Annotated in this window: 61 protein-coding genes and 1 tRNA gene (1 of these 62 only partly in view); 37 read left to right on the top strand and 25 right to left on the bottom strand. The window is 71.9% G+C overall.

What is annotated here, in order from left to right; translation table 11 throughout:
• Positions 1-139: the 5' end (the start) of a methylmalonyl-CoA epimerase gene (gene mce / locus BSB02_RS20390; RefSeq protein WP_084960712.1), read on the bottom strand. The gene continues 275 nt to the left of window position 1, outside the view; the window shows 139 of its 414 coding nt (coding positions 1-139); it begins with the start codon at positions 137-139; its stop codon lies beyond the left edge, outside the window.
• Between the two features lie 48 nt (positions 140-187).
• On the opposite strand from mce, the gene BSB02_RS20385 reads away from it, so the two are divergent.
• The gene (locus tag BSB02_RS20385) at positions 188-1,375 is read left to right on the top strand and encodes an acetyl-CoA C-acetyltransferase (protein WP_084960710.1); all 1,188 of its coding nucleotides are present in this window, start codon (positions 188-190) and stop codon (positions 1,373-1,375) included.
• Positions 1,376-1,401: 26 nt separating this feature from the next.
• Here the strand turns inward: BSB02_RS20385 and tenA are convergent, their stop codons facing one another.
• The 4 genes from tenA to BSB02_RS20365 all read right to left on the bottom strand — a co-directional run bounded on the left by tenA (position 1,402) and on the right by BSB02_RS20365 (position 3,820).
• Positions 1,402-2,076 carry a thiaminase II gene (tenA, locus tag BSB02_RS20380; RefSeq protein ID WP_084960708.1) on the bottom strand — a complete coding sequence of 225 codons (675 nt, stop codon included), beginning with the start codon at positions 2,074-2,076 and terminating at the stop codon, positions 1,402-1,404.
• A 139-nt stretch (positions 2,077-2,215) separates the two neighbouring features.
• Positions 2,216-2,593, bottom strand: coding sequence for a cupin domain-containing protein (locus BSB02_RS20375; RefSeq protein ID WP_084960706.1), 378 nt, complete (start codon positions 2,591-2,593; stop codon positions 2,216-2,218).
• Between the two features lie 26 nt (positions 2,594-2,619).
• On the bottom strand, positions 2,620-3,045 hold the full coding sequence (locus BSB02_RS20370) for a hypothetical protein (protein WP_084960704.1): 426 nt from the start codon (positions 3,043-3,045) through the stop codon (positions 2,620-2,622).
• 46 nt (positions 3,046-3,091) lie between these two features.
• The gene (locus BSB02_RS20365) at positions 3,092-3,820 is read right to left on the bottom strand and encodes a helix-turn-helix transcriptional regulator (RefSeq protein ID WP_084960702.1); all 729 of its coding nucleotides are present in this window, start codon (positions 3,818-3,820) and stop codon (positions 3,092-3,094) included.
• Positions 3,821-3,876: 56 nt separating this feature from the next.
• Here BSB02_RS20365 and BSB02_RS20360 point away from each other — a divergent pair, with 56 nt between their 5' ends.
• From BSB02_RS20360 to BSB02_RS20340, 5 genes are all read left to right on the top strand, one after another.
• Positions 3,877-4,482 carry a DUF2249 domain-containing protein gene (locus BSB02_RS20360; RefSeq protein ID WP_084960700.1) on the top strand — a complete coding sequence of 202 codons (606 nt, stop codon included), beginning with the start codon at positions 3,877-3,879 and terminating at the stop codon, positions 4,480-4,482.
• A gap of 11 nt (positions 4,483-4,493) precedes the next feature.
• Positions 4,494-5,282 carry a class I SAM-dependent methyltransferase gene (locus tag BSB02_RS20355; protein ID WP_084960697.1) on the top strand — a complete coding sequence of 263 codons (789 nt, stop codon included), beginning with the start codon at positions 4,494-4,496 and terminating at the stop codon, positions 5,280-5,282.
• 83 nt (positions 5,283-5,365) lie between these two features.
• Positions 5,366-5,593, top strand: coding sequence for a hexameric tyrosine-coordinated heme protein (locus BSB02_RS20350; RefSeq protein ID WP_084960695.1), 228 nt, complete (start codon positions 5,366-5,368; stop codon positions 5,591-5,593).
• 11 nt (positions 5,594-5,604) lie between these two features.
• Positions 5,605-6,093 carry a MarR family winged helix-turn-helix transcriptional regulator gene (locus BSB02_RS20345; protein WP_143590934.1) on the top strand — a complete coding sequence of 163 codons (489 nt, stop codon included), beginning with the start codon at positions 5,605-5,607 and terminating at the stop codon, positions 6,091-6,093.
• Positions 6,090-7,520, top strand: coding sequence for an aldehyde dehydrogenase family protein (locus BSB02_RS20340; protein WP_084960693.1), 1,431 nt, complete (start codon positions 6,090-6,092; stop codon positions 7,518-7,520). Before BSB02_RS20345 ends, BSB02_RS20340 begins: the two co-directional genes overlap by 4 nt.
• Here the strand turns inward: BSB02_RS20340 and BSB02_RS20335 are convergent.
• The 3 genes from BSB02_RS20335 to BSB02_RS20325 form a co-directional block, all read right to left on the bottom strand.
• Positions 7,517-7,702 (bottom strand): hypothetical protein, encoded by a 186-nt coding sequence (locus BSB02_RS20335; RefSeq protein ID WP_084960691.1) that lies wholly within the window; start codon positions 7,700-7,702, stop codon positions 7,517-7,519. The genes BSB02_RS20340 and BSB02_RS20335 overlap by 4 nt on opposite strands.
• Positions 7,703-7,793: 91 nt before the next feature.
• The gene (locus BSB02_RS20330) at positions 7,794-8,441 is read right to left on the bottom strand and encodes a DUF4230 domain-containing protein (RefSeq protein WP_084960688.1); all 648 of its coding nucleotides are present in this window, start codon (positions 8,439-8,441) and stop codon (positions 7,794-7,796) included.
• A gap of 10 nt (positions 8,442-8,451) precedes the next feature.
• The gene (locus tag BSB02_RS20325) at positions 8,452-9,774 is read right to left on the bottom strand and encodes a hypothetical protein (RefSeq protein WP_084960686.1); all 1,323 of its coding nucleotides are present in this window, start codon (positions 9,772-9,774) and stop codon (positions 8,452-8,454) included.
• 132 nt (positions 9,775-9,906) lie between these two features.
• On the opposite strand from BSB02_RS20325, the gene BSB02_RS20320 reads away from it, so the two are divergent.
• The 6 genes from BSB02_RS20320 (at position 9,907) to BSB02_RS20295 (ending at position 15,508) form a co-directional block, all read left to right on the top strand.
• Positions 9,907-10,476 (top strand): MarR family winged helix-turn-helix transcriptional regulator, encoded by a 570-nt coding sequence (locus BSB02_RS20320; protein WP_084960684.1) that lies wholly within the window; start codon positions 9,907-9,909, stop codon positions 10,474-10,476.
• On the top strand, positions 10,460-11,386 hold the full coding sequence (locus BSB02_RS20315; protein ID WP_084960682.1) for a tetratricopeptide repeat protein: 927 nt from the start codon (positions 10,460-10,462) through the stop codon (positions 11,384-11,386). The genes BSB02_RS20320 and BSB02_RS20315 overlap by 17 nt, the downstream gene beginning before the upstream one ends.
• Positions 11,387-11,395: 9 nt before the next feature.
• Entirely contained in the window at positions 11,396-12,025 is a 630-nt protein-coding gene (locus BSB02_RS20310; RefSeq protein WP_084960680.1) for a cytidylate kinase-like family protein, read from the top strand.
• A gap of 92 nt (positions 12,026-12,117) precedes the next feature.
• On the top strand, positions 12,118-13,527 hold the full coding sequence (locus BSB02_RS20305; RefSeq protein WP_084961142.1) for an NAD-dependent malic enzyme: 1,410 nt from the start codon (positions 12,118-12,120) through the stop codon (positions 13,525-13,527).
• A gap of 94 nt (positions 13,528-13,621) precedes the next feature.
• Positions 13,622-14,839 carry a Gfo/Idh/MocA family protein gene (locus BSB02_RS20300; protein WP_084960678.1) on the top strand — a complete coding sequence of 406 codons (1,218 nt, stop codon included), beginning with the start codon at positions 13,622-13,624 and terminating at the stop codon, positions 14,837-14,839.
• Positions 14,840-14,929: 90 nt separating this feature from the next.
• On the top strand, positions 14,930-15,508 hold the full coding sequence (locus tag BSB02_RS20295) for a YqgE/AlgH family protein (RefSeq protein ID WP_084960676.1): 579 nt from the start codon (positions 14,930-14,932) through the stop codon (positions 15,506-15,508).
• 6 nt (positions 15,509-15,514) lie between these two features.
• On the opposite strand, the gene BSB02_RS20290 is transcribed toward BSB02_RS20295, so the two are convergent.
• Positions 15,515-16,129 (bottom strand): TetR family transcriptional regulator, encoded by a 615-nt coding sequence (locus BSB02_RS20290; RefSeq protein WP_158088683.1) that lies wholly within the window; start codon positions 16,127-16,129, stop codon positions 15,515-15,517.
• Between the two features lie 149 nt (positions 16,130-16,278).
• On the opposite strand from BSB02_RS20290, the gene BSB02_RS20285 reads away from it, so the two are divergent.
• Positions 16,279-17,889: a DHA2 family efflux MFS transporter permease subunit gene (locus BSB02_RS20285; protein WP_084960672.1), complete on the top strand. Its 1,611-nt coding sequence runs from the start codon at positions 16,279-16,281 to the stop codon at positions 17,887-17,889.
• A gap of 81 nt (positions 17,890-17,970) precedes the next feature.
• Here the strand turns inward: BSB02_RS20285 and BSB02_RS20280 are convergent, their stop codons facing one another.
• On the bottom strand, positions 17,971-19,422 hold the full coding sequence (locus BSB02_RS20280; RefSeq protein WP_084960670.1) for a cellulase family glycosylhydrolase: 1,452 nt from the start codon (positions 19,420-19,422) through the stop codon (positions 17,971-17,973).
• 46 nt (positions 19,423-19,468) lie between these two features.
• On the opposite strand from BSB02_RS20280, the gene BSB02_RS20275 reads away from it, so the two are divergent.
• The 6 genes from BSB02_RS20275 (at position 19,469) to BSB02_RS20250 (ending at position 25,330) form a co-directional block, all read left to right on the top strand.
• The gene (locus tag BSB02_RS20275) at positions 19,469-19,924 is read left to right on the top strand and encodes a hypothetical protein (protein WP_143590930.1); all 456 of its coding nucleotides are present in this window, start codon (positions 19,469-19,471) and stop codon (positions 19,922-19,924) included.
• 10 nt (positions 19,925-19,934) lie between these two features.
• Positions 19,935-20,189, top strand: coding sequence for a DUF3039 domain-containing protein (locus tag BSB02_RS20270; protein ID WP_084960666.1), 255 nt, complete (start codon positions 19,935-19,937; stop codon positions 20,187-20,189).
• Positions 20,190-20,265: 76 nt separating this feature from the next.
• Positions 20,266-21,225 (top strand): zinc metalloprotease, encoded by a 960-nt coding sequence (locus tag BSB02_RS20265; protein ID WP_084960664.1) that lies wholly within the window; start codon positions 20,266-20,268, stop codon positions 21,223-21,225.
• A 9-nt stretch (positions 21,226-21,234) separates the two neighbouring features.
• Complete coding sequence (locus tag BSB02_RS20260; RefSeq protein WP_084960662.1) at positions 21,235-22,623, top strand: MFS transporter; 1,389 nt, start codon at positions 21,235-21,237, stop codon at positions 22,621-22,623.
• Between the two features lie 114 nt (positions 22,624-22,737).
• A complete protein-coding gene (locus BSB02_RS20255; RefSeq protein ID WP_084960660.1) occupies positions 22,738-23,460 on the top strand; it encodes a hypothetical protein in 723 nt (240 codons plus the stop codon).
• A gap of 115 nt (positions 23,461-23,575) precedes the next feature.
• On the top strand, positions 23,576-25,330 hold the full coding sequence (locus tag BSB02_RS20250; RefSeq protein ID WP_206184797.1) for a DEAD/DEAH box helicase: 1,755 nt from the start codon (positions 23,576-23,578) through the stop codon (positions 25,328-25,330).
• Positions 25,331-25,368: 38 nt separating this feature from the next.
• Here the strand turns inward: BSB02_RS20250 and BSB02_RS20245 are convergent, their stop codons facing one another.
• The 3 genes from BSB02_RS20245 to BSB02_RS20235 all read right to left on the bottom strand — a co-directional run bounded on the left by BSB02_RS20245 (position 25,369) and on the right by BSB02_RS20235 (position 28,088).
• Positions 25,369-25,872, bottom strand: coding sequence for a hypothetical protein (locus tag BSB02_RS20245; RefSeq protein ID WP_084960657.1), 504 nt, complete (start codon positions 25,870-25,872; stop codon positions 25,369-25,371).
• A gap of 190 nt (positions 25,873-26,062) precedes the next feature.
• On the bottom strand, positions 26,063-26,632 hold the full coding sequence (locus tag BSB02_RS20240) for a nicotinamidase (protein ID WP_084960655.1): 570 nt from the start codon (positions 26,630-26,632) through the stop codon (positions 26,063-26,065).
• A 172-nt stretch (positions 26,633-26,804) separates the two neighbouring features.
• On the bottom strand, positions 26,805-28,088 hold the full coding sequence (locus tag BSB02_RS20235; protein WP_084960653.1) for a nicotinate phosphoribosyltransferase: 1,284 nt from the start codon (positions 28,086-28,088) through the stop codon (positions 26,805-26,807).
• 45 nt (positions 28,089-28,133) lie between these two features.
• Here BSB02_RS20235 and clpS point away from each other — a divergent pair, with 45 nt between their 5' ends.
• The 5 genes from clpS (at position 28,134) to BSB02_RS20210 (ending at position 30,744) form a co-directional block, all read left to right on the top strand.
• Entirely contained in the window at positions 28,134-28,427 is a 294-nt protein-coding gene (gene clpS / locus BSB02_RS20230) for an ATP-dependent Clp protease adapter ClpS (protein ID WP_084960651.1), read from the top strand.
• Between the two features lies 1 nt (position 28,428).
• The gene (locus tag BSB02_RS20225) at positions 28,429-28,953 is read left to right on the top strand and encodes a DUF2017 domain-containing protein (protein WP_084960649.1); all 525 of its coding nucleotides are present in this window, start codon (positions 28,429-28,431) and stop codon (positions 28,951-28,953) included.
• Positions 28,954-28,975: 22 nt separating this feature from the next.
• A complete protein-coding gene (locus BSB02_RS20220) occupies positions 28,976-29,374 on the top strand; it encodes a M67 family metallopeptidase (protein ID WP_084960647.1) in 399 nt (132 codons plus the stop codon).
• A 141-nt stretch (positions 29,375-29,515) separates the two neighbouring features.
• A complete protein-coding gene (locus BSB02_RS20215) occupies positions 29,516-29,794 on the top strand; it encodes a MoaD/ThiS family protein (RefSeq protein WP_084960645.1) in 279 nt (92 codons plus the stop codon).
• Positions 29,795-29,796: 2 nt separating this feature from the next.
• Positions 29,797-30,744, top strand: coding sequence for a PLP-dependent cysteine synthase family protein (locus tag BSB02_RS20210; RefSeq protein WP_084960643.1), 948 nt, complete (start codon positions 29,797-29,799; stop codon positions 30,742-30,744).
• Positions 30,745-30,757: 13 nt separating this feature from the next.
• Here the strand turns inward: BSB02_RS20210 and BSB02_RS20205 are convergent, their stop codons facing one another.
• The 3 genes from BSB02_RS20205 to BSB02_RS40655 form a co-directional block, all read right to left on the bottom strand.
• Positions 30,758-31,420 carry an acyclic terpene utilization AtuA family protein gene (locus tag BSB02_RS20205; protein WP_084960641.1) on the bottom strand — a complete coding sequence of 221 codons (663 nt, stop codon included), beginning with the start codon at positions 31,418-31,420 and terminating at the stop codon, positions 30,758-30,760.
• A gap of 172 nt (positions 31,421-31,592) precedes the next feature.
• Positions 31,593-33,389: a DUF3352 domain-containing protein gene (locus BSB02_RS20200; protein WP_240506545.1), complete on the bottom strand. Its 1,797-nt coding sequence runs from the start codon at positions 33,387-33,389 to the stop codon at positions 31,593-31,595.
• A gap of 125 nt (positions 33,390-33,514) precedes the next feature.
• Positions 33,515-33,670 (bottom strand): hypothetical protein, encoded by a 156-nt coding sequence (locus BSB02_RS40655; protein ID WP_158088682.1) that lies wholly within the window; start codon positions 33,668-33,670, stop codon positions 33,515-33,517.
• 175 nt (positions 33,671-33,845) lie between these two features.
• On the opposite strand from BSB02_RS40655, the gene BSB02_RS20195 reads away from it, so the two are divergent.
• From BSB02_RS20195 to BSB02_RS20185, 3 genes are all read left to right on the top strand, one after another.
• Positions 33,846-34,640, top strand: a complete 795-nt coding sequence (locus BSB02_RS20195) for a thioesterase family protein (protein WP_084960637.1) — start codon at positions 33,846-33,848, stop codon at positions 34,638-34,640.
• A gap of 62 nt (positions 34,641-34,702) precedes the next feature.
• Positions 34,703-35,605, top strand: coding sequence for a glutamate racemase (gene murI / locus BSB02_RS20190; protein WP_084960635.1), 903 nt, complete (start codon positions 34,703-34,705; stop codon positions 35,603-35,605).
• Entirely contained in the window at positions 35,602-36,354 is a 753-nt protein-coding gene (locus BSB02_RS20185; protein ID WP_084960633.1) for an MBL fold metallo-hydrolase, read from the top strand. Before murI ends, BSB02_RS20185 begins: the two co-directional genes overlap by 4 nt.
• Here BSB02_RS20185 and BSB02_RS20180 read toward each other — a convergent pair.
• On the bottom strand, positions 36,339-37,574 hold the full coding sequence (locus BSB02_RS20180) for an MFS transporter (RefSeq protein WP_158088681.1): 1,236 nt from the start codon (positions 37,572-37,574) through the stop codon (positions 36,339-36,341). The two genes, BSB02_RS20185 and BSB02_RS20180, sit on opposite strands and share 16 nt — an antisense overlap.
• 58 nt (positions 37,575-37,632) lie before the next feature.
• Between BSB02_RS20180 and rph the strand changes: the two genes are divergently transcribed.
• From rph to BSB02_RS20150, 5 genes are all read left to right on the top strand, one after another.
• The gene (gene rph / locus BSB02_RS20175) at positions 37,633-38,352 is read left to right on the top strand and encodes a ribonuclease PH (RefSeq protein ID WP_084961139.1); all 720 of its coding nucleotides are present in this window, start codon (positions 37,633-37,635) and stop codon (positions 38,350-38,352) included.
• 4 nt (positions 38,353-38,356) lie between these two features.
• Positions 38,357-38,947 carry an RdgB/HAM1 family non-canonical purine NTP pyrophosphatase gene (rdgB, locus tag BSB02_RS20170; protein ID WP_084960629.1) on the top strand — a complete coding sequence of 197 codons (591 nt, stop codon included), beginning with the start codon at positions 38,357-38,359 and terminating at the stop codon, positions 38,945-38,947.
• A 101-nt stretch (positions 38,948-39,048) separates the two neighbouring features.
• A complete protein-coding gene (locus tag BSB02_RS20165; protein WP_240506544.1) occupies positions 39,049-40,821 on the top strand; it encodes a molybdopterin-dependent oxidoreductase in 1,773 nt (590 codons plus the stop codon).
• A gap of 141 nt (positions 40,822-40,962) precedes the next feature.
• A complete protein-coding gene (locus BSB02_RS42365; RefSeq protein WP_240506543.1) occupies positions 40,963-41,943 on the top strand; it encodes a toxin glutamine deamidase domain-containing protein in 981 nt (326 codons plus the stop codon).
• On the top strand, positions 41,940-42,206 hold the full coding sequence (locus BSB02_RS20150; protein ID WP_240506542.1) for a hypothetical protein: 267 nt from the start codon (positions 41,940-41,942) through the stop codon (positions 42,204-42,206). Before BSB02_RS42365 ends, BSB02_RS20150 begins: the two co-directional genes overlap by 4 nt.
• Before the next feature lie 91 nt (positions 42,207-42,297).
• Here the strand turns inward: BSB02_RS20150 and BSB02_RS20145 are convergent, their stop codons facing one another.
• The 7 genes from BSB02_RS20145 to bcp all read right to left on the bottom strand — a co-directional run bounded on the left by BSB02_RS20145 (position 42,298) and on the right by bcp (position 48,750).
• Positions 42,298-44,784: an ABC transporter permease gene (locus BSB02_RS20145; protein ID WP_084960619.1), complete on the bottom strand. Its 2,487-nt coding sequence runs from the start codon at positions 44,782-44,784 to the stop codon at positions 42,298-42,300.
• Positions 44,778-45,539: an ABC transporter ATP-binding protein gene (locus BSB02_RS20140; RefSeq protein WP_143590924.1), complete on the bottom strand. Its 762-nt coding sequence runs from the start codon at positions 45,537-45,539 to the stop codon at positions 44,778-44,780. Before BSB02_RS20140 ends, BSB02_RS20145 begins: the two co-directional genes overlap by 7 nt.
• A gap of 111 nt (positions 45,540-45,650) precedes the next feature.
• Positions 45,651-46,283: a response regulator gene (locus BSB02_RS20135; protein ID WP_084961135.1), complete on the bottom strand. Its 633-nt coding sequence runs from the start codon at positions 46,281-46,283 to the stop codon at positions 45,651-45,653.
• 110 nt (positions 46,284-46,393) lie between these two features.
• Complete coding sequence (locus tag BSB02_RS20130; protein ID WP_084960617.1) at positions 46,394-47,563, bottom strand: sensor histidine kinase; 1,170 nt, start codon at positions 47,561-47,563, stop codon at positions 46,394-46,396.
• 240 nt (positions 47,564-47,803) lie between these two features.
• Positions 47,804-47,876 (bottom strand) — tRNA-Leu (locus BSB02_RS20125).
• A complete protein-coding gene (locus BSB02_RS43620; protein WP_420855874.1) occupies positions 47,867-48,019 on the bottom strand; it encodes an HNH endonuclease in 153 nt (50 codons plus the stop codon). Before BSB02_RS43620 ends, BSB02_RS20125 begins: the two co-directional genes overlap by 10 nt.
• A 257-nt stretch (positions 48,020-48,276) precedes the next feature.
• Positions 48,277-48,750, bottom strand: coding sequence for a thioredoxin-dependent thiol peroxidase (gene bcp, locus BSB02_RS20115; protein WP_084960615.1), 474 nt, complete (start codon positions 48,748-48,750; stop codon positions 48,277-48,279).
• Between the two features lie 97 nt (positions 48,751-48,847).
• On the opposite strand from bcp, the gene BSB02_RS20110 reads away from it, so the two are divergent.
• On the top strand, positions 48,848-49,174 hold the full coding sequence (locus tag BSB02_RS20110) for a DUF3618 domain-containing protein (protein WP_084960613.1): 327 nt from the start codon (positions 48,848-48,850) through the stop codon (positions 49,172-49,174).
• Positions 49,175-49,178: 4 nt separating this feature from the next.
• On the opposite strand, the gene BSB02_RS20105 is transcribed toward BSB02_RS20110, so the two are convergent.
• On the bottom strand, positions 49,179-50,360 hold the full coding sequence (locus BSB02_RS20105; protein WP_084960611.1) for an amino acid deaminase/aldolase: 1,182 nt from the start codon (positions 50,358-50,360) through the stop codon (positions 49,179-49,181).
• A 247-nt stretch (positions 50,361-50,607) separates the two neighbouring features.
• On the opposite strand from BSB02_RS20105, the gene BSB02_RS20100 reads away from it, so the two are divergent.
• Genes BSB02_RS20100 through BSB02_RS20085 form a run of 4 tightly spaced genes read left to right on the top strand, consistent with a single transcriptional unit; the run spans position 50,608 to position 54,211 of the window.
• Positions 50,608-51,096: a DUF6286 domain-containing protein gene (locus BSB02_RS20100; protein ID WP_143590922.1), complete on the top strand. Its 489-nt coding sequence runs from the start codon at positions 50,608-50,610 to the stop codon at positions 51,094-51,096.
• A complete protein-coding gene (locus BSB02_RS20095) occupies positions 51,097-51,585 on the top strand; it encodes a hypothetical protein (RefSeq protein ID WP_084960607.1) in 489 nt (162 codons plus the stop codon).
• A 19-nt stretch (positions 51,586-51,604) separates the two neighbouring features.
• Complete coding sequence (locus BSB02_RS20090; RefSeq protein ID WP_143590920.1) at positions 51,605-53,410, top strand: hypothetical protein; 1,806 nt, start codon at positions 51,605-51,607, stop codon at positions 53,408-53,410.
• Positions 53,411-54,211, top strand: coding sequence for an alpha/beta fold hydrolase (locus tag BSB02_RS20085; RefSeq protein WP_084960603.1), 801 nt, complete (start codon positions 53,411-53,413; stop codon positions 54,209-54,211).
• The last annotated feature ends 29 nt before the right edge of the window (positions 54,212-54,240 follow it).

Below are 54,240 nucleotides of genomic sequence, written 5' to 3'. Positions count from 1 at the left end.
GCAGCATGGCCTCCTTGACTCCCTGCTCCTCGTTGACCTCCCTGGCCACGACCTCGAGCTCGAACAGCTCCTGGAACAACCTGATCTTCTCTTCCAGGTCGTGGCAGGCGATCCCCACGTGATCGATGCGCAGCAGCATGTCGGTATCGTTGCAAAAGACGCCGCATATCTGCCAGGGGAGGCCCCCATGTCTGGTTCCGTCATCGTCGCCGGCGCTAGGACGCCCATCGGCAAGCTCCTCGGGTCCCTGTCCAGCCTCAGCGCCGTCGAGCTTGGCGGCATCGCCATCAAGGCCGCGCTCGAGCGCGCCGGCGTGTCGCCCGAGGCCGTGCAGTACGTGATCATGGGACAGGTTCTCCAGGCCGGCGCGGGCCAGATCCCGTCCCGCCAGGCCGCGGTCAAGGCCGGCATCCCCATGACCGTGCCGTCCCTGACCGTCAACAAGGTGTGCCTGTCCGGCCTCGACGCCATCGCGCTGGCCGACCAGCTCATCCGCGCCGGCGAGTTCGACATCGTCGTGGCCGGCGGCATGGAGTCCATGACCAACGCCCCGCACCTGCTGCCCGACCTGCGCAAGGGCGTCAAGTACGGCTCGGCCACGGTGCTGGACTCGATGGCGCACGACGGCCTGTTCTGCGCGTTCGACCAGTGCGCGATGGGCGAGTCCACCGAGCGCTACAACGCGCGGCTGGGCATCGACCGGGCCGCCCAGGACGAGTTCGCGGCACGCTCCCACCAGCTGGCCGCCGCGGCGATCAAGAACGGCGTGTTTGAGGACGAGATCGTCCCGGTGACGATCCCGCAGCGGCGCGGGGAGCCGGTCGTCGTCAAGGACGACGAGGGAGTGCGCGGCGACACGACCGTGGAGACGCTGGCGCGGCTGAAGCCCGCCTTCGCCCCCGACGGGACCATCACCGCCGGGTCGGCCTCCCAGATCTCCGACGGGGCCTGCGCGGTCGTGGTGATGTCGCGGGCCAAGGCGGAGGAGCTGGGGCTGCCGTGGCTGGCCGAGATCGGGCGGCACGGGAACGTGGCCGGGCCCGACGCCTCGCTCCAGTCGCAGCCGGCCAACGCGATCAAGCACGCCCTCGGCAAGGAGGGGCTGTCGGCCGGCGACCTGGACCTCGTGGAGATCAACGAGGCGTTCGCGAGCGTCGTCCTCCAGTCGGTCAAGGAACTGGGCGTGCCGATGGAGAAGGTGAACGTCAACGGCGGCGGCATCGCGCTCGGCCACCCCATCGGGGCGTCGGGCGCCCGCATCGTGCTCACGCTGGCGCACGAGCTGCGGCGCCGGGGCGGCGGCGTCGGCGCCGCGGGCCTGTGCGGCGGCGGCGGCCAAGGCGACGCGCTCATCCTGCGGGTGCCTTCGGCGTAGCGGGGCGCCTCCCGCCGGGAGGAGCCCTACGACACCCACTCCGAAGTCGGCCAGCCCTCCCGGCGCCACGCGCTGTCCCAGAACATCCACTCGTACTCGGTCGCCTTGACGAACGCCGCCGCCATCGCCTCGCGAGTGGGCTCGTCCGCCGAGGCCGCCAGCCGGTCGGTGATCTCCTTCGCCCCCGTCACGGCCGCCTCGAAGCTCGGATCGGCGTACGTCGCGATCCAGGCCCGGTAGGGATGCGTCTCGGAGCTGCGCGACACCAGCGCCTGCCCGACGTCCTGGTACACCCAGAAGCACGGCAGCACGGCCGCCGCCAGGACCGGGTACGGCGCGGACAGGGCCATCGCCTGCAGCCAGGAGGAGTACGCCAGCGCGGTGGGCGAGGTGGGCACGCCGGCCAGGTCGTCGGCGGTCAGGCCGTACTCCTCGATGTATCCCTCGTGCAGCGTGCGCTCCGCCGCGATCGCCCCGTGGGCGCTCTGCGCCCAGAACGCCACCTCCTCCGGGTCGGTCGCCCGCACGGCCGCCGTGGCCAGCGCCTTGGCGAAGGCCTCCAGATAGCGCGCGTCCTGCACGATGTAGAACGCGAACCGCTCCCGGTCGAGCGTGCCCTCGCCGAGCGCGGTGTTGAACGGGTGCTCGTGGATGGCCCGCAGCAGCTTGGCCGTACGAGCCCAGACCTCGTCGCAGAACATGACGGTCCCTTCGCTAGCGCGAACCAGATCGGGTTCGACGGGTTTCGGCCTGCTCCACGTCCGCTTCAGTGAGCTTGGCGCCGACCCCGATGCGGAGGTTAGCCTACGCGGCCCGCGCCGGACGTTCCCGCGCCCTACGTCACCGTGGAGGCGCCTGCCCGGCGGCCTCGTTTAGGGTCTCCGGGCGGGAGCGCACCGCCACGGTGAGCAGGACGGCGGAGTCGTCGATCGCGGTCAGGCTGTGCCGCTCCGCCGGGATCACGACGTAGTCGCCCGCCGCTCCCTCCCAGGAGTCGAGAGCGGTCGCGAGGCGGACACGGCCGCGCAACACCAGCAGGGTGGCCTCGCCGGGGCTCTCGTGCTCGTCGAGGCCCTGTCCGGCGGCGAGCGCGAGAAGCGTCTGGCGTAGGGAGTGCCGGTGTCCGCCGTGGACGGTGCGCGCGCTGCGCCCGTTCGTGGATGATCGCGCCGCGGTGAGTTGCTCGCTCGCCAGGGCGTCCAGGGAGATCGGTTGCATGTTGCCGCCTTCCGGGTTCGGTGGCTTCACGTCGCCAGCAGCAGGACACCGGCGGTGAACAGGGCCGCCACCTTTGCGGTCTCGAGGGCGACGTAGGCGTGATGGCTCCGTGAGCGCGGTGCGTCCTCGCCGGCGAGGACGCGGTCGGAGCGTCGGGTCAGTCGCGGCCGGACCGCGCCGACCTGCACCGTCAGCGCCGCGACCGCGACGACGGCGGCGACCGCGACCGCGGACGGCGTGCCCTGGGCGGCGATCGCGACGAGGAGCGCCGTGGCGAGGACGGTTTCGGCGGTGTTGAGGGCGCGAAAGACCAGCCTGCCGATCCCGAGACCGATGCGCAGGTCCACGCCTGGCGCGCGGAACTTCAGCGGGGCCTCAAGGAACGAGATGGCCAGCACCATCCCGAGCCACACAAACGCCACGCCGGTGGCGACAGCCGATGCCGTGGTCATGGGCGAACCCTTCCTCTCCTGCGGGCCGGACGGTCCACGGGGGCGGTCACCGCGCGCCGTCCGCGGTCGCGAGGTGCGCGAGGCACAGATCGGGCCGGGCGAAGGGGTCGAGCCGGTCGACCGTCACCGGGGCGCCGATCGCCGCCATCGCCCCTTGCATGAGGCCGAGGTGCAAGGGGCAGATCACCTTGCCCTGGGTGCCGACGAGTTCGAGGAAGGGGCAGTGCCGCAGGCCGATCTGCGCCGGTCCTCCCGCCGGTCCTTCCGACGGCCCTTCATCCGGTGCGAACCCGAGGTCGTCGAGCAGGCGGACGAGCCGCTGTACGGCGGCCTGCCGGGTGACCTCCTCGGACGGAGACGGGCGATCGACGAGGAAGCCGCCCCACGCACGTCCGGCCTCGATCGCCCTGGTGACGGGTTCGGGGTCGGCGGCCAGGTTGCCGGCCAGGATCTCGGCAAGCAGCCGATAACTGCGCGGCCCGCCGCGATCCATCCCCGGCCGCGCCCGGTACGCCAGCGGTGGCCGGCCCGGACCGGACGGGACGGCGTGAACCCGCTCCACCTGGCCGGTCTCGGCCAGGGCGTCGAGATGGAACCGCGCCGTGTTGGGATGCACCCCGAGCCGCTCGGCGATGTCGGCCACACTCAGGGGTGAGCCGGATTCGCGAAGCATCGTCAGGATGAGCCGCCGGCGTCCGGTCGCCGGCGCCACGGGCCGCTCAGCAGCCCGTTCGGACCTCGCGCCGCCCGATCTCTCGTCGTCGACGTACCTCATGGGCTTGAGTTTACACAAAATGCACTTGTATAAATAGGGCCAACGAAAGGAGTGCCATGCCCGGCCAAGAGCTCGACGTACGACCGCTGCCCAAGCCCGACAAACATCCCCGCATCTTCCAGGAGTTCGACGGCCTCGCCGTCGGCGAGTCCTTCGTGCTGGTCAACAACCATGATCCGCGGCACCTGCGGCAGGAGTTCGAGCTCGACCACGCGGGCGGCTACGGCTGGGACTACCTCGACAGGGGGCCTGGCGTCTGGCGGATCCGGATCACCAAGCTGGCCGGCACCCCGCTGCCGCGGATCCTCGCCGACGTCCACGCCGTCCCCGGCCCCGGAGAGCCCGACGCGGGGGGCGCGGTGTGGAAACTGCAGATGAGCCGGCGCGACCTCGACTCCAATATCGTCAACCTGCGCCCGGACGCCACCATAGAGACACACGCCGGGCCCGACCTCGACGTCCTCCTCCTCGTGCTCGGCGGGACCGGTCACCTCGACACCGAGCTCGACGTGCTCGAGCTGCGCCCCGGGGCGCTCGTCTGGCTTCCCAGGCGTTCCAGGCGGCGGTTCGCCGCCGGGGCGGACGGCCTGACCTACCTCACCGTCCACCGGCGACGCCCGTCACTGGTCCTCGACGTCGCCGACCGGCGCCCATCGGAGTGACGGGACGAACGATGAGACGACACGCTTGGCACGAACGTCCCGACGCCGGCCTCAAGGGGCACCGGCTGCTGGCGCGCCTCGGCAAGCGCGTGCTCCGCCCTGGAGGCGCCGAACTGACGACGATCCTCCTGGCACGAGCCGGAGTGACCGGATCCGATGTCGTCGAGCTGGCGCCCGGCCTGGGACGCACGGCGCGCGAGATCATCGACCGCCGTGCACGCTCCTACGTCGGCGTCGACAGTGACCCGGTCGCCGTCGACGCCGTGCGCGGCATCGTGTCCGGCCGCGGCACCGTCGCGGTCGCCGATGCCTCGGCCACCGGCCTCCCGGCCGGATCCGCCGACGTCGTCCTGGGCGAGGCCATGCTCAGCATGCAGGGCGACAAGGCAAAGAACGCCATCGTCGCCGAGGCGGCACGCATCCTGCGTCCCGGCGGGCGGTACGGGATCCACGAACTCGGGCTGACTCCCGATACCTTGCCCGACCAGGTCAAGACCGGCATCCGGCAGGCCCTTGCCCGCTCGCTCAAAGTGAACGCGCGTCCCCAGACCGTCGCCGAATGGCGAACCCTGCTCGAGAGCCATGGGTTCGTCGTGGAGCATGTCGACACCGCGCCCATGGCCCTCCTGGACCCGCGGCGGGTGATCGCCGACGAAGGGGTGCGCGGTGCCGCCCGCTTCGTCGGGAACCTGATCGCGCACCCTGACGCGCGCAGAAGAGTGCTCTCCATGCGGCGTGCGTTCCGCACTCACCGGGATCATCTCGTCGGCGTCGCGATCGTCGCCCGCAAACCCGCCTAGGAGCCACGAGCCGCGGACTGGGGTCATTTGACGACGCTATGTTCGCGCGCTAATAATTAGCGCGCGAACAGAAGGAGGAGGCCGTGGAGCTCGTACCCGACAACACATTGATCACCGCCAGCCCCGACGAGGGCCGTGCCCTGGCCATCAAGCTCGCCCGGAGCACGGTGAAGGCGACCCAGCCGGATGCCGAGGTCCGCCAGCGCCTGCGGCCGGTCTACGCCGAGGACCCCGACAACCTGATCGCCATCGCCCAGGTCGTCGCGATCGAGTTCGCGACCATCGCCGCGGCCAACGACTACTGGCGCTGACGAGTGCCGGCATGAAGACGCACCGCATGTCGGACCAGCCGTGCTTCGCTCTCTACAGCGCGGTCAACGCCATCACCCGGGCCTACCGCCCGCTGCTCGACCCGCTCGATCTGACCTACACGCAGTATGTCGTGATGATGACGCTATGGGAGCAGGACGGTGTGGACCTGCGTACCCTCGCCGAACGCACTCATCTGGACCCCCCTACCCTCACCCCCGTGGTCAAGCGGCTGGAGGGCAAGGGACTGCTCCACCGGGGCCGGGTGCCCGGCGACGAACGTCGGCTGGTGCTGACCGTCACCGAAGCCGGCCGGCGACTCCGGCAGGAAGCCCGCGACGTACCCGAGATGATGCTGTGCCAGGTGGGCCTGTCGCCCGCCGAGGAGCGGCAGCTGCGCGCGCTCTGCGACCAGATCCGGCACACCCTCGCCACCGGCCGGCGCCCGCCGGATGCCGCGGCGGCGAACCCGCCCGCCGGGAAGCACCAGGGGAGACCGTGAAGACCTACGACTCGATCTATGTCGACGGACGTTGGCGCTCACCGCGCGAGTCAGCCTTCCTCGAAGTGGAGAACCCGGCGACCGAGCAGGTGATCGGCAAGGTGCCGCTCGGCACGGCGGGTGACGTCGCCGACGCCGTGAACGCCGCCCGCCGAGCCTTCCCCGCCTGGTCACGCGCCGAGGTCGACGAGCGGCTCGAATACCTGTCGCGACTACGCGACGTCCTGGCCGCCCGGCATGAGGACCTTGCTCGCACCGTGGTGGCGGAGGTGGGCGCCCCGATCGGCTTCGCCCGAAAGGTGCAGGCCGGACTGCCGATCGCGGTGACGACCTCATACCTCGAGATGCTCCCCGCGTTCGAGTTCACCGAGCGGATCGGCTCCAGCACGGTCGTGAAGGAGCCGATCGGTGTCGTCGGCGCGATCACGCCGTGGAACTATCCGCTCCATCAGGCGGTCGCGAAGGTGGTGCCGGCCCTGGCCGCCGGCTGCACCGTCGTGCTCAAGCCCGCCGAAGCCGCTCCCCTGTCGTCATACCTCCTCGCGGAGGCCATGCACGACATCGGGCTGCCGCCGGGTGTGTTCAACCTCGTCCCCGGACTCGGGGCCGTCGCCGGCGAGGCCTTGGCCGCACACCCCGACGTGGACGTGGTGTCGTTCACCGGGTCCACTCGCACGGGCCGGCGGATCGGCGAGCTCGCGTCCCGGACCGCCAAGCGGGTCGTCACCGAGCTCGGCGGCAAGTCCGCCAACCTGATCCTTCCCGACGCCGACCTTCACCAGGCCGTGACGACGGGGGTGGCCTATGCGTTCCTGAACTCCGGACAGACCTGTACCGCCTGGACCCGCATGCTCGTCCCCGCAGCCCAGTACGACGAAGCGGTCGTCCTCGCGGCCGAGACCGCCGAGGGCCATGTCGTCGGCGACCCGCTTGCCGAAGGGACCGCGCTCGGTCCCCTTATCTCCGCCGCGCAGCGGCAGCGGGTCCTCGGCTACATCGCCGAAGGGCTCGCCGAGGGCGCCCGGCTGGTCACCGGAGGGGCGGAGTCACCCGAGGGGCTCCACGTCGGCCACTACGTGCGTCCCACCGTCTTCGCCGACGTCCGGCCGGACATGACCATCGCCCGGCAGGAGATCTTCGGACCGGTCCTGTCGATCCTCCCCTACACGGATGAGGACGAGGCGATCCATATGGCCAACGACACCATCTACGGCCTCGCTGCCGCCGTGTGGTCCACCGACCTCGAGCGGGCGCAGACGGTCGCCCGTCGGCTCCAGGCCGGTCAGGTGCAGATCAACGGCGCCGAGATCGACCTGTGCGCTCCGTTCGGAGGCTGCAAGCAGTCCGGCAGCGGCCGGGAGCTCGGCCGGTACGGCTTGCAGGAGTTCCTCCAGACCAAGGCCATCCACGGCGCAGGCGGACACTAGCAGGCGGCCTTGCGGCCCCGGAGGAGTCGCCAGCCCATCAGGGCGCCGAGGAGGCGCGGCTCGCGGGGGCGGTCCTCGCGGCGGAGGCGGGGCAGCGCCCTGACGAGCCGCTCGTGGGCCACCTCGCGGCGCATCTCGTCGATCTTGTCCTTCGCCACCAGGTAGCTGATGTGTGGATGCATGTCTTAAGCGTCGCGATAAGGCGACATGCCCCGCATGAGGCTTATGCCCTATCTATGCCCCTCGCCGTGGCGGAGGAGGACGTAAGCCACCTCAGACGCCGTCCGCGAAGGTCACCGTGACCTTGGTGAAGCCCAGCGACTTCAGCAGGTTCTCCAGCATGAGCTTGGTGTTGGCGTCCGCGCGGGCGCGCAGGTCGCTGGCCGTCGCCGCCTCGTTGATCTTCTTCTCCGCCAGCAGGTACAGCTCGCGCTGATCCGGCGGGGAGGCGGCCAGGAAGTCCTGGACGCGGTCGACCAGCCCGCGCTGCTCGGCGAAGACGTAGGAGCGCGAGTTGTCCAGGTTGGGCTTCTCCAGCTGGGCATGGGGGATGCGCAGGGTGACCTCGGTGCGGTCGGCGTTGACCGTCACGGCCTCCTCGGCCAGCCCCGAGAAGTCGACGTAGGCGTCGACGCTGCCCGCGCCGACGAACAGCGTGCGCGAGCCCTTGACGGCGTCGGGCAGGAAGGGGGCGTCCTTCTCCAGGTCGACCACGACCTGGAAGCTGCCGGTCGCGGCCTCGAAGCGGCTCAGGTCGTGGATGGACTGCAGCAGCGCGGGCTGGCTGCGGTCGACGGTGCGCTCGCCGAAGGGGTTCAGCCGGGTCCAGGCCAGCCAGCCGGCCACCGCGACGGCGGCGAGCGTCACCAGGGCGATCGCGAGATATCTCCACCCGCGACGGGGGGTGAGGGTCGTCGTCATGATGACAGCTCTACCCGCGATCATGGCCTCCGTGCGAGCCCCGGGGTGAGATCTGCGTGCTCGGGTTGACCGGGTAGGCGGGTGCCGGGCCGGCCGCCCGCATGGTGCCGCCGCCGAAGTGCCTGCTCGACAGCCGGCAGGAGCGGAAGTCGCCCCAGAACATGCGCAGCCACTCGCGCCGCTGCTGCTCGCTGATCCCGGAGAACCAGGCCGCGGCGTACTGGTGCTCGGGCAGCGGCCCGCTCGGCAGGGGCTCGCCGCGCAGCCAGGCGACGACGATGTCGCGGTAGCCGGCGCCGGCGGCGGTCGGGCAGCGCGCGGCCAGGCTCTCGACGAACTCGCCCGCCGCCTCCTCGGCGAACCCGGCCGACAGGTCCTCCACGTGGATGGGCACCACGCCGCCGCTCGCCCGCAGCTCCGAGTCCAGCGGGCGCTGCTCCACCCGCGTGAAGGCCGCGGGCGTGCCCGACAGCCGCGAGGCGATCTTCGTGAACGCCGCGGCCAGCTCGGTCAGCCCGCCGCGCATGCCGGGATGCACGCAGACCGTGATCGGCCACTGCTGGCAGGTGTAGACGATCGGCTGCGCGACGGCGACCTTCCGCTCGGTCAGCAGCCGGGCCACGCCCGTCCCCGCGGCCAGCACCGCCAGCAGGGCGAGCGCCAGCACCAGCGCCTGCCGGGTCACCGCCGCGGCCCAGAACAGCAGCAGCGCCGCGGTGACGCCGAGCAGCCACAGCGTCTGGTCGACGAAGGCGGCCCCGTCCAGGCCCTGGAACAGGTCGTACGGCTCGCCCGTGCCGGGAGTGAGCTGGTCGGTCCACCCCCCGGCCTCCGACAGCCAGGTGAACGCGCCGTAGCAGGCCAGCCCGGCCAGCGGCGGCGTGGCCGAGTACGGCAGCAGCCAGCCCAGCACCCAGCCGATCACCGCGTAGAGCGCGAGCCCGGCCATGCCCATGCCGAGCCCGGCCAGGCTCAGCCGTCCCGCCTGCTCGGTGAGGACCGTCTTGACGGCCAGCACCAGCACCGTGGCGGCGAACGACCCCACCACCACGACCACGATGCCCAGCGGCACCTTCAGCGCCCGCCAGGCGCTCACCGACCGGCCGCGCAGCGCGCGGCGCTTGCGGATGGCGACCCACGCGCCGAAGGCGGCGGCGACCGGCCCCGTCAGCCGCAGCGAGCCGATGACCGCCACGACGATGTTCTCCCAGGCGTCCACGCCGGGAATCAGCACGCTCCAGGCCGCCAGCAGCCCCACCGCCAGCAGTACCGCCACGGTGACGGCCGCGCTGTGCTTCAGTTCCTCGCGCGTGACGCGCGCGTGCTCACGCACGCCGAGCCCCGTTGTCCATCAAGCACCCCCGTAGGTGACCCCCGTTCACCCTCTTGATGCGAGCACCATAACTGAGCGTGATGTTTCGCGTCCGCATTCTTGGCGAAGCGGCGACTTCAGTTGCGCTCCGTAATGGCCCGAATCAGGCGCTACCGTAGCGCTGTGTCGCTCAACCTGCCCTTCGACCCCATCGAGCGCGCCGCCGAGACATGGCGGGTGCAGTTCGGACCCTCCTCCGCCATGGCCGCGGTCACCTCGATCATGAGAGCGCACCAGATCCTGCTGTCGCAATTGGACGCACTGCTCAAGCCGTACGACTTGACCTTCGCCAGGTACGAGGCGCTGGTGCTGTTGACCTTCAGCAGGACCGGCGCGCTGCCGCTGTCCAAGATCGGCGAGCGGCTCATGGTGCATCCGACGAGCGTGACCAACACCGTGGACCGCCTCGAACGGGCCGGGCTGGTGAGCCGGATGCGCAACCCGCGCGACGGCCGGGGCGTCCTCGCCGAGATCACCCCCAAGGGCCGGGAGGTGGTACGCCACGCGACCAAGGACCTCATGGACGCCGGCTTCGGCATGACGGCCTACTCGGAGGAGGAGCTCGGCCAGTTGTTCGACCTGCTGCGGACGCTCCGGGTGGCGGCGGGTGACTTCGTTCCCTCCGCCATGCGGCAAGATGAGGAGCATGGCGGACATCTCTAGGCCCGGATCCTTCTACGGGGCGATCGATCTGGGCGCGCGAAAGCAGGCACTGGAGGCGCAGGCCCGGCGTGAGGCGGCGGGCACGCAGGCCCCGTCCGGCTCCATCGTCGAGGTGACCGAGGAGACGTTCACCACCGAGGTGGTCGAGCGTTCGATGAGCGTCCCGATCGTGCTGGAGCTGTGGTCCCCGCGCGCCCCGGGAAGCGCCCAGCTGGCTCCCGTGCTGGAGAAGGTCGTGGGCGACCTGGCCGGCCGAGCCGTCCTGGCCAGGGTGAACGTCGACCTCAGCCCCCAGGTGGCGGCCGCGCTGCGCGTGCAGGCCGTGCCCACCGTGCTGGCCATCTTCCAGGGCCAGGCCGTCACCGGCTTCCAGCAGGTGCTGCCGGAGCAGGAGGTGCGCCGCTGGCTGGATGAGCTGATGGCGGCGGTGGAGCAGTTCTACCAGGCCAACCCGCAGCTGCGGCCCGGGCCTGAGGAGCCGGAGCAGGCCCAGAGCGCGGTCGACCCCGACCTGCAGGCCGCCGAGGACGCCATCAACCGGGGCGACCTCGACGCCGCCGCGGCCGCCTACGAGCGGCTGCTGGCCCGCAACCCGGCCGACGAGGAGGCCAAGATGGGCCTGGCGGGCGTGGCCCTGATCAAGCGCACCGCCGACGTCGACCCCGCCGAGGTGCAGCGCAGGGCCGCCGACCCGGCCGACCTGGAGGCGCAGCTGCTGGCCGCCGATCTGGAGATGCTCTCCGGCTCGGTCGACGCCGCGATCGACCGGCTGGTCGGCCTGGTCAAGCGCACCTCCGGCGAGGAGCGCGACAAGGCCAGGCGCCACCTGCTCGGCCTGTTCGACACCCTGCCCTCCGACGACCCCTCTCTGGTCAAAGGACGTAGAGCCCTGGCGAACGCGCTGTTCTAACCTGGAGGCATGCGGGTCGTCACCATCTCGGCGACGTACGGCACGGCCGGCAGTGTGATCGGCCCGGCCGTGGCCGAGCGCCTTGGCGTGCCCTTCGTGGACAGGGCGATCCCGAGCGCCGTCGCCGAGGAGCTCGGCTGCACGCTCGAGGAGGCCCTGGCCCACGACGACAGAGCGGAGCACGGCCTCGGGCGGCTGCTCGCCGGGGCCATGCGGCTGCCCACCGTGACCTTCGGCGGCGTCGACATGTACGTGCCGGGCGCGATGCCCCTGGCGCCGGAGGAGTTCGTCACCCGCACCGAGCGGATGATCAAGGAGACGGCGCAGAGCCAGGGCGGGGTCTTCCTGGGGCGGGCCGGCGCGGTCGTGCTGGCCGAGCACCCCGGAGCCCTGCACGTACGGCTCGACGCCCCGCTGAAACGCCGGGTCCTGCAGACGGCCACGTTCTTCGAGATCCCCGAGCGCGAGGCGCGCAAGCTCATCGAGGACAACGACCGGGCGCGCACGGCCTACGTGCGCCACTTCTACCGGACCGACCCCGCCGACCCGCACCTGTACCACCTGGTGCTGGACAGCACCACCATCCCGATGCCGACGTGCGTGGAGATGGTGGTCATGGCGGCGGACGCCCTCGGGTGACCCACGGGCGCGCCTCCGGAGGCGGAACGCGCGACCCGCCGGAAGTGGCACCATGGAAGGCACCGTTGGTCAGGCAAAGGAGCGGATTGACCGTGACTACCGTCCCGAGCGTGTCGTACTCCATCACCGTCCGGCTCGAGGTGCCGGCGGGTGGCAAGGCCGTCAGCCAGCTCACCCACGCCGTAGAGTCGGCGGGGGGCGTGGTCACGGCGCTCGACGTGACCAACGCCGGCCACGAGAAGCTCCGCATCGACGTCACCTGCGCCGCGAGCGACACCGACCACGCGCAGGCCATCGTCGACCAGCTCGACGCCATCGAGGGCGTGCTCATCCACAAGGTCTCCGACCGCACGTTCCTCATGCACCTCGGCGGCAAGATCGAGATGAAGTCGAAGGTGCCGCTGCGCACCCGTGACGAGCTGTCGATGGCCTACACCCCCGGCGTGGCCCGGGTGTCCATGGCGATCGCACGCAACCCCGAGGACGCGCGCCGCCTGACCATCAAGCGCAACAGCGTGGCCGTGGTGACCGACGGCTCGGCCGTCCTCGGGCTCGGCAACATCGGCCCGGCCGCCGCGCTGCCGGTCATGGAGGGCAAGGCGGCCCTGTTCAAACGCTTCGCGGGCATCGACGCCTGGCCGATCTGCCTCGACACGCAGGACGTCGACGAGATCGTCCGCACGGTGCAGATCATCGCGCCGGGCTTCGGCGGCATCAACCTCGAGGACATCTCCGCCCCCCGCTGCTTCGAGGTGGAGCGGCGGCTGCGCGAGCTGCTGGACATCCCGGTCTTCCACGACGACCAGCACGGCACGGCGATCTGCGTGCTGGCGGCGCTCACCAACGCGCTGCGCGTCGTCGGCAAGCGCCTGGAGGACGTGCGCATCGCGATGGCGGGCGCGGGCGCGGCCGGCACCGCCGTACTGCGGCTGCTGCTGGCGGCCGGGGCGCGCAACGTCATCGTCTGCGACTACCTGGGCGCCGTCCACAAGGGCCGCCAGGACCTCGACGACTCGCTGCGGTGGATCGCCGAGCACACCAACGCCGAGGGCTACTCCGGCGACCTGCGCGGCGCGGTCAAGGGCGCCGACGTCTTCGTGGGCGTGTCGGCGCCGGGCATCCTGACCGGCGACGACATCGCCACCATGGCCGACGACGCCGTGGTGTTCGCGCTGGCCAACCCAGAGCCGGAGGTCTCGCCCGACGACGCCCGCGAGCACGCCGCCGTCGTGGCCACCGGCCGGTCCGACTTCCCCAACCAGATCAACAACGTGCTGGCGTTCCCGGGCGTCTTCCGCGGGCTGCTCGACGCGCAGGCCGGCGGGGTGACCGAGGAGATGCTGCTGGCCGCCGCGCACGCGCTGGCCGCCGTCGTCACGCCGGAGGAGCTGGGCCCCAACTACATCATCCCGAGCGTCTTCCATCCGGACGTCTCGACCGTCGTCGCCGCCGCCGTGCGTGAGGCGGCCGGGGGGAAGGCGCGGGGCTTCACCGAGGCGTAGCCGCCGATGGCCCCGCGCCGGTCTGGCCGCCGCGAGGCTGGTCGCCGCCGCGTGCGGCCGCACGGCCGTGACCGATGACATGAGTGGAGGAACGATGGTCACTCTCGCCGTCGTCGGCGCGGGCTCGCGGGGGACCTCCTACACCCGCCACGCCGTCGGCACCGGCCAGGCGCGCGTCGTCGCGGTGGCCGATCCGCTGGCCGGCCGGCGGGCGCGGTTCGCCGGGGCGGCGCAGTACGCCGACTGGCGCGAGCTGGCCGCGCTGCCCCGGCAGGCCGACGCGGTGATCATCGCCACCCAGGACGCCCAGCACGCCGAGCCCGCCGTGCGCTTCGCCGAGCTGGGCTACGACATCCTGCTCGAGAAGCCGATGGCGGTCACCGAGGCGGACTGCCGCGCGATCGTCGAGGCGGCGGAACGGCACGGCGTGATCTTCGCGGTCTGCTACGTGCTGCGCTACACGCCCTACACCAGGAAGCTGCGGGAGCTGCTGCCCCGGATCGGGGAGGTCGTCAGCGTCCAGCACCTGGAGCCGGTCGGCTGGTGGCACCACGCCCACTCCTACGTGCGCGGCAACTGGCGCAGGGCCGACGAGTCGACGTTCATGCTGCTGGCCAAGTCGGGGCACGACCTGGACTGGCTGGTGCACGTCACGGGCAGGCGCGTGCGGCGCGTGTCCTCCTTCGGCGGCCTGCACCACTTCCGCCGCGAGAACCGGCCCGCCGGCGCGGCCGACCGGTGCCTGGACTGCGCGGCGGAGCCGGGCTGCCCGTACTCGGCCAGGCGCATCTACCTGCCGCTCGCCGGCCAGGACCGCTGGCCGCTGTCGGTCGTCACCGACGACGTCTCCGAGCAGGGGGTCCTGGAGGCCCTGCGCACCGGCCCGTACGGCAGGTGCGTCTACGCCTGCGACAACGACGTGGTCGACCACCAGGTGGTGAACCTGGAGTTCGAGGGCGGGCTCACCGCCTCCTTCACGATGACCGCGTTCACCCCGGCCGCGCACCGCCAGACCCGGATCTTCGGCACCCACGGCTCGATCGAGGGCGACGGCGAGCGGCTGACCCTGACCGACTTCCGCACCGGCCGCGCCGAGACGGTCGACACCCGGCCGCAGGGCGACGCCACCGCCGCGGGCGGCCACGGCGGCGGCGACGAGGGGCTGGTCGACGCCTTCCTGGCCGCGGTGCGCACCCGCGACGCCTCCCACGTGCTGTCCTCGCCCCGCGAGAGCCTGCACAGCCACACCGTCGCCTGGGCCGCCGAGCGCTCACGGCTCGACGGGACCGTCGAGGCCGTCCCCGCGGAGTGACCGGCGCCGTGCGGTCCCCATGGGGTTGCGGAAAGTAACATCTCCCACCAGGCGGCGCGGGAGCCTCCCGCCACCCCTCATCATGGAGATATGGCGGAGGCGATCCACGTCGGCGGGCTTCTGGTGGCGACGCCGCTGCTCGACGACCCCAACTTCCGGCGTAGCGTCGTGCTGATCCTGGAGCACGACAGGGACGGCGGCACTCTGGGCGTGGTGCTCAACCGGCCGAGCCAGATCTCCGTCACGCAGGTGCTGCCGGTCTGGGACTCGCTGGTGACCGGCCCACCGGTGCTGTTCGAGGGCGGGCCCGTCCAGACCGACAGCGCGCTGGCCCTGGCGGCGGTGCCGAGCGGCCAGGAGCCGCTGGGCTGGCGCAGGCTGCACGCGGCCAGCCCGTCGGTCGCGCGGCTGGGGACGGTCGACCTCGACGCGCCGCCGGAGATCCTCAAGGGCGAGATCGCGCAGATGCGGATCTTCGCCGGTTACTCGGGCTGGACGTCGGGCCAGCTGGAGAGCGAGATCGCCGAAGGCGCCTGGTACCTCGTCGACTCCGAGATCGGCGACACCTTCGCGGCCGACCCCGCCTCGCTGTGGCGCCGGGTGCTGCGCCGCCAGCGCGGGGAGCTGGCCTTCGTGGCGACCTGCCCGGACGATCCCACGATGAACTAGGGCGAACTAGGGCCGGTCCCAGCCCGGCACGAAGACGCGCTCGGCGAGGTCGACGGTCTCCCGCAGGCGTGCCGCGAGATCGGACACACCGGTGACCTCGGGGCGCGGGCACTCGAACCCCACCCGCGTGATCGACATGGCGAATGCGACGACGAGGTAGGGCAGCCGGCTCTCGTCTGGGTCCAGTCCGGTACGGCGGGCGACCGCGTCGACCAGCCGCAGCTCGGTCTCGGCGGCCCGGCCGACGGCCTTGCCGATCAGGGTGGGGTTGGCCTCGTACACCTTGCGCATCTTGAGGAAGCGCTCCGCGTCCTCGGGCGTGAGCTCCTGGATGTCGTCGGCCACCGCGCGCAGGGCGTGGAGCAGCGAGGTGAACGGCGGCTCGTCGGCGGGGCGGCTGTCCAGCGCCTCCCGCATGACGGCCTCGCCGTAGTCGTGGTACCACAGCGCCAGGTGTTCCTTGCCGGAGAAGTAGCGGAAGAAGGTGCGCGGGGAGACTTCGGCGGCCCCTGCGATCTGCTCCACGGTGGTGGCGTCGTATCCTTGTTCGAGGAACAGATCGAGCGCCGCGTCGAGGATCGCGAGGCGCGTCTTCTCCTTCTTGCGTTCACGCAGACCCATGGCCGTCATCTCCTGGACACTTTCGTGTCATAGTGTGCCATAAGTCATCATCCGCCTTCTGAAATTGGTTTGTCATCTGTCACTCCCTGCCATAAATTACCTGATGCTCTGTAGTGACGAATGCCCTCGAAGGGGGCGAAGGGGGACTCATGGCTGACGTCAAGACTGTGGCGCCACCGTCGGCGCCACTCCCGCGGGGGGCGAAGGGGCACCCTTGGCTCACCTTGCTGGCGGTCTCGCTCGGCGTGATCATGGTCATGCTCGACGGCACCGTCGTGGGCATCGCCAACCCGGTCATCGGCCAGGACCTCGGCGCCTCGTTGGCCGACCTGCAGTGGGTGACCAGCGGATACCTGCTCGCCCTGGCCGTCTTCCTCATCACGGCCGGCAAGCTGGGCGACCTGTTCGGGCACAAGAGGGTGTTCCTCATCGGCGTCGCCGGGTTCGCGCTCACCTCGCTCGCGATCGCCTTCAGCGAGCCCATCGGCGAGACCCTGGGCATCTCGCCCGTCGGCACCCTGATCGGCATGCGCGTGCTGCAGGGCCTGTTCGGCGCGTTGCTCAACCCGGCCGCGCTGGCGCTGCTCCGCAACGCCTTCCCGGGTGAGAAGCTCAACGCCGCGATGGGCGCGTGGGGTGCGATCATCGGCCTGTCCAGCGCCGCGGGCCCGATCGTGGGCGGCCTCCTCGTGGAGAACGTCAGCTGGCAGTCGGTGTTCTTCATCAACGTCCCGGTCGGCGCCGTCGCGCTGGCCATGGGGCTGTGGATCATCATGGAGAGCAAGGCGCAGACCCTCTCCCGCATCGACTGGCTGGGCGTCCTGCTGCTGTCCGTGGCCATGTTCTCGCTGGTGTGGGCCATCATCAAGGCTCCCGACTGGGGCTGGGGCGACAGCCGTACCCTCGGCTTCCTCGCGGTGACGGTCGTGGTCGGCGCGCTGTTCGTGCTGTGGCAGAGCAAGGCGCGCGAGCCGCTGATCCCGCTGTCGCTGTTCCGCAACCTGTCGGTCTCCATCGGCATCCTGCTGATGATGCTGGTCGCCTTCGCCATGTTCGGCGCGATGTTCTTCCTGGGCTTCTACTTCCAGGGCGTCCACGGGCTCTCGCCGCTGGACGCGGGCCTGCGCATGCTGCCCATGAGCGCCGGCATGATCATCGCCTCGCCGCTGGCGGGCATGGCGATCGGCAAGCTCGGGCCCAAGGTCACGATCTCGGGCGGCATGCTGATCACGGCCGTGTCGATGTTCCTCATGTCGCGCATCGGCGTGGAGGCCTCCTTCTTCGAAACCGGCCTGCCGTTCCTGCTGCTGGCCTTCGGCCTGTCGCCGGTGTTCGTGGGGGCCACGGAGATCATCGTGGGCAACTCGCCCATGGAGCTGGCGGGCGTCGCGGGCGGCGTGCAGCAGTCGGCCATGCAGGTCGGCGGCGCGATGGGCACGGCCATCCTGGGCGCGGTGATGGCGGCGGAGATCTCCGGCACGCTCCCAGGCCACCTCGGGCCGGTCGCGAAGGCCATGCCGCCGCAGGCGATCGAGGGGCTGGAGAAGGCCGCGGCCTTCGGGACCGTGCCCGCCGAGGCGCTCAAGACGGTGCCCGAGCAGGTGCAGCAGGTGATCGTCACGGCCGTGCACCACTCGTTCCTGGACGGCATGCACCTGGCGTTCCTCATCTCCACGATCGTGGCGGTGGGGACGGCGTTGCTGGCGCTGCTGGTCAAGAGCGGGCGCAAGACGGAGGGCGCGCCCGTTCACCTGGGGTGATCTTTCGGGACATTCCATGAAGTGCGGCTTCGCCTCGGATGGCGGGGCCGCACTCGGCTTTCCACGTGACCGGAGGAGCCCCTACGCGGGGGTGATGACGAGCCTGACCTTTCCGCTGGAAGCGGTCGGCACCGTGAGCACGCGCCGCCCGGCGTCCCACGACGCCGGGCCCGTCGAAGCCCTGCCGCCGCGCGGGAAGTCGTCCGCCGGCAGGTACACCTCCGTCGGCCCGCTGCCGTTGGCCTCGAACTCCACGGTCAGCGCCCTGGCCGCCGGATCCCAGTCCACGCGCGTGGGCACGCCCCCGATCGCCCTGGGGTACGGCCTGGCCATGACCCCCACCAGCGGCCCGGCCGTACCTGACTCCGAGTAGGGCCCCCAGCTCCCCGGGTCGCGCGACCAGTACGCCCGGCCGATGCCCATCTCATCGGTGAGGTCCAGGATGCGCTCCACCACCTCAGATGCGCCCGGCCGGGTCATGTCCAGCCCGAACTCCCCCAGCACGACCGGCGCGTCCATCCGCTCGGCCAGGCGGAGCACGTTGTCGCGCCACCACCCCAGCGTGCGGTCGGTCCACTCCCGCGCCTCGCCCTCGTACCCGCCGCCCAGGTCCAGCGGCAGCGGGTAGACGTGCGGCGCGAGGGCGATCCGGCGGCTCGGGTCCTCGATCGGCGGCAGCGCGGACGGCAAGCCCCAGTTGACGCCGACGGCCTGCGGCTCCAGGAAGATCCAGCCGTCGCGGTCGACGGACCTGATCTGCGCGACGCACCTGCGGTACAGCTCGGCCAGCGGCCCGCTCTCGAAGGCCGCGCCCTGGACCGAGCCGCCCCACGGCTCGTTCATGAGGTCGTAGCCGATCACGGCGGGCTCGTCCTTGAAGCGCGCCGCGACCGCCTTCCACGCCGCCGCGTAGTGGTCCATCAGCTCGGGATGCTCCCCGGTGGTGTTCCAGAAGTGGTCGAAGGCGCGGATGACGCCGGGTTCGAGGTAGTACAGCTCCCAGGTCCAGTGGTCCGTGGCGACGGGCAGGCCGTCGAGGTGGGTCGCCCACGCGGGGGCGCCGTTTCCGGCCTGGCCGGTCGGGGTGATGTGGTTGCCCCACAGGTCCTGGTGCATGTCGAGCAGCACGTGGTAGCCGCGCTTGGCGTACCACCGGACCCGCTCGGCCACCTTGTCCAGATATTTCGTGTCATAGACGCCGGGTGAGGGCTCGACCGCGCGCCACTGGAGGAGGAAGCGGACGAAGTTCGTGCCCATGTCCCGGTACTCGCGCTCGACGTCCGCCTCGGTGAGCTCCGGCAGCCCGTCCGGCGTGCCCTTGGCGCTGCTCGCCGTGTTGAACCCGTGCAGCACCAGGGTGCGCCCCCGCTCGTCGGTGAGGAAGTGCCCCACCCGCTCGGGCGCGCTCCTGGTGGCCGAGGCGACGCCCCCGGCCAGCACGGCCGTCACCGTCACCGCCGCCACGACGAGCCGGAAACCGGGCCGGAAACCGAGCCGGGAACCGGGCAGGGAACTGGGCCGGGAACGCTGCATGAGGGACTCTTCCGCCGGAGCTGCCGTCGGCGGTAGCCTGCCGAACATGAGCCTTGTTCGCAATAGCTCGCTGCGAGTCAGCCTCCCGGGAATGGTCGCCGCCGCGATGTGCCTGGCGTCCGGCCTGGCCGGGACCGCGCCGGCGACCAGGCTCGGCTGGCTGGCCGTCCCGTCCGCGCTCGGCGTGCCGTACGGCCTGCCGGGGCTGCGGCTGCTCCCGGTCGGCGAGACGACCTGGCTCATGGCGCTCACCGACCTGGCCGCGGCCGTGCTGCTCGTCGCCGTGGTGTGGCGTTCGCGGCGCGGCTTGTGGGGGACGTGGGGCGCCTTCGTGCTGGGCGCGACGCTGGCCGGCCTGCTGCGGGCCGTCGTGACCGCGCAGGTGCTGCACGCCGGGCTCGGCGCCTACGCCGGGCTGCTGGCGGCCGGGGCCGTCGCGGGGGCGCTGTGGGGGCTGGCGCTCGGCTGGCTCGCGGGGCTGGCGGCCCTGCGACGGGCATAAACTCGACAGGGTGAGCACGAAGATCCTTCCAGAGCAGGAAACCACGCCGCGGACCTCGCACGGTGATGGCGACCACGAACGCTTCGCCCACTACGCGGACCGCAACAAGATCACCGAGGCCATGGTGACCGGCACCCCGATCCGCGCCCTGTGCGGGAAGGTGTGGGTGCCCAGCCGGGACCCGAAGAAGTACCCGGTCTGCCCGGAGTGCAAGGAGATCTACGACGGCCTGCCCAAGGGCGGCGGCGACGACCAAAACCAGTGAGTGTTGATCGCGGCTGATCGGCGCCGGTGCGGCTAGCGTCTTGAGCATCCAGCTCATGCCGTAACGGGGGGACCGCATGGCTCGGCGCCTGACCGCCGCTTCCTTGGCGTGCCTGCTCGCGGCCTGCCCGGCCGTAGCCGACCGATCCGCCGCACCGGTCGCGCCCACGGGAGGCGCCGTGGTGGCGGCACAAGCCGTACCTGCGGCGCAAGCCGTACCCGGGGAATGCGGCGGGGCGCCCGCGCGGGCCGGCCGGCCGCCCGCCGACCCGCACGGACCGGAGCCGGGCCAGGTCGGCAGGGCGCTGCGCGAGCTGCGCGAGCGCCTGGACACGCTCGCCGCGCCCGTGCCCGACACCGTCGTCGTGCCGACATGGGTACACGTGCTCACCGACGGCCGCCGCCCGCCGGAGGCGGCCGTCCGGAGCCAGATCGCCACCCTCAACGCCGCGTACGGCGGAGCACACGGCGGCGTGGCCACCGGTGTGCGCTTCGACCTGAAGGGCGTCACGGTCACGCGCAACGCCGAGTGGTTCGCCCACCCGGTGACCCACGAGACCGCGATGAAGGCCGCCCTGCGCAAGGGCGGCCCGGAGACCCTCAACCTCTACATCGCCCAGCTGGGCCAGCTGGTGCTGGGCTATTCCACCTACCCCTTCTGGTACGACAGGGATCCCACGCTGGACGGCGTGCTCCTCGACTGGCGCACGCTGCCGGGCGGCTCGCTGCGCAACTTCAACCGCGGCTTCACCGGCGTCCACGAGATCGGCCACTGGCTTGGCCTGTTCCACACCTTCGACAACGGCTGCCAGGAGCCGGGCGACGGGATCGACGACACCCCGCCGCAGGCCACGCCGAGCGGCGGCTGCCCGCGGGGCAAGGACAGCTGCCCGGGGGCGGGGCCCGACGCGATCCACAACTTCATGGACTACACCTACGACGCCTGCATGCGGGAGTTCACCGCCGGGCAGGGGGTGCGGATGCGCGAGATGTGGGTGGCCTACCGGGGTTCGGGGACTGCCGGTGCCGCTCGTTAAGCTGCTGGCGTGACAGCACCGAAGACTCTCGACGCTTCTTATCAACCGCCCCGCATCTTCGGTGCCCGCTATCGCTCGGCGACGCTCGGCATCCTCCTGGTGATGACGCTGGTGGCGTTCGAGGGCATGTCGGTCGGCGTCGTCATGCCGGTGGTCTCACAGGAACTGCGGGCGCTCAACCTCTACGGCATCAGCTTCTCCGCCTTCCTGATCGCGAGCCTGTTCGCCAACGTGGTGGCCGGGCTGTGGTCCGACCGGCGCGGCCACAGGGCGCCGTTCCTGGTCGGCGTCGTGCTCTTCGTGCTCGGCATGGCGCTGGCGGGGGCCGCCCGGGCGATCGAGGTGTTCGTCGCGGCTCGGGCCCTGCAGGGCCTGGGCGCGGGCGTGACGTTCGTGGCGATCCTCGTCATGATCGCCCGGACCTATCCTCCCGACGCCCGCCCGAAGATCTTCGCCGCGCTGTCGGCCGCCTGGGTGGTGCCCGCGATGGTCGGGCCGTCGGTGGCGGGCCTCGTCGCCGACCGGCTGAGCTGGCGCGGGGTGTTCCTCGGCATCATCCCGCTCGTGCTGCCCGCCCTGATCATGCTCAGGCCCGCGCTGCGCCACAGCGGCGGGGCGGAGGCCGAGCCGGCCACGGGGCCGCGCTCGCGCCCGCTGCCCATGGCGCTGGCGGCCGCCGCCACCGCCGCGGGCGCGGGGCTGGTCCTCTACGGCATCGAGGAGCTGCGGACCGCGCCCGTCATCGGCGGCGTGGCGAGCGCGGCCGGGCTGGCGCTGCTGGGCCTGGGCCTGCCCCGGCTGCTGCCGCCGGGCGCGCTGCGCTTCCGCAGGGGCCTGCCGACCACGATCATGATGCGCGGCGTGCTGTCGGCCGGGTTCTTCGGCGTCAACGCCTTCATCCCGCTGGCGCTGCAGGAGGTCAAGGACTTCTCGCCGGCCGCGGCGGGCCTCGCGCTCACCACCGGCGCGCTGGGCTGGTCGACGGGCTCGTTCCTGCAGAGCAGGAGGACCGCCGAGCCACACGCCAGGATCAGGCTCGGCGCCCTGTGCGTGACGACCGGCTCGCTCGTCACGCTGCTGGCCGTCCTGCCGGGGGTGACCGGCTGGGTGGCCGTGCCCGCGTGGATCGTGGCCGGGTTCGGCATGGGCCTGGGGATGACCACGGTCAGCGTCACGACCATGAAGCAGTCCCCGGCCAACGAGCAGGGCGCCAACTCCGCCGCGCTGGCCGTGACCGACATGCTCGGCTCGGCGCTGAGCATCGGCGCCGGTGGGGCCCTGGTCAACGTGATCGGCCACCGGCCCGAGCAGATCGCCACCGGGTTCATCGTCATCGTGTGCCTCATGGCGGCGGTCGGGCTGACCGGCACGATCCTCGCCGGACGGGTCAGAGACTGACGCATCGCGGCTCATTGGCCACGGCCGCACCAGCGATCACGGTTCTCCTGACCGGCCGCCGCCCGGGTGGTACCAATGAGGGGCGTGCCATCCCCCTGCCGCTGAGGAGAGGCCATGGAGGACGATCGGCGGGTCTGGCCGCCCGGCGGGCGCGTCCCCCGCGACGACGGGCCTGAGGAGGACGACGAACCGTGGAACCCGCGGCTGCACCGCACCGCAGGCCGCCGGATCGACCCCCAGGAGGACTCGTGGGCCGCTCTGCCGCCCTCCGCGCGGATCTACGGCACGCCCACCGCGCCGGGCCGGTCGCGGCGCGGTCGCAGGAGCGGACGGCGGGCGCTGTGGGCGCTGCTCGCCCTGGTCGCGGGGGCGGGGGTGGTCGCGGCGGTCGCGGCCGCCGTCCTGAGGCTGGCCGAGCCGGTACGGCAGGACGCCACCCTCACCGATGCGGCCACCGGGGTGACGGTCCGGCTGCCGCCCGGCTGGCGGGAGCTGGCCGTGCCGCCGGTCACGGGCTTCACCTCCGCGGCGCGCGACGACGCGGGCGCGCTGCTCATGGTACGGCCCGCCGTGGGCGCCGATCCGGCGTCGGCCGCCTCGCAGTACGCCTCGCTGATGCTGCAGGGCGACCGGGTCAGCGTCGTGACGGACACCCCCGCGACGCGGGCGGTCCGCGCCGAGTACACCGACGTGGTCAACCGCCCGGCCTACCTGCGTGTGACTCTTCTCACTCGGCCGCGGGGCGCCGTGCTGCTGGTCGGGCTGCTCCAACCCGACGAACCCGCACGCCGGGCGGCCCTCGACGCGCTCATGGACGGCATCCGGCCGGGCCCTTAGCACGCGACCGCGGACTTGGCGAGGACCGCGCTCGCCCGGCACGTCTTGTCGGTGTCGCAGATTACTCTTGGGTCACTGTGAGAGAGCGAAGCACACCAAGCCCAGAGGTGATGCGGTGAGCACCTTCGCCGCGTCGCACTTGTCGCCTTCCTATCCCGACCGGGCCGCCTGGGGCACCGCTCCCAAGCTGAGGGCCTGGCAGCAGGAGGCCTTCGACCTCTACTTCCGCCGGCAGCCGCGCGACTTCCTCACCGTGGCCACCCCCGGCGCGGGCAAGACCACCTACGCTCTACGCATCGCCAGCGAGCTGCTCCACCAGGGCGTCGTCCGGGCGGTGACGATCGTCACGCCCACAGAGCACCTCAAGCGCCAGTGGGCCGACGCCGCCGGCCGGGTCGGCATCCCCATCGACCCCGAGTTCAAGAACAGCCAGGGCGCCACCTCCCGCGACTACATCGGCGTGGCCGTCACCTACGCCCAGGTCGCCATGCACCCCGCCCTCCACCGCGCCCGCACCGAGGCGCGCAAGACGCTGGTCATCTTCGACGAGGTGCACCACGCGGGCGACTCCAAGTCCTGGGGCGACGGCATCCGCGAGGCGTTCGAGCCCGCCGCCCGCCGCCTGCAGCTCACCGGCACGCCGTTCCGCTCCGACGACAGCCCCATCCCGTTCGTCCGCTACGAGGACGACGAGGAGGGCTTCAAGCGCAGCCGCGCCGACTACTCCTACGGCTACGGCCCGGCCCTCGCCGACGGCGTCGTCCGTCCCGTCATCTTCCTGGCCTACTCCGGCGAGATGAAGTGGCGCACCCGCGCCGGTGACGAGATCGCCGCGACGCTCGGCACGCCGCTCACCAAAGACCAGCTCTCCCAGGCCTGGCGCGCCGCCCTCGACCCCAAGGGCGACTGGATCCGCCAGGTCATGCACGCCGCCGACCGCCGGCTGACAGAGGTACGGCGGGGCGTGCCCGACGCGGGCGGGCTCGTCATCGCCACCGACCACGAGGCGGCCCGGGCCTACGCCAGGCACCTGCGCGCCATCACCGGCGAGAGCGCCACCGTCGTGCTCTCCGACGATCCGGGCGCGTCCAAGAAGATCAAGCAGTTCGCGGCGTCGAACGACCGCTGGCTGGTGGCGGTGCGCATGGTGTCGGAGGGCGTCGACATCCCCCGCCTGTGCGTGGGCGTCTATGCCACCTCGACCCAGACGCCGCTGTTCTTCGCCCAGGCCGTGGGCCGCTTCGTCCGCGCCCGGCGGCGCGGCGAGACGGCCTCGGTGTTCCTGCCGTCGGTGCCCGCGCTGCTGGGCCTGGCGGGGGAGATGGAGACCGAGCGCGACCACGTACTCAACAGGCGCCCGCCGGAGGACAGCCTCGACGACTCGCTGCTGGAGGACGCCAACCGCCGCAAGGACAACCCCGACGTCGTCGGCGACGAGCTGCCGTTCGAGACGATGGAGACCTCGGCCACCTTCGACCGGGTGCTGTTCGACGGCGGCGAGTTCGGCACCGGCGCCGAGGTGGGCTCGGCCGAGGAGGAGGACTTCATCGGGCTGCCCGGGCTGCTCGAACCCGACCAGGTCGCCACGCTGCTGCGCAAGCGGCAGGCCGAGCAGCAGGCGGCCAAGCGCAGGAAGCCGGCCGCCGCCGAGCCCGCCGCGCTCGCGCCGCACGAGCAGCTGGCCGAGCTGCGGCGGGAGCTCAACGGCCTGGTGGGCGCCTGGAACCACCGCACCGGCCAGCCCCACGGCGTCATCCACGCCGAGCTGCGCCGGCTCTGCGGCGGGCCGCCCATCGCCCAGGCGACCGCCGAACAGGTCAAAGACCGGATCGCGATGATCCGCAAGTGGGCCACGCAGCGGTCCCGCTGACCCGCCTGGGTCAGTGGCGGCGGGTCGGTGGTAGCAGGTCAGTGGCGGACCGGGGTCCGGGTGACGGGGATGCGGTGCCCGGTGCGCCCGTCGACCGCGAGCAGGCGGCGCGGGTGCGCCAGGTGGACCGGCACCCGGAGCGAGGCGACGCCGTTCGTCACGCGCACCGGCACGGTCCTCGCGCCGGCGGGATGGCTGCCCTCATGGACCCAGACGCGCAGCTGCCGCCCGTCGCGGCGGAGCAGCACGGCGGCCGTGTCGCACTCGCCGGACACGGCGTTCCAGGAGAGCGTCAGCCCGGTGGTCGTCAGGGCGGCCCGGCGCAGCGCCGGGATCCGTTCGGCGCAGTCGGCCGTCGCCGGGTGCTGGGCGACCGGCTGGGCGGCGGGCTCGTGGTGCCGGGCGTGGACAACGGTGCAGATCTCGAGGAGGGCCAGGGTCAGCACGGCGCCGATGCGGGCCGGGTTGCGCCCGCGGACCAGGACGAACAACGCCAGCGGGCCGAGCAGCAGCCAGGCGACGCCGAGAACGATGGCGAGCATGGGGCGACCTCACAGTGCGGACGGTTACGCTCTGTAGTAGACCATGCCTGTGGCGTCACCGCAGCCTCGACGGCGATGTGTGGCGTGTGCCGGATTCCGCGTGGAGCCGTGGTGTCCTGGCGTCGCGGCGGTGTCCCGGCGGAGTCCGGCAGCGGCCCGGCGGAGTCGTGTCAGCGTCGTGTTCGCGTCCTCAGCGGACGACGGGCGCGCCTCGCAGCGTCGCGCCGGCCGCGTCCAGCTGAGCCATCGCGTGCTCGGTCGTCTCCTTGGCCACCCCGGCCGTCAGGTCGAGGAGCACCCGGGTCGCGAAGCCGTTCTTGACGGCGTCGAGGGCCGTCGCGCGCACGCAGTGGTCGGTCGCGATGCCCACCACGTCCACGGTGCTCACCTTCCGCGCGCGCAGCCAGTCGGCCAGCGACTCGCCGTCGCCCGAGGCGCCCTCGAAGCCGCTGTAGGCCGCCTCGTGGGCGCCCTTGCTGAAGACCTCCTCGACCGCGGACACGTCGAGCGCCGGGTGGAAGTCGGCGCCGGGGGTGCCGACCACGCAGTGCGGGGGCCAGCTGGTGACGTAGTCGGGGTTCTCGGCGAAGTGCGAGCCGGGGTCCACGTGGTAGTCGCGGGTGGCGACCACGTGGCCGTAGGAGTGTTCGGCGAGGTGCCGGGTGATGAGGGCGGCCACCTCCGAGCCACCGGCCACCGGCAGGCTGCCGCCTTCGCAGAAGTCGTTCTGCACGTCGACGATGATCAGTGCGGTGCTCAAGGGCTCTCCTTCGCGGGCCTCTCGCTCACATTCCCGACTCTACGCCTGACCACCCCTCACCGTTGCCGCCGCCTCGCCGCCCTGGACTGTCCCGCCGGTTGTGGGCGGGACCTGGAGGTGGTGGGCTGGGGTGAGGCCCCGCCGTACCTCCTGGGGGAGGGCGGGCGGGGCGTCAGATGAACTCGGTCGGGATGGCCGGGTAGCCGCGGGCGAGGTGGAGGGCGTCGAGAGGGAGGGTGGCGACGGTCGTGCGGTGGCGCTCGCGAGCCGCCTCCAGGGGCTCCCGGCCCACGATCTCGCCGTTCAGCACGAGCGGGTGCAGCAGCGGGACGCCGCCCTCGGGCACCGCGCCCGACGTCGCGATCACCTCGGTCTCGATGTGACCCGAGGAGTCCAGCAGGCGGTACGCCTCCTTGCGCCCGCCCCGCGACGGCTTGCCGACCGAGCGCTTGGCCACGGGCTCCAGCCTGCCCGACGCCGTCTCCCGGGCCACCAGCTTGTAGACCAGCGCCGCGGTGGGCACCCCCGAACCCGTCACGAGCGAGGTCCCGACGCCGTAGCCGTCGACCGGCGCGGCGGCCAGCGCCGCGATCGCGTACTCGTCCAGGTCCGAGGTGACGATGATGCGTGTGTGGAAGGCGCCGAGCGCGTCCAGCTGCTCGCGGACCTCCTGCGCGGCCACCGCCAGGTCGCCCGAGTCGATGCGGACCGCGCCCAGCTTGTTGCCCGCCAGCTCCACAGCGGTGCGTACGGCTTCCGCCACGTCGTAGGTGTCGACGAGGAGCGTGGTCGACGGGCCGAGCGAGTCGATCTGCGCCTGGAAGGCGTCCTTCTCGGAGTCGTGGAGCAACGTGAAGGCGTGCGCCGCCGTTCCCGCCGTGGGCACGCCGTACAGCCTGCCGGCCTGAAGATTGGAGGTGGACGCGAAGCCGGCGACGTAGGCCGCGCGGGCGGCGGCGACCCCGGCCTGCTCGTGCGTGCGGCGGGAGCCCATCTCGATGATGGGCCGCCCGGCGGCCGCGTTGGTCATGCGCGAGGCGGCCGAGGCGATCGCGCAGTCGTGGTTGAGGATCGACAGGATCAGCGTCTCCAGGACGACCGCCTCGGCGAAGGTGCCCTCCACGACGAGGATGGGGGAGGCGGGAAAGTACAGGTCGCCCTCGCGGTAGCCGTACACGTTGCCGGAAAAGCGGTAATCGGCGAGAAACTCCAGAGTCGGCCTGTCAATGATGCCCTTGTCTTCCAGGAAGGTGAGTTCTTCCTCGCCGAAACGGAAGTTCTCCAGCGCGTCCAGGAGGCGTCCGGTGCCGGCGACCACGCCGTAGCGCCGCCCGCCGGGCAGGTGCCGGGCGAAAACCTCGAAAACCGTGCGTCTGTGGGCCGCCCCGCTGCGCAGGCCGGCCTTCACCATCGTCAGCTCATAGTGATCTGTGAGCAAGGCAGTGCTCATGGCCATAGTCACGAGTCGAGACTACGGCCGAGATAGGGCAGACTCGGGGATGTGGGTAGCACCGCTCCAATCGCCGTCGAGCGCCCGTCATCGGACGTCCGGCCCGATCTGCCGTGGGTGACCATCGTCTGGAACGACCCCGTGAACCTGATGTCGTACGTGACCTACGTCTTCCAGACGGTGTTCGGCTACACGAGGGAGAAGGCCGAGAAGCTCATGCTGGACGTGCACCACAAGGGCAAGGCCGTGGTGTCGAGCGGCACACGCGAAGAAATGGAACGTGATGTGCAGATTCTTCACTCCTACGGCCTGTGGGCGACGCTTCAGCAGGACACGGTCCACTGACATGGGCTCGGGCTTCAAGGCACGACGCGGCGGCGGGGTCATCGCGCAGTTCGAGCCCGCCGAGGCCGCCATCCTGCGCTCGCTAGTCACGATGGTGCTGGGGCTGATCGAGCCCGGCCAGGCCAGCGACGACCCGCTCGAGCGCGCCCTGGGCATCGGCTCCAGCGAGGCGCCGAGCGATCCCGTGCTGGCCAGGCTCTTCCCCAGCGCCTACGAGGACGAGGAGGAGGCGGCGGAGTTCCGCCGCTACACCGAGACGTCGCTGCGCGAGGCCAAGCGGGCCGACGCGCAGACGATGCTCGACACGGCCAAGGCCGGCCGCACCGAGCTGACGCCCGAGCAGGCGCAGGCGTGGCTGCGCTCCTTGAACGACGTACGGCTGACGCTGGGCACCAGGCTGGAGGTCACCGAGGAGGTCCACGAGGAGATCGCCACGATGTCGGAGGACGACCCGCGCTATCCGGCGTTCGTGATGTACGACTGGCTGACCTACCTTCAGGACACCCTGGTCCGCGCCCTGTGGTGAGGCTCCGGGTACTCTCGCTTCCATGCTGACGATCTCACGGGATCTGGTGGACAAGATCATCGAGCACGCCCGCAAGGACCACCCCGACGAGGCGTGCGGCGTGATCGCGGGGCGCGACGGCGTGCCCGAGAGGTTCATCCCGATGGAGAACGCCGAGCGCTCGCCCACCTTCTACCGCTTCGACTCGATGGAGCAGTTTCGGGTCTGGCGGGAGATGGACGACCGGGACGAGGAGCCGGTCGTGATCTACCACTCCCACACCGCGACCGAGGCCTACCCCTCGCGCACCGACGTCTCCTACGCCTCCGAGCCGAACGCCCACTACGTGCTGGTCTCCACGCGGGACGAGAACGACGTGGAGTTCCGCTCGTACCGGATCGTGGACGGGGTCGTGACCGAGGAAGAGGTCCGGATCGTTTGACTGTAAACTGTCCGTCATGAGGAGCGCAGCCGTGGTACAAAGCTTCCTCTTCGCGCACACTCCCTCGGTCGTGGTCTACGACTGTCGCTGAGGCCCGCCCTCGCGACATGTCGGTTCGTTTCACGATTTGAGGAGATCATCATGGCCGTTGAAGTCCGTATTCCGACCATCTTGCGCACCTACACCGGCGGGGCGAAGGCCGTCAAGGCCGAGGGCTCCACGCTGGACGAGCTGATCGCCGACCTGGAGGCCCGGCACCCCGGCATCAAGGAGCGCCTCGTCGAAGAGGGCAGCCTGCGCCGCTTCGTCAACGTCTACCTCAACGACGAGGACGTGCGCTTCCTCGGCGGCCTGGAGACCCCGGTGTCCGACGGCGACACCGTGACCGTGCTCCCCGCCGTGGCCGGCGGCGCCCGCTAGCCATGCGCTTCGACTCGCTGATCGACTCGGTCGGTCGCACGCCCCTCGTCGGCCTGCCCAGGCTCTCGCCGTCCCAGAACGTCCGGATCTGGGCCAAGCTGGAGGACCGCAACCCGACCGGGTCGATCAAGGACAGGCCCGCGCTCTGGATGATCGAGCAGGCCGAGAAGGACGGCCTGCTCAGCCCCGGCTGCACCATCCTGGAGCCCACCAGCGGCAACACCGGCATCTCGCTGGCCATGTCGGCCAAGCTCAAGGGCTACCGGCTGATCTGCGTGATGCCGGAGAACACCTCCGAGGAGCGGCGCCAGCTGCTGCGCATGTGGGGCGCGGAGATCATCTCCAGCCCCGCGGCGGGCGGCTCCAACGAGGCCGTGCGGGTGGCCAAGGAGCTGGCCGCGCAGCACCCCGACTGGGTGATGCTCTACCAGTACGGCAACCCGGCCAACTGGCGCTCCCACTACGAGACCACCGGTCCGGAGATCCTCGAGGACCTGCCCACCGTGACCCACTTCGTCGCGGGGCTCGGCACCACCGGCACGCTCATGGGCGTCGGCCGCTTCCTGCGGGAGCGGGTCCCCGGCGTGCAGATCGTGGCCGCCGAGCCGCGTTACGGCGAGCTGGTGTACGGCCTGCGCAACGTGGACGAGGGCTTCATCCCCGAGCTGTACGACGAGTCGGTGCTGACCACGCGCTTCTCGGTCGGCTCGGCGGATGCGCTGCGCCGTACCAGAGAGCTGCTGGCCGCCGAGGGCATCTTCGCCGGGATCTCGACGGGCGCGGCGTTGCACGCGGCGCTGGGCGTGGCGGCCAAGGCCGTCAAGGCTGGGCAGCGGGCCGACGTGGTGTTCGTCGTGGCCGACGGCGGGTGGAAGTACCTGTCGACCGGCGCCTACGAGGGCACCCTGGACGAGGCCGAGGAGCGCCTGGAGGGCCAGCTCTGGGCCTGAGCCGCCCACGGGCTCACAGGACGATCTCGTGGGCGATCCCGTCGAGGATGAGGTTCTGGGCCTCCTCCCGGTACGGCGGGCGGCGGCCGGGCGGCGGGACCAGCGCGACCCGGTCCGGCGACTCCTGGCGGACGGCCACCGCGGCCAGGTCCACCTCGACGTCGGGCGTCCGGTAGGCGCCGGTCAGGCAGGCGCCCAGGGTCTCGGCCAGGACGTCGCCGGGCGCGCCCGGCGGCTTGGTGACCACGGCGCGGCCGTCGCGGTGGAGCTCGACGACGCGCGGCTCGCGGCTCTCGGCCAGCACCAGCCCGGCTACCGCGGCGCCGGCCAGCGCCCGCAGGTCCGAGCGGGTCCACCCGTGGTGCCACATGCCCGCGGCCAGGGGCGCCGCCTCATCGACGGGTCCGGTGACGACGACGTCGACGCCGCGGTGCAGGGCGATCGCCAGGGTGCGGGCGCGGGCGGGGCCGTCCAGCACGTAGGCGGCGCGCCCGCCGAGCTGCTTGACGATCTCCGCGCACCGGGCCCGCGGCGTCCCGGCGGCGTCGACGAGCAGGCGCACCCGTTCGGCCAGGCACGCGACCAGGATCTCCACCGAGAGCACCGACCACTCGGCGGCGAGCACGTCGACCGGGGCGAACCCGTTCCACCCCTTGAAGTACCCGATCCTCACCATTGCGCCCGGCCTTTCCCGTCCCGCAGCGACCACACCAAGTTGTGATCGGTTACAGACAGTCATAAACCTGAGGCTTGACCGAAACGAGGGCGGCCGCCCCCTGGACGGGGACGGCCGCCTGCCCGCTCTCCACGCCGTCCGGGTGAACGGCGCCGTCAGGACAACGGTCTTGTCAGTTGAACAGCACCCGCAGCGAGAAGGACGCCTCCCCGGCCGTCTGGGTGCCGCTGAGGCCGACCGCGCGCAGCACCTGGACGTTGGCCTTCTCGTCGCCCTGCATGTTCGGCAGGTAGAACTTCTCGATCTTGTCGAGGTCGACGAAGAGCGCGAAGTTGGCGTTGCCCGCGTCCGGGATCGCCGTGGTGAAGGTCTCGCTGTCGCCCAGCGCGCCCTCCTCGTTGAGCTTCTTGGCGTAGTCCTCGCTCGTGGCGAGCGTCAGCACGCCGTCGCCCGGCACCTTGGCGATCTGCGGGGCCGGCTGGCCGCTGCTGGAGAAGGACTGCATGATCTTGTCGATCAGCGCCTGCGCCTTGGCCGGGTCGGTCTGCAGCTTCACGCCGATCTTGGGCTGGTCGCCGTCGAGGCCCTCGGAGTCGACCGCGAGGGTCAGGTTCTTGCCGAGCAGGGTGGCCAGGTCGCCGGGGATGGCGATACCGGCCTGCTGCTTCATCTGCTCGACGAACTGCTGCACCTCGGGACCGCCCATGCCCATGGACTTCTCCAGGTCGGCCCAGGCCTTGGTGATCGCCTGGTCGAGGCCGGAGATCGACAGCGCCCCCGCCGTGCTGGCGGGCAGCTTGGACAGGTCGGCGCCGGCCAGCTCGCCCTCGGTCAGCTGCTCGGCGCCGCGCAGGCGGCCGGTCAGCTCGGCGAAGGCGGAGTCGAAGCGCAGGGCGCCGACGAACCGGGCGTTCTTGATCTTGTCGATCTGGGCCTGCTGCTCGGGCGTCAGCTGGTCCTTGGCCATCGACACGATCTTGCCCAGGTCGGCCCAGAAGGACATGATCCCCTCGCCGTCGAGGCTGGCGAAGTCCTCGCCGAACGCGGCGTTCTCGGCCAGGGTGGGGCCGGTGGCGTACTTGGCGGCGTTCTCGGAGGTGTCGCTCAGGATGGCGTAGCCGTCGCGGAAGGCCAGGCCGTACTTCTCCTCCTTCATCAGCTTGGCGATGCCGGCCTTGGCCTGCTCCTCGTCCTTGACCTCGACCGCCACCGCGAAGCCGGGCTGGTCGGGGGTGGCGCCGGGGATGACCGCCATGCCGAGCCGGTCGCCGAGCCACGGCTCGACGTCCTTGGCGTAGTCGACGTCCTTGAGGTCCTCCGACTCCGCCTTCATGGCGTCGAACAGCGACTTGCGCGGGTCCTCGCCGACCTTGCCCTTGGTGACGGTGAACTTGTTGCTCAGCGCCAGCAGGGCGGCCTTCTGCCCGGCGTCGGGGTTGAGGTCCAGGCGCAGGTAGCCGACCGTGTTGCCGGGCAGGACCTCGTGCGGCTGGGTGCCGGTGCCGAGCACGCCGCTGGCCACCAGCGCGTAGGCGCCGCCGCCGAACAGCACCACGGCCAGCGCCGCGGCGATCGCGATGATCCAGCCCTTGCCGCCCTTCCTGCCGGGAGGCGCGGCGGGCGCGCCGAAGTCGACCGGCTCCTGCTGCCAGCCCTGCTGCTGTTGCTGGTAACCCTGCTGGTAGCCCTGCTGCTGGTAGCCCTGCTGGCCGTACTGACCGGCCTGGTCGTACTGCGGCTGCCCGTATTGCGGTTGCTGGCCGTACTGCGGTTGCTGGCCGTAGCCGGGCTGCTGGCCGTACTGCGGCTGCTGCCCATAGCCGGGCTGCTGCCCGTAGTCAGGCTGCTGGCCGTACTGCGGCTGGCCGTAGGGTCCGGATTGTGGCTGGGAGGGGTACGGCTGGCCGCCCTGGAGTGGCATCGTCGGAGGGTTCTCGGGCTGCTGCCCCTCGTTCCAGCGGTAACGCACGGTGGGGTCCTGGCCGCCTTGAGCGCCGCCAGGGGGGTAATTCGCAGACATCACTCAACTCACAATGTGGACTTTTAGACCACACAGAAGCTATCTGATGTTGCTTTACTCAGGCTTGCAACCGGCTAGACACGAGGCAATTGCTTGCGCGCGGCCTTGAGGTGGACCTCGCCCGAGCCGTAGTCCTCCACGCTCTCCCAGGGCACGAAGGTGCAGCCCGCGGACACCGGCAGGCCCATCACCGTGTGGCAGCGCACGCCGGTGTCCCGGCTCCTGATCACCCGCACGTCCACGACGTGGCCGGCCCAGACCCCGTGCGCGTCCCAGACCGACTGACCTCTGAGCTCGGAAACCCCCGTCGTGATCCAGACTGTGTCACGTTTACGCAGGTAGACAGGTTGATGACCCGATGCCGTAGAGTATGTCTTTACTAGAACATAATTCGGGAGTGCGTGAATGACGAAGTTCGACGAGGCGACGCAGGCGATCAGGGTCGACGAGACCACCTACGACGTGTGCCTCGATCCCGGTTACGCCATCGGCGGGCCGCTCAACGGCGGCTACCTCATGGCCGTGCTGCTGCGGGCGGTCGTGGACGCCTCGCCGCACGAGCACCCGGTGAGCACCACGGTGCAGTTCCTCAAGGCCCCCGCCCCGGGCCCGGCCCGGGTCCACGTGGAGCAGCTCAAAGCCGGCAGGACCGCTGCCTTCACCCGGGCCACCCTGGTCAGGGACGGCGTCGCCCACCTGGAGGCCCTGGTCACCACGGCCACCCTGCCGACCGCCTCCAGCGTGTCGTACTCCGGCCGCCCGCCGCTGGCCATGCCGCCGCTGGAGCGGTGCCGCAGGCTGCCCGACCCCAAGCCGGAGTCGGGCATGACGCTGAACGCCCAGATGGAGCTCTTCTTCGACCCGCCCACCATCGGCTGGCTGACCGGCGAGCCCACCGGGCGGCCGGAGAGCCGCGCGTACTTCCGGATGGCCGAGCCGCAGGACCCCGACCCGTTCGTCCTCGCGCTGGCGGTCGACGCGCTGCCGCCCGTGGTGTTCTCGGCGGGCGCGCGCGGCTGGGCCCCCACGGTCGACCTCACCTGGCACCTGCGCGCCCTGCCCGCGCCCGGCTGGCTCACCCTGTACGGCAGCGGCCGCCTGGTGGCCGACGGGTGGTTCGACGAGGAGGTGGAGGTGTGGGACTCGGAGGGCAAGCTGGTGGCCCAGTCGCGCCAGCTGGCTCGCGTGGGGCGTGGGTGACGCATAGCACTATGAGGATTCTTACGCTGATCGAGGTGCGCGCCTGCCCTACCCTCTGAGCTGTGCAGGACGCGAGCATCGGAATCTTCGACAGTGGGGTGGGCGGGCTGACGGTCGCCCGGGCGATCATCGACCAGCTGCCCTGCGAGTCCGTCACCTACGTGGCGGACACCGCACGCCAGCCGTACGGGCCCAAACGCATCGCCGAGGTCCGCGCCTACGCCTTGGAGGTGATGGACCACCTGGTCGACAGCGGCGTCAAGCTGCTCGTGATCGCCTGCAACACGGCCAGCTCGGCGGTCCTGCGCGACGCCCGCGAGCGCTACGACGTGCCGGTCGTCGAGGTCATCCAGCCCGCCGCGCGCCGCGCGGTGCGCGCCACCCGCAACGGCCGGGTCGGCGTCCTGGCCACCCGCGCCACGATCGAGTCGATGGCCTACCACGACGCCTTCGCCGCCGCCCCCGACGTCCAGCTCACCGGCGTGGCCGCCCCGCGCCTGGTGGAGTACGTCGAGCGCGGGGAGACGATGAGCGAGGAGCTGATCGAGATCCTGCGCGGCTACCTCACGCCCATCCAGGAGGCCGGGTGCGACACGCTCATCCTCGGCTGCACGCACTATCCGCTGCTCGCGGGCGCGATCTCCTACGTCGCGGGCGACGGCGTCACGCTGGTCTCCAGCGCCGACGAGACGGCCAAGGACGTCTACCGGGTCCTCCACGACCGCGGCCTGGCGGCCGGCGGCGACGCCACCCCCCGTCACCGCTTCCGCGCCACCGGCGACTCCACCCTGTTCGCCGAGCTGGGACGGCGATTCCTGGGCCCGGAGATCGAGGCGGTCGAGCTCGCTCCCGTGACGGATCCGCAGCGCAGCGAGGACACAAGCGAGGACATCCGTCACGGGCTCCCCGAGCGGAGCTCGGCAATCAGCACGGGGGGTATGACCGTGAATGGGAGGCCCTCATGAAGGTGACCATCGTCGGCTGCTCGGGCAGCTTCCCGGGCCCGGACAGCCCCGCGTCGTGCTACCTGGTGGAGGCCGAGGGCTACCGCATGCTCCTCGACTTCGGCAGCGGCTCGCTCGGCGCGCTCCAGCGCCACATCGGCCTGTACGACGTGGACGCCGTCTTCCTCACCCACCTGCACGCCGACCACTGCCTGGACATGTGCGGCTACCACGTGGCCAGGACGTACGGCCCGGCCGCGCCGTATCCGAGGATCCCCGTCTTCGCCCCGGCCGACGCGCCCGCCAGGCTCGCCGCGGCCTACGGCATGCCGGACGAGCCCGGCATGGAGACCGCCTTCGACTTCGTCCGGCTCTCGCCCGGCACCTTCCAGGCCGGCCCGTTCACGGTCACCGCGGGCCTGGTCAACCACCCGGTCGAGGCGTACGGCTTCCGCGTCTCCCACGACGGGCACGTCCTGGCGTACTCGGGCGACACCGGCGAGTCGGAGGAGCTGGTGAAGCTGGCCGACGGCGCCGACCTGATGCTGTGCGAGGCCTCGTTCCTGGACAGGCCCGACCTGCCGACCGACCTGCACATGTCGGGCCGTCAGGCGGCCCAGCACGCGGCGCGCGCCGGGGTGGGCCGGCTCGTGCTGACCCACCTGGTGCCCTGGCACGACAACGCCAGGATCCTCGACGACGCCTCGCGGGGCGGCTTCGCCGGACCGGTCGAGCTGGCCCGCAGCGGCGCCGTCTACGACCTGTCCTGAGCCAGCTCGAAGTCGCGCATCCGCACGATGGGCGACTTCAGGATGGGCAGCGCGGACAGCACCTTGCCGGTCATCAGCACCCACAGGGCGCCCCGGACGGTCAGATGGGTGGCCAGCAGGCCGGCGAGTAGCCCGCCCAGCGGCACCATGCCCCAGGTGACGAACTGGTGGGCGGCGTTGACGCGGCCGAGCAGGTGGGAGGGCGTGACGCTCTGGCGGTAGCTGAGCGCGCCCACGCCGAACAGGGACATGCCGAAGGTGATCACTGCGGACGTGATGACGTAGAAGCTGACCCGCCAGTCCGCCTGGGTCATGGGCAGCAGGAGCGCGAAGGGCGAGGTGACCAGCAGCGGCACCCACGAGACGCGGGCCACGCCGTACCGGTCGATCAGCCTCCTGGCCAGCATCCCCGACGACACCCCGCCGATGCCGCCGCCGACCAGCACCAGGCCGATCACGGCCGGCTCCAGCCCGACGTCCTCGGCCAGGAACAGGACGCCGAGCGCGAGGACGCCGCTGACGAACAGCGTGGTGGAAGCGTTTACCACCAGGTTGATGCGCATGATGCGGTCGCGGGAGACGAACGTCACGCCCTCCACGACGTCGTGGACGAGCCCCCGGCTCACGCGCTCGGACCGGGGGTCGGGCGCCTTGATCCGCGACAGCGCGACAGCGGAGCCGAGCGCCGACAGCGCCGTCACCAGCATCGTCAGCGGCGCCCCGATGAGCTGGACGATCGCGCCGCCGACCGAGGGCCCGCCGCCGAAGCCCGCGCTCCGCACTATCTGGAGCTTGGCGTTGCCGTCGGGGAGCTGCTCCCTGCTGACCAGGCCGGGCAGGTAGGTCTGGTCGGCGACGTCGTTGAAGACCTGGGCGCAGCCGGCCAGCAGCGCTATGCCGTACAGGATCGGCATGGTCAGCAGCTGCTGGAGGGCCAGCACCGGGATCGCGGCGAGCAGGAAGAAGCGGATCGTGTCGGTGACGATCATGACGCGGCGGCGGCGCAGGCGGTCGACCCAGACGCCGGCGGGCAGGCCGATCAGCAGGTTCGCCGCGTTCTGTAAGGCGGCGAGCAGCCCGACCTCGAAGGGGGAGGCATGGAGTGACAACACGGCGACGAGGGGCAGGGCCACCCTCGCCACGTTGGCTCCTGTCTCGTTCAGTATGTGGGAGGTCAGGAAGAGGCGGAAATCGGGGTTCCGCAACACCCCCGTTGTCATTGTGTAAGGATCCCTGTGCGAGTACGGGTCGGTCAAGACCACAGATAGGCTTCTCTGCATGTCTCGACAGGATGGCCGCGCTCCCGACCAGCTACGCCCTATCACCATCACCCGCGGATGGCTGGCCCACGCCGAGGGTTCCGTGCTGGTGGAGTTCGGCGGCACCAAGGTGCTGTGCGCGGCCTCCGTCACCGACAGCGTGCCGCGCTGGCGCAAGGGCAGCGGCCTGGGCTGGGTCACGGCCGAGTACGCGATGCTGCCCCGCGCCACCAACACCCGCAACGACCGCGAGTCGGTCAAGGGCCGGATCGGCGGGCGCACCCACGAGATCTCCCGGCTGATCGGCCGCTCGCTGCGGCCGTGCGTCGACCTCAAGGCGCTGGGGGAGAACTCGATCGTGCTCGACTGCGACGTGCTGCAGGCCGACGGCGGCACGCGGACGGCCGCGATCACCGGCGCCTACGTCGCCCTGGCCGACGCCGTGGCATGGATGCGCGGGCAGCGGCTGTGCCCGGGGGACCCGCTGGTGGAGTCGGTGTCGGCCGTCTCGGTGGGAATCGTCGACGGGGTGCCGATGCTGGACCTGTGCTACGTCGAGGACGTGGCGGCCCAGACGGACATGAACGTGGTGATGACGGGCTCGGGGACGTTCGTCGAGGTGCAGGGCACGGCCGAGGGCGTGCCGTTCGACCGCGGCACCCTCGACCGGCTGCTCGACCTCGCCGTGGCCGGCTGCGCCCGGCTGGCCGAGCTGCAGAAGGAAGCGCTGGGGCGGTAAGACCATGAGAATCGTGCTCGCTACGCGGAACCAAGGCAAGATCGTGGAGCTGCGGCGGATCCTCACGGGGTTCGACATCGTCGGGCTCGAGGAGTTCCCGCACATCGGCGAGGTGGCCGAGACCGGGCTCACCTTCGCGGAGAACGCGCTGCTCAAGGCCCACGCGGTGGCGCGCGGCTCCGGCCTGCCCGCGGTCGCCGACGACTCGGGGCTGTGCGTCGACGCGCTGAACGGCATGCCGGGGGTGTTCTCGGCGCGCTGGTCGGGCAAGCACGGCGACGACAAGGCGAACCTCGACCTGCTGCTGGCCCAGGTGTCCGACGTGCCCGCCGGGCGGCGGGGCGCGCACTTCGCGTGCGCGGCGGCCCTGGCGCTGCCGTCGGGGGAGGAGCGGGTCGTGGAGGGCTCGCTGGCCGGGCACATCGTCTTCGAGCCGAGGGGCGCCAACGGGTTCGGGTACGACCCGATCTTCGTGCCGGAGGGGGAGACGCGGACCACGGCCGAGATGTCGGCCGAGGAGAAGGACGCCATCAGCCACCGGGGGCGGGCCTTCCGGGCGCTGGCGCCGATCGTCCGCGAGCTGCTGCCGACGTAGCGCCGGGCGGGTTTTCCCCAGGCAGGGCGCCGGAGCCGGCGTTGTCCACAGGTAATCGGTGCGTAAGGTCCGGCGGTCGCCTGCGGGCGTAGCGTCGAACCGTGCGAGACGAACAGGGTGTGCCCGGCTGGGCGGGCGCGCTGGGGGGACTGGTGGCCGGCGGCGTCGCGCTCGGCGTGGCGCAGCTGGTGGCCGGGGTGACCAAGCCCGAGGCGTTCCCGGTGGTCGCCGTGGGCAACGCCGTGGTGGATCTCACGCCCGCCCCGCTCAAGGAGTGGGCGATCAGGACCTTCGGCGAGAGCGACAAGGCCGCGCTGGTGGGCGGCGTCTTCGTGGCGCTGGTGGCGGTCGCGGCCGGGATCGGGGCGCTCGCCAGGCGGTCGGCCGCCGTGGGGCGCGCGGGCTTCGCGGCGGTGGGGCTCGTGGGCCTGGCGGCCGTGGTGACCCGGCCGGGCGCGGGCCTGCTGGATGTGGCGCCGGTGCTGGTGGGCGTGGCGGCCGGCATGTGGACGCTGGAGTGGTTGCTTCGCCGTGCCGGTGCGCGGGCGGAAGGGGGGCCTGCCCGCCGCACCGGCGAAGCGGGGCCTCTGGCCGGTACGGCTGCCGCGCCGCCGCGGCCCTCCGACGATGTGGGCGCTCCGGCCGAGACAGAGGGCTCGGGGCGGCCGGCCGGGATCGCGCGCTCGGGCGAAACGGTCGTGCGCGCCCCGCAGGCGGGCCCGGCGGCGAACCCCGCGGCGAACCCGGAGGTGAGGGAGCGGGCGGAGCGGCCGGCGGTCATGCGGTCCTCCGAGGACGGCCGGCCCGTCTTCAACCGGAGGGGGCTCCTGGTGGGCGCGGCCGGGGGCGTCGTGGCAGCCGGGGCGTCGGCCGCGCTGGGGCGCATGCTGTCCGCCGGGCGCGAGGCCGAGACCGCGAGGGTGGCCGTGTCCCTGCCGAGACCGGCGAGGGCGGCCGGGCCGCTCCCCGCCGGAGTGGACTTCCGCATCCCCGGCCTGTCGCCGTTCGTCACCAGCAACCGCGACTTCTACAGGGTCGACACCGCCCTCCTCGTCCCGAGGGTCGAGCCGCGCGAGTGGACCCTGCGCATCCACGGCCTGGTCGACAGGCCCGTCGAGCTCACCTACGCCGACCTCCTCCGCCGCCCGCTGATGGAAGCCGACGTCACCCTCACGTGCGTGTCGAACGAGGTGGGCGGCCCGTATGTCGGCAACGCCCGCTGGCTCGGCGTCCGCATGGCCGACGTCCTGCGCGAGGCCGGCATCAGGAGCGAGGCGGACATGCTGCTGTCGACCTCCCACGACGGCTGGACCTGCGGCACGCCGGTCGACGTGGTGATGGACGGCAGGAACGCCCTGTTCGCGATCGCGATGAACGGCGAGCCGCTGCCGCTCGACCACGGCTTCCCGGTCCGCCAGGTGGTGCCCGGGCTCTACGGCTACGTCTCGGCCACCAAGTGGGTGGTGGACATCAAGGTGACCCGGTTCGACCAGGACGAGGCGTACTGGACGCCGCGCGGCTGGGCGGCCAGGGCGCCGATCAAGACCCAGTCGCGGATCGACGTCCCGCGCAACGGCGCTTCGGTGCCGCCGGGCCGTACCAAAGTGGCGGGGGTGGCGTGGGCGCAGCACACCGGGATCGCGGCTGTCGAGGTCCGGATCGACGGGGGCGCGTGGCGGCAGGCCGCGCTGGCGGAGGTGCCGGGGCCCGACACGTGGCGGCAGTGGGCGCTGGACTGGGACGCCGCTCCCGGGGAGCACGTCATCGAGGTCCGTGCGACGGACGCGGCGGGCCGCACCCAGCCCGAGCAGCGCACCAGCCCGGCGCCCGACGGCGCGACCGGCTGGCACTCGGTGACCGTGCGGGTGGGCTGAGGCGCTCTCTCGGGAACGCCTGCCCGGGAATGCCGCATATCGGCCGCTTGCGGGCATCCGCGACGCCGTTGCGCGGAGGGCCTGGAGTCACCGGTCGCGTTCGCCGGACCGGCGGGAGGCGCAACCCTTACCATCGGGTGCGTGTTTCGCGACCGCAGGCCATCCGAGGGGAGCTACAACCCCGTGGTGGCCGATGGGGTGCGCTGGCTCGACTACGAGCTGGCCGCCGAGGCGTGCCGCGATCCGGATTCCGGCGAGCTTGACGAGCGGTCACGTGACGAGCAGTCGCCCGAAGAGCGGCCGCATGGCGAGGGGCCGCATGGCGAGCGGCCGCATGGCGAGGGGCCGCTTGGGGAGCGGCCGCACGAAGAGCCGCACGAAGAGCCGCGCCAAGAGCGGCCACTTGATGAGCGGCTGTTTGACGAGCGGTCCAGCGGCCTTGGCGATCTCCCGGCCGAGTGCGGCGAGCCGCTGAAGGGTCACGGTGGCGCGCGGACCGGGGATGACTGGTTCGACAGGGCGGAGCGGCCGCCGAGGCTCGCGGACTGCAGGCCGTACGGGATGCCCGGCGGTCTCGCCCGGCCCGACCCGCAGGCCGAGGAGGACCTCGCCAGGGCCGTGGCGGGGCAGGGCCGGTTCCCCGACCCGCGAGGCGCCTGGATCAGGCTGGTCAACGCCGGCGGGCCCGAGGAGGACCCGTTCCGCGCCGGCAACGCCGCCGACTGCGCGCTCGCGGTGATCTCCACCTGGCACGGCGAGCCCGCGGTGGCCGCCGCGCGGCAGCCCGAGTACGACCGGGTCGGCAGGCCCCTCCTGACCGGCGAGACCGGCGCCGCCGCGAGGATGGAAAGGTGGCTGGGCACGCGCCTGGAGTACGTGGGCGAGGGCCGCCGTGCCTACCCGTCCATCGCGCGCCGCCTCCAGGAGTCCGGGCACGGCGCCTCGGCCGTCCTGGTCGCGCGCTGGCCGACGGGCGGCAGCCACGCCTGGAACGCCGTCAACCACGGCGGCGAGGTGGTCTGGATCGACGCCCAGCGCGGGCACATGGCGGTCGAACCGCTCTATCCCTCGGCGATCGCGGTGTTCTGCGCGATCGTGGACCGGACGGGACAACCGGGATGATGAACGCGGAGCAGGCCAGGGCGGTGGCGGAGGAGTACTTCAACGGCGCGCGACCGGAGCCGGCCGCCGTCGGCCTGCACGCCTTCCCCGGCGGCTACGTCGCCTGGGTGAAGGACGGGCCCCGCGAGGACCCCGCCGAGCCGCCCGGCACGATCGGCGGCGGCTGCGTCGTGATCGACGCCGGGACGGGCGAGGTGTCGATGCGGCCGCTGCTCGACCCGCGTACGACTGCCGAGCAGTGGCCGGGCCCGACACCCCGCTGAGCCGCCACCCACGGGAGCTGCTGCCCCGCGCAGCGAGCCGCTGCTCGTGAGAGTCACCATCCCCGGTGGGACCGTTACCCCGCCTGGACCGTCAGCTCGCCGCCAGCGCTCCCACGATCGACGCCCTGGCCGCCCTGCGGGCGGGCAGCACCGCCGCCAGCACCCCGGCCAGCCCGGACATCGCCACGAAGAGCGCGATCTGGAGCAGCGGCACCTCGAAGGCGGTCTGCGCCATGAGCGTCTGCAGCGCCGCCCAGCCGTACGCCAGGCCGAGCACGACCCCGACGAGCGCGCCGATCAGGCCCAGCACCAGCGCCTCCACCGAGAGCATGCCGCGCAGCTGCGGCCTGGTCAGCCCGAGCGCGCGCAGCAGCGCCGACTCCCGGGTGCGCTCGTGCACCGACAGCGACAGCGTGTTCGCGATGCCCAGCAGCGAGATGAGGATCGCCAGCCCGAGCAGCCCCGTAATGATCTTGAACATCATGTCGAGCGCCTCGTCGAACTCCCCGCGCACCTCCGTCGAGCTCGACACCTGCACCGTCGGGTACGGCTGGGCCGCCGCGTCGACGAGCTCGCGCGCCCGGTCCTCCGGCACGCCGTCCTTGATCTTGACGAAGACCTGGGCGTCGGGGACCTTCCCGAAGTAGCGGTCGAAGGCGTCCTCGGCCAGGGTCACCGGCGGCAGCTCGGAGCTCTGCTCGTCCACGACGGCCACCACGCGCAGCGACACGGTCCCGGCCTTCTTCGTGGTGAGCGGGACGGACTGGCCGACCCGGACGCCGAGCTCCTTGGCCTGGAAGCCGGACAGCACGACCGTGCCCGGTCCCAGCTGGGACAGCGAGCCCGCCTTCAGGGCCGGCTTGACGGGCCCGTGGTAGGTGCCGGCGATCACCGTCCGCTCGCCCGACCTGGCCTCCGCCTCGCGGATCTGCACGACGGAGGCGAACTCCGGCCGGGCCCGCAGCCCCTCCGCGACCGAGCGTGGGATCGCCGACTCGCGCGACTGCGTCATGAGCATGTAGTCGACCGGGAACTGCTTGTCCAGCCGGGCGTCCAGGCTCGCGCGGGCGGAGGCGGTGAGCACCGAGATGAGCGTCATGAGCGTGACGCCGACGGTCAGCGCGACCGTCGTGGTGGCCGCCCGCCTGGGGTTGCGCCCCGAGTTGTCCACGGCCAGCCGGCCCGGCACGCCGAACAGCCGCCGCGGCACCCAGCCGACCGCCGCGCTGAGCGGCTTGACCAGCACCGGGCCGAGGATGAGCACGGCCAGGAAGGTGAGCGCCCCGCCCGCCATGACCGTCAGCAGCGACGTGCGCTCGCCGGGCCGCATCGTGACGCCCCAGGCCGTGACGCCGAGCCCGGCGGCCACGAAGAGCGCGGCGAAGACGGCGCGCAGCACGCCGGTCCTGAACGTCTGCTCCTCCACCTGCGTGCGCAGCGCTGCGACGGGCGCGACGCGGGTGGCGGCGCGGGCCGGCAGGACGGCCGCGGCGACGGTCACGACCAGGCCGATTGCCAGCCCGAGGACGATCGTGCGCATCGACAGCGAGGCCGCGGCGTCGGTGGGCAGCGGCGTGTCCAGGGCGCCGAGGACGGCGAGCGCCAGCGCGCCCAGCCCGTAGCCGACCGCCAGGCCCGCCGCCGAGGAGATCAGGCCGACGACGGCCGACTCCAGCAGGACCGAGCCGAAGACCTGCCCGCGGCCGGCGCCGATGCAGCGCAGCAGCGCCATCTCCTTGGTGCGCTGGGCGACCAGGATGTTGAAGGTGTTGTAGATGACCAGCGCGGCCACCAGCATGGCCACCAGGCCGAACAGCAGCAGCCCCATGGTCAGGAACTCGGTGTCCACCCCGGCCTGCCTGGCCAGGGCGGCGGCCAGCTCCTCGCCGGTCCGCACGGTGGCCTGCGAGCCGAGCGCCCGGGCGAGCGCCGCCTTGAGCGCGGCCGGGTCGGCTCCGGCCACGTCGATCTCGGCGAAGCCCGGCGCGCCGGACAGCCGCAGCGCGGTGGCCGTGGTGAAGCCGACCGCGCCGGTGTAGGCGAGCTCCTGGTCCACGCCGGGGTCGATGAGGCCGACGAGCTTCAGCCGGTGCCTGCCGCCGTCCTTGTCCAGCACGGTGATCGTGTCGCCGACCTTGAGGCCCTGGGCCTTGGCGGTGTTCTCGTCCAGGACGGCCTCGCCGTCGGCGGCGGGAGCCGTACCGCTGGTCACGGTGACGCGGCCCAGCTCGCCGGTGAGCACGTTGACGCCGGTGGTGGGCGAGCTGCCGACGGCCTTGCCGTCCTTGCCCAGCAGGGGTACGGCGGCGCGGACCAGCCCCTGCGCCTCCCGCACGCCCGGGACGGCGCGCACCTTCTCGAGGTCCTTGCGCGAGAGGGTCGCCTCGGGATCCTTGGGCGTCACGGCCACCGCGATCTTGTCCGCCTCGGCGGTGACCTTCTGGGAGAAGCCCGCCTGCATGGTGTCGGTCAGCACGAACGTGCCCGCGATGAAGCCGACGCCCAGCGTGATGGCCAGCGAGGTGAGCAGCAGCCGCAGCTTGTGCGCCCGCAGCCCGGCCAGCGTCGTCTTCAGCACGCCGAGGCCTCCAGCTTCACGAGCGTGTCGAGCACGGACTGCGGGGTGGGCTGGTGCAGCTCGGTGACCAGCGCGCCGTCCCGCAGGAAGATCACGCGGTTGGCGTAGGAGGCGGCCATCGGGTCGTGGGTCACCATGACGATGGTCTGGCCCAGCTCGCGGACGCTGGTCCGCAGGAACGACAGCACCTCCGCGCCGCTGCGCGAGTCGAGGTTGCCGGTCGGCTCGTCGGCGAAGATGACCTGCGGCTTGCTGATCAGCGCCCGGGCCACGGCCACGCGCTGCTGCTGGCCGCCGGACAGCTCGGCCGGCTTGTGCCTGAGCCGGTCCTTCAGCCCCACGGTCTGCACCACCCGCTCGAACAGCACCTCGTCGGCCTGGCGGCCGGCGATCTCCAGCGGGAGGCGGATGTTCTGCTCGGCGGTCAGGGTCGGCAGCAGGTTGAACGCCTGGAAGATGAAGCCGATCCGGTCCCGGCGCAGCCGGGTGAGCTGCTTGTCGCTCAGGCCGGTCAGCTCCACGTCGCCGACGCGGACCGAGCCGCTGGTCACGGTGTCCAGCCCGGCCAGGCAGTGCATCAGCGTGGACTTGCCGGAGCCCGACGGGCCCATGATCGCGGTGAAGTCGCCGGTGGCGAAGGCGACGTCCACCCCGCGCAGCGCGTGCACCCGGGCGTCGCCGGTGCCGTAGACCTTGGTCAGCCCCCTGGCCACCACCGCCGGTGGCGCCTCGCTGCGGGTCTCGATGACAGTCACGTCGGTTCACTCCTCGTCGCGAAGTAACAACGCGACTCAAGCTATCGACGATCTTGAAGCGGATCTTCGGCCTTGCGGACGGATTCCGGCTGCGACCGGCGACTACTCGGGTCAGCCTTTCGGACGAGGGACGACCAGGCCGTGCTCGTAGGCGTAGACCACGGCCTGGGCCCGGTCCCGCAGGCCGAGCTTGGCCAGCACCCGGCCCAGGTGCGTCTTGACGGTGGCCTCCGCCACGTCCAGCCGTGCGGCGATCTCGTGGTTGGCCATGCCGCGCGCCACCAGCAGCAGCACCTCCCGCTCGCGCGCGGTCAGCTCGGCGCCGTCCCGCCGCGGCTCCTCGGGCAGGTAGGAGGCCACGTGGTCCAGCATCCGGCGCAGCGTCCTGGGCGCCACCACCGCGTCGCCCTCGTGAACCGAGCGGATCGCGCTGATCAGGTCGGGGGGCGGGACGTCCTTGAGCAGGAACCCGGACGCGCCCGCCTTGATCGCCGCGAAGGCGTACTCGTCCAGGTCGAACGTCGTGAGGATGAGCACCTTGGCGCCGGTGATGCGCCGGGTCGCCTCCACGCCGTCCATGCGGGGCATGCGCACGTCCATCAGCACGACGTCCACGGCGACGCGCTCCAGCAGGTCCAGGGCCTCCTGGCCGTCGCCCGCCTCGGCGACCACCTCGATGTCGGGCTGGGCGGCCAGCACCATGCGGAAGCCGGTGCGCAGCAGCGCCTGGTCGTCGACGAGCATGACGCGGATCTTCCGGGGAGCGAGCTCGCTCCCGGCCGCGTGACGGCGGTCCTCGAAAGGGTCGGCGCCGCCGGTCACGCGGCGTTCCCCGGCAGACTCGGGGGTGCCGGTCACGCGGCGGTCACCTCCGGGATCGGGAGGCGCGCGTGCACCTCGAAGCCGCCGCCCGGTCTCGGGCCCGCGTGGACGGCTCCGCCGTACACGCCGACCCTCTCCCGCATCCCGATCAGCCCGTGGCCGTCCCGGCCGCGCGGCGCGGCCGCGCCCCTGCCGTCGTCCGTCACGCGGACGCTCACCTCCCGCTCGCCGTACTCGATCTCCACCAGCGCCCGCACGCCCGGGCCGCCGTGTTTGAGCGCGTTCGTCAGCGCCTCCTGCACGATCCGGTACACCACCAGCTGCTCACCCTCCGGCAGGTGCGCGGGCACGCCGGAGACCCGCAGCTCCACCGGCAGGGCCGCGCCCCGCACGAGGTCCTCCAACTGGGCGATGGTGGGCTGCGGCACGTAGTCGGCGTCGGTGTCGTCCTGCCTGAGCACCCCGACCAGCCGGCGCATCTCCGCCAGCGCCTCGCGCCCGGTCCTGGAGATCGCCCGTACGGCGTGGCGGGCCTGCTCGGGGTCGGAGTCCAGCGCGTAGGCGGCCCCGTCGGCCTGCACGATGATCACGCTGACGTTGTGCGCGATCACGTCGTGCAGCTCTCTGGCGATCCGCGCCCGCTCCGCCGCCGCGGCCATCCTCGCCTGCTGGTCGCGCTCGCGCTCGGCCCGCTCGGCCCGCTCCTCCAGGCTCTCCAGGTAGCGGCGGCGCGTCTTGGCGTACAGGCCGGTGATCCAGACGGTCACCACGAAGATCGAGCCGGTGCTGAACTCCCCGAGCGAGGCGGGCTCGAAGCGGGTGAGCGCGAGGAACACGCCCAGCTCGGCGACCAGCAGCGCGGCGACCGCCCACGGCAGCGTGCACCTGGCGGCCACGCCGAACATGGCGACCAGCACGGCGATGTTGGCGGGCACCATGGTCATGCCGGTCAGCCACTGGGCGAAGCTGACCAGCGAGACGACCGCGAACACCGCACGCGGCCGGCCGCGCCGCCACAGCAGCGGCGTCAGCAGGGCGGCCGAGAGGACGACGTAGGCCGGCAGGCCCGGCATCCCCTCAGGCAGCGTGGGATCGGTATAGGCCAGGCTGCCGAGGACGCACAGGAACACCAGCGGCGCCACCTGCAGGGCGTCGATCAGCCAGCCATGCCGCCTTGACCAGGCGTGTACCCTGCCGAACACATCCTCACCATACGTAACCCGGCGCGCGCCCCTCTCCGCCTCGAGGGGGAGGACCGCCTACGACCCTGGTCTTACGCGATCCTTACTCCCCTTGCGGCATCCTCGAAGAGGGGAGTGAGTAAGGGGAGATCGTGACGGTAGATCATGATCGCCGAGTGGGGCCGTGCGGCGAGGAGGAAGCGCCGCACGGCCCTTCGTTTGCCGCCCCGGCGTGAGAGCGAACCGGGCGCGCCTGGATTGTGGGGCCGGTGGGATTCGAACCCACACTGCCAGCCACCTAAAAGCTGTGCCTCTGCCGTTGGGCTACGGCCCCTTGCCCCTGCCCGCGTAATTGCCCGTTTGGGAGTGGCGGTTCGGGCAGAGGAATCGCAGATTCTCCGGGCGGTTGTCCAGCCGGTCGCCGTTGATGTGGTCGACGTGGAGAGTCGGCGGCTTCCCCTGCCAAGTGCCGCCAATCCTACATGCCCCGCATGAGTACGGTACACCCGCCTCTGCCAGGGCCCGGCGGAGGATCGGCGGCTTGGTCCGCTGACCCTGAGTCCGCAGGATGAGGACTTCCTCGTGTCCGAGTCGGTGAGGAGAAGCCTTCCCGCGGCCGTGAGCCCTGCCTACGAAGTGTATTTCTGGTAGCCCATGGCGGGAATTTTATGAGCTGCCGCCGACAATCCTCGTCGCAAGGCGAGATTTTCTAGAATTGGCGAATTGTCGGTAATTCAGGCCAGGCCCAGCTTCTTCTTCAACGCCGCCACGTGGCCGGTCGCCTTCACGTTGTAGAGCGCCAGCTCCACCTTGCCGTCGGCGTCGATGACGAACGTGGACCGGATGACCCCCTCCACCTCCTTGCCGTACAGCTTCTTCAGCCCATAAGCCCCGTACGCCTTGTGCACCTCGAGCGAGGGGTCCGACAGCAGTGGGAAGGTGAGCGCGTCGCGCTCGGCGAACTTGGCCAGCTTGGCCGGGGCGTCCTTCGACACCCCCAGGACGGCGAAGCCCTCGCCGGTCAGCTGGTCGAGGCTGTCGCGGAAGTCGCAGGCCTGCTTGGTGCACCCGGGCGTCATGGCGGCGGGGTAGAAGTAGAGGATGACCCGCCTGCCGCGCAGAGCCTCGAGGCTGACCGTGCCGCCGTCGGCGGTGGGCAGGGCGAAGTCGGGCGCGGCGTCGCCCGGCTGGAGCTTGGTGTCGGTCATGGGTCCAACCTACCGGTGCGGAAACGCGACCCTGTGTCGCCTTCCCGGCGCCGAATTCTGACAGACTGATCGCTCGGGGCGGCGAGAGAGGAGAGCCATGGCTGAGACCGATCCCGACGAGCTGGAGAGGCGGATCGCGCAGACGCGGGCGGAGCTGGCCCGCACCGTCGACGCCATCGCCGACCGGGTGAGCCCGAAGCGGGTGGCCGAGCGGAGCGTGGCCGGCATGAAGCAGCGGGCCGCCGACCTGGTCGGCTCCGTGGGCGACGCGCTGGGCGTACGGCCCAGGCCGGTGCGGTTCGGCGACGACCCCGACCGGCTGTGGGACGACCGGCCCAACCTGGCGCCGGTGCTGATCGGCGTGGGCGCCGTGCTGGCGGTGGGGGCGGCGTTCGTCCTGCTTCGGCGGCGCAGGCGAGGCTAGGCGGCTACAGGAACGTCCGCCCCTCGCCCCGGTAGGTCGGCACGCGGTCCACGACCTCCTCGCCCTCCACGAGGTGGAGGGCGTCGAACCGCTCGCACATCTCCCCCGCCTTGGCGTGCCGGAACCACACCCTGTCGCCGATGCGCAGGTCCTGCGCCGCCTGGCCGAGCAGCGGCGTCTGCACCTCGCCCGCGCCCTCGTCGGGGGAGTAACGCAGGCCCGCGGGCAGGTACGGCTGGGGCAGCCGGGTCGGGCCGGGGGCGCCCGAGGCCAGGTAGCCGCCGCCGAGCACGGTCACGCAGTCCACGCCGGGGCGGCGCACGACCGGCAGGGCGAACAGCGCCGCCGGGCGGCCGGTGAAGCCGCGGTAGAAGTCGAACAGCCGGGGGTGGAAAAGCCCCGAGCCCGCGCCGACCTCGGTGACGGCCTTCTCGCGCACGGTCTTCTCGATCGACCCCGTGCCGCCCCCGTTGACGAACTCCAGGTCGGCGAGCTGGCGGACGGCGTTGACGATGCGGCCCCTGCGGCTGATCAGCTCGCGCCGGGACCGGGCCTGCATCGCCCGGATGGCCCGCGCCAGCATCGCGTTGCCCGGCGGGTCGTCGCCCACGCCGGCGATCTGCGCCTCGTAGGCCAGCAGCCCGACGAGCCTGAGTCCCGGCCGCTTGGCGATGTCGGCGGCCAGGTCGGCGGCCTCTTCGGGCTCGCGGACGGGCGACCGCAGCGCTCCCGCCCGAAATTTCCCGCCAAAGGCCACATATCCAGCGTCGATGTCCAGACATATCCGGATCTCGTGCTGGATCCCGACGTCCGCGATGAAGTCCAGATGCTCCGGCGAGTCCACGGTCACCGTGATCTCGCGGGCCGCCACCGGATCGGCCGTCAGCGCCGCCAGCGCCGCCCGGTCGGCCGTGGGATAGGCCACCAGGATGTCGGTGAACCCGTGCGAGGCCAGCCACAGCGCCTCCGGCAGGGTGAACGCCATGATCCCGCGGAAGCCGTCCATGGCCAGCACCGTCTCCAGCACCTGCCGGGACCGCACCGACTTGCTGGCCACCCGAATCGGCTTGCCGCCCGCCCGCCGTACCATGTCGGCCGCGTTCGCGCGCAGCGCGGCCAGGTCGAGGATGGCGAAGGGCGGCTCGAGCGCGGCCGTGGCCCTGTCGTAGCGCAGGCGGTCGTCCATGGCAGCAGCGTAACCACATATCGCGCCGGTGAATATGAGCAGCTGTCATGTATGTGGCCTCACAGTAAGGATCCGGCAAACGGGCGGCGGGTGCCCGGGTCGCCGCGCCGGGCGAGCGTGTACCAGTGATCGGGTGACAACCACGCTCCAGGAGAGATCGCCGGGCGTCCGCACCGCGAAGAGCGCGCCTCGCCGCTCCGGCGGCCGATCGAGCCGGGTGCTGCGGCCCACACGGACTCCGGCCGGCGTGACCACGGCCCTCACGCTCACCGCCGCGCTGGGCCTGACCGCGGCCGAGGTGATCAGCACGCTGCTGGACGCGCCGCTCGGCTGGGTGCCCGTGGACCGCCTGGTCGAGCTGGCCGCCGAGAGCTCCTGGAAGGAGGCCTCCCTCCCGGCCATGGGGCTGGCCGCCGCCGGAGCGCTGCTCCTGCTGCACGCCGTCCTGCCCGGCCGCTCCAGGCTGGTCCCGCTCGAGACCGGCGACCCTCTCGTCGTCGTGGGCATCACCAGGGCGGGGCTGCGCCGTACGCTGCGGGCGGTCGCGCAGGGCGTGGACGGCGTCGGCAAGGCGAGGGTGCGGCTGCGCGGCCGCCTGATCGAGGTCACCGTGGTCACCGGCAGCGAGTCGCAGGGCTCGCCGCTGCGCAAGGTCGGCACGGCGGTCGGCGACCGGCTCGCGGCGCTGGGCGCCGGCGGCGACGTGGTCGTACGGCTGCGCCGGAAGGGCATCTAGATGCGGCAGTACATCGGCAACCGGATCGGCCTGGCCGTGGTCGGCGGCGTCCTGGCGGGCGTAGGCGGCTATGCGTGGCTGCGCGGCACCCGCATCTCCCCGAACGCCAGGATCCTCCCCCGGCACGTGATCGAGTCGGTGTCCGCCGACCCGTGGAGCCTGTGGGCCGTGGCGCTCGCCATGGTGCTCCTCGCGCTGATCACGCTCCGCTGGCTGCTGCTCGCCCTCGGCTGGGGCCGGTACGGCAGGCGCAACGGCACCGGCACGGCGATGCTGTGCGTGGGGCTGAAGGACGTGGACGGCATCGTCAGGGGCTCGGTGCGGCTGGTCGGCGGCTCCCGCAGGCTGCGCGTCACGCTCACCTGCCGTTCGGCGACCGACGCCGGCGAGGTCGTCAAGCGGCTCAGCCGCGACATCGTGGGCCGGATCCGGCGCGACGTGTGCAAGAACGACACGGGCGCCGTCGTTCGGCTGCACGTACGCAAGTGATCTGAGTAATGTGTGCGCCATGGGGGAGTTAGTGGGAATCAACCCCGAAGGCGCGAAGAAGTTGCTCGCGGCCATGAAGAAGGCCCGCGACGCGCTCAACGGGGACTTGCTGGGCGAGCCGCTCAAGTACGGCCTGCGCGTGGCGCAGAGCGACGCCACGGCGGAGGCCCAGGCCTCACCCAAGCGCTACGGGGACTACGCCGGCATCCTCGACAAGTGGATCAAGGACCTGAACCGGCGCATCGAGATCATCTCCAACATCCCGCCGGCCGGCCTCGGCCATGACGGCAACAAGGTCACGGCCACCATCCCGCTGACCGCGGAGGCCAGGCGGCAGGCGGAGGCCGACGCCAAGGAGCTCGCCGACGCCTGGAAGGAGTACCTGCGCGAGCGCAACAACCCCATGGGCACGCGCTACACGGCCGCCCGCCAGCGCCTGCTCGACGCGCTGAAGAAGTCCGGCGCGCAGGTCCACGATCCCGAGTACGCCGAGATCTACCTCAAGCACCTCGGCGCCGACACGCTCAAGGACATCGTCGACCAGTTCACCGAGTTCGGCCGGCCCGACAACCCCTACGTGACGGGCGGCAACTACGACTACTTCAAGGAGTACCTCGGCGGCCTGTCCATGATGGTGGCCACCGCCGACCGGGCGGGCACGCTGCCCAAGGACGTCCGCGACCGGCTGCTGGAGACCCAGCCGGTCAACCTCGCCGTGTTCATGCGCCTGGCGCCCCACACCCCCCAGCTCCTGGCCGACGCCACCAAGCGGATCCTGAGCCACAGCGGCAGCCCCGTGGGCGACCTGGCCCTGGCGCAGATCATGCACGCGCTCAAGGCCAACCCGCACGCCATGCAGCTGGTGCTCGCCGACCCCGAGGCGGTCAAGAAGCTCACCAGCAGCTCGATCACGCTGCACGACAAGGACTACTTCAAGAACCTCAACGAGGCGCTGAACAACGCCACCAAGCCCGGCGCCGGCGACCCCGCCGCGCTGAAGGCGGCCTGGGCCGGGATCCTGAAGGCGTCCGGCGACGAGCACTGGCGCGGCGACCTCAACAGCCATCCCGAGCTGGCCAGGACGCTGGCCGAGAACTTCAAGCCCTACCTGCGCTGGGCCGCCCACGAGCAGGCCAAGGAGTTCGGCAAGACCTACGAGCTCAACATCCCCGGCCTGCCCAAGGACGCGCTCACCCTCGACGGCGTCTCGCTGGACGACGTCAAGAACTTCATCGGCGCCGTCAGCACCGACGCGCAGGCCCGCGGCATCCTCCTGGCGGAGGCCCAGCGCCTGGCCGCCTCCGGCCAGAGCCGCTTCATGATCACGCCGGAGCGGCTGAAGTCGGGCGACCTGGAGGACCCCGCGTTCCAGGCCGCGCTCGCGCAGGACCAGGCCATGCTCGCACTCATCCTCGGCGGCGTGCAGCGCGCCAAGCTGGACGGCGACGCCCGCCGGGCGGCCAACACCGAGGTGCTCAAGACCCTCGTGGTCGGCTACCTGACCATGCCCTTCAAGGCGTACGGGCCGGTGGTGGACGTGGCCACCAACCCCCTGACCTCCAAGGCCGCCAAGGACCTGGTGGACTGGATCCACGACAAGATGGGCGACACGGAGACCGACCCGGAGGAGTTCTACGAGAAGTTCACCGAGGCCTACCGGGCCGAGGCGCTCGCCTACCTCAAGGAGCAGGCGGCCAAGCTGCCGGAGGGGGAGCGGCCCTCGGAGGCGGACCTCAAGGGCATGGCCAACCAGCTCGTCTTCCAGTTCGAGGCCCAGGGCGGCCGGGCCATGCTCGAGGAGTTCTGGAAGGACGCCAAGAAGTAGATGTTCGTCCGCGTTCTCGGCGGCCCGGCCGAGCGCACGCTGCTCGTCGTCCACGGCGGGCCCGACTGGGACCACAGCTATCTCGTCGAGCCCCTGGCCCGCCTGGCGGGATCGCGGCGGCTGCTCTTCCCCGACCTGCGCGGCTGCGGCAGGTCGCCGGCCGTCGAGCCGCTGACGCCGGACGCCATGGTCGCCGACCTGGCCGAGCTGATCGGCGGCACGCCCGTGGACGTCCTGGGCTTCCCGTACGGCGGGCTGATCGCCCAGCGCCTGGCCATCCAGGCACCCCACCTCGTCCGGCGGCTGATCGTCGCCTCCAGCAGCATCCTGCCCGTCCCGGAGGGCGCCTTCGACGGCTGGGCGGAGTACGAGCGGCGCAGGGCGTCGTGTGAGGACGTCTCCGGCCTGGACGGCGTCGAATGGACGCGGGCCATGGCCTACGCGACCGCGCCGATGAACGTGTGGCGTGCCGAGGCCATGCCGGACTACCTCGACCGGCTCTCACGGATCCGCTTCACCGCCTCCTATCTGGAGCCGTGGCGGTCGGGGCGGCTGCCGTCGCCGCGCTACCCCGACGGGCCCGAACGGCTGGCGGCGCTCGGCCTGCCGGTGCTGGTGCTGCACGGGCGGCAGGACATGACCTTTCCGGTACGGCTGGCAGAGGAGGCGGCCGAGACGCTACCGGGAGTGCGCGCGGTGGTGCTGGACGAAGCCGGGCACATGGCGCACGTCGATCAGCCCGAGCGGTGGCTTGCCGCCGTGTCGGCCTTCCTGGACGAGGGCGTCGTCAGCATTCGATGACGTTGACCGCCAGCCCGCCGCGGGAGGTC

It is taken from the genome of Thermoactinospora rubra (assembly GCF_002093975.1).
GTDB lineage: Bacteria > Actinomycetota > Actinomycetes > Streptosporangiales > Streptosporangiaceae > Nonomuraea > Nonomuraea rubra_A.
The sequence above is the reverse complement of the archived record's forward strand: the minus strand, read 5'-3'. Positions and strand labels throughout refer to the sequence as shown.

What these genes read in the sequence shown, in the direction of transcription:
- BSB02_RS20345 (WP_143590934.1), top strand. Translation starts at nt 5,605, where the DNA reads ATGAAGACGCACCGCATGTCGGACCAGCCGTGCTTCGCTCTCTACAGC.
- BSB02_RS20220 (WP_084960647.1), top strand. Translation starts at nt 28,976, where the DNA reads ATGCTGACGATCTCACGGGATCTGGTGGACAAGATCATCGAGCACGCC.
- BSB02_RS20375 (WP_084960706.1), bottom strand. Translation starts at nt 2,593, where the DNA reads ATGCAACCGATCTCCCTGGACGCCCTGGCGAGCGAGCAACTCACCGCG.
- BSB02_RS20245 (WP_084960657.1), bottom strand. Translation starts at nt 25,872, where the DNA reads ATGCTCGCCATCGTTCTCGGCGTCGCCTGGCTGCTGCTCGGCCCGCTG.
- BSB02_RS20280 (WP_084960670.1), bottom strand. Translation starts at nt 19,422, where the DNA reads ATGCAGCGTTCCCGGCCCAGTTCCCTGCCCGGTTCCCGGCTCGGTTTC.
- BSB02_RS20235 (WP_084960653.1), bottom strand. Translation starts at nt 28,088, where the DNA reads ATGGCCATGAGCACTGCCTTGCTCACAGATCACTATGAGCTGACGATG.
- BSB02_RS20295 (WP_084960676.1), top strand. Translation starts at nt 14,930, where the DNA reads ATGGCGGAGGCGATCCACGTCGGCGGGCTTCTGGTGGCGACGCCGCTG.
- BSB02_RS20285 (WP_084960672.1), top strand. Translation starts at nt 16,279, where the DNA reads ATGGCTGACGTCAAGACTGTGGCGCCACCGTCGGCGCCACTCCCGCGG.
- BSB02_RS20215 (WP_084960645.1), top strand. Translation starts at nt 29,516, where the DNA reads ATGGCCGTTGAAGTCCGTATTCCGACCATCTTGCGCACCTACACCGGC.
- BSB02_RS20385 (WP_084960710.1), top strand. Translation starts at nt 188, where the DNA reads ATGTCTGGTTCCGTCATCGTCGCCGGCGCTAGGACGCCCATCGGCAAG.
- BSB02_RS20355 (WP_084960697.1), top strand. Translation starts at nt 4,494, where the DNA reads ATGAGACGACACGCTTGGCACGAACGTCCCGACGCCGGCCTCAAGGGG.
- BSB02_RS20210 (WP_084960643.1), top strand. Translation starts at nt 29,797, where the DNA reads ATGCGCTTCGACTCGCTGATCGACTCGGTCGGTCGCACGCCCCTCGTC.
- BSB02_RS20330 (WP_084960688.1), bottom strand. Translation starts at nt 8,441, where the DNA reads ATGACGACGACCCTCACCCCCCGTCGCGGGTGGAGATATCTCGCGATC.
- BSB02_RS20225 (WP_084960649.1), top strand. Translation starts at nt 28,429, where the DNA reads ATGGGCTCGGGCTTCAAGGCACGACGCGGCGGCGGGGTCATCGCGCAG.
- BSB02_RS20365 (WP_084960702.1), bottom strand. Translation starts at nt 3,820, where the DNA reads ATGAGGTACGTCGACGACGAGAGATCGGGCGGCGCGAGGTCCGAACGG.
- BSB02_RS20090 (WP_143590920.1), top strand. Translation starts at nt 51,605, where the DNA reads ATGGGGGAGTTAGTGGGAATCAACCCCGAAGGCGCGAAGAAGTTGCTC.
- BSB02_RS20110 (WP_084960613.1), top strand. Translation starts at nt 48,848, where the DNA reads ATGGCTGAGACCGATCCCGACGAGCTGGAGAGGCGGATCGCGCAGACG.
- BSB02_RS20265 (WP_084960664.1), top strand. Translation starts at nt 20,266, where the DNA reads ATGGCTCGGCGCCTGACCGCCGCTTCCTTGGCGTGCCTGCTCGCGGCC.
- BSB02_RS20150 (WP_240506542.1), top strand. Translation starts at nt 41,940, where the DNA reads ATGATGAACGCGGAGCAGGCCAGGGCGGTGGCGGAGGAGTACTTCAAC.
- BSB02_RS20085 (WP_084960603.1), top strand. Translation starts at nt 53,411, where the DNA reads ATGTTCGTCCGCGTTCTCGGCGGCCCGGCCGAGCGCACGCTGCTCGTC.
- BSB02_RS20180 (WP_158088681.1), bottom strand. Translation starts at nt 37,574, where the DNA reads ATGACAACGGGGGTGTTGCGGAACCCCGATTTCCGCCTCTTCCTGACC.
- BSB02_RS20275 (WP_143590930.1), top strand. Translation starts at nt 19,469, where the DNA reads ATGAGCCTTGTTCGCAATAGCTCGCTGCGAGTCAGCCTCCCGGGAATG.
- rph (WP_084961139.1), top strand. Translation starts at nt 37,633, where the DNA reads ATGTCTCGACAGGATGGCCGCGCTCCCGACCAGCTACGCCCTATCACC.
- BSB02_RS20290 (WP_158088683.1), bottom strand. Translation starts at nt 16,129, where the DNA reads ATGGGTCTGCGTGAACGCAAGAAGGAGAAGACGCGCCTCGCGATCCTC.
- BSB02_RS20195 (WP_084960637.1), top strand. Translation starts at nt 33,846, where the DNA reads ATGACGAAGTTCGACGAGGCGACGCAGGCGATCAGGGTCGACGAGACC.
- bcp (WP_084960615.1), bottom strand. Translation starts at nt 48,750, where the DNA reads ATGACCGACACCAAGCTCCAGCCGGGCGACGCCGCGCCCGACTTCGCC.
- BSB02_RS20185 (WP_084960633.1), top strand. Translation starts at nt 35,602, where the DNA reads ATGAAGGTGACCATCGTCGGCTGCTCGGGCAGCTTCCCGGGCCCGGAC.
- BSB02_RS20335 (WP_084960691.1), bottom strand. Translation starts at nt 7,702, where the DNA reads ATGCATCCACACATCAGCTACCTGGTGGCGAAGGACAAGATCGACGAG.
- BSB02_RS20105 (WP_084960611.1), bottom strand. Translation starts at nt 50,360, where the DNA reads ATGGACGACCGCCTGCGCTACGACAGGGCCACGGCCGCGCTCGAGCCG.
- BSB02_RS20370 (WP_084960704.1), bottom strand. Translation starts at nt 3,045, where the DNA reads ATGACCACGGCATCGGCTGTCGCCACCGGCGTGGCGTTTGTGTGGCTC.
- BSB02_RS20135 (WP_084961135.1), bottom strand. Translation starts at nt 46,283, where the DNA reads ATGCTCGTCGACGACCAGGCGCTGCTGCGCACCGGCTTCCGCATGGTG.
- BSB02_RS20320 (WP_084960684.1), top strand. Translation starts at nt 9,907, where the DNA reads ATGGCCCGAATCAGGCGCTACCGTAGCGCTGTGTCGCTCAACCTGCCC.
- BSB02_RS20255 (WP_084960660.1), top strand. Translation starts at nt 22,738, where the DNA reads ATGGAGGACGATCGGCGGGTCTGGCCGCCCGGCGGGCGCGTCCCCCGC.
- BSB02_RS20315 (WP_084960682.1), top strand. Translation starts at nt 10,460, where the DNA reads ATGGCGGACATCTCTAGGCCCGGATCCTTCTACGGGGCGATCGATCTG.
- BSB02_RS20095 (WP_084960607.1), top strand. Translation starts at nt 51,097, where the DNA reads ATGCGGCAGTACATCGGCAACCGGATCGGCCTGGCCGTGGTCGGCGGC.
- BSB02_RS20310 (WP_084960680.1), top strand. Translation starts at nt 11,396, where the DNA reads ATGCGGGTCGTCACCATCTCGGCGACGTACGGCACGGCCGGCAGTGTG.
- rdgB (WP_084960629.1), top strand. Translation starts at nt 38,357, where the DNA reads ATGAGAATCGTGCTCGCTACGCGGAACCAAGGCAAGATCGTGGAGCTG.
- BSB02_RS20300 (WP_084960678.1), top strand. Translation starts at nt 13,622, where the DNA reads ATGGTCACTCTCGCCGTCGTCGGCGCGGGCTCGCGGGGGACCTCCTAC.
- tenA (WP_084960708.1), bottom strand. Translation starts at nt 2,076, where the DNA reads ATGTTCTGCGACGAGGTCTGGGCTCGTACGGCCAAGCTGCTGCGGGCC.
- BSB02_RS20360 (WP_084960700.1), top strand. Translation starts at nt 3,877, where the DNA reads ATGCCCGGCCAAGAGCTCGACGTACGACCGCTGCCCAAGCCCGACAAA.
- BSB02_RS20205 (WP_084960641.1), bottom strand. Translation starts at nt 31,420, where the DNA reads ATGGTGAGGATCGGGTACTTCAAGGGGTGGAACGGGTTCGCCCCGGTC.